Source organism: Clostridium sp. DFI.1.208 (assembly GCF_024463855.1).
GTDB lineage: Bacteria > Bacillota_I > Bacilli_A > Erysipelotrichales > Erysipelotrichaceae > Clostridium_AQ.
Map to the genome: position 1 here is coordinate 1 of NZ_JANGCA010000004.1, position 57,671 is coordinate 57,671.

Sequence of the window (57,671 nt, forward strand, 5' to 3'; positions counted from 1 at the left end):
AGAGTGAGCAGTTCGTAGGAGAGGCAGTGACGGAGAATGTCGTACACATACTGAACTGAGAGGAGGTGTAAAGACATGAAGAAGGCAGCGATCCTGCTCATGATCCTGATGACGATGAGCCTGCAGACAGTGCAGGCAGAGGATGCGAATGAGCATGATGAGAACGGGAGCATCGTGACCGATCTCCCCTATTCCCAGGAGATGGAGGGAGAGATGTACGGCGCACTGTACGGCAATGTGGACAGTGACATCGATATCGATGTACCGGTGGTGGACGATCCGTCGAAGGAAGACCCCAAGGATACGGATACACCGAAGAAGGAAGACCCGATAGCTCCGGAGAAGGACAAGACACCGGGAGATAAGGATAAAGAGACCACCTCCAAGAAAGAGAATGAGATAGGGAAAGGCAAGGAAAACGGCGGGAAGAATGCTTCACTGATGAGTCTGCGACCGAATATCGCAGATGCGAATCAGGAGGTCTATGGGATCCGCAGGGACGGCACCGGAGCAAAGGGCGTCGTGTATTATCGCTGGGAGGAGAAGCAGGAGCATCTGACGATCTATCCGGCACTGATCGAAAAGGCGAAGGAAGAGCAGAAGAACATCGTGATGCGCGTCGTGGACAGAAGCGAAGGGAAGATGCACTACCGATTGCGGATCCTGTATGAGGATGTGAAGGAGCTGAAGGAGGAAGAGCTGCAGTTCGAGTTCGGCGCGAAGTGTGAGCATAAGAAGAGCATGTATCAGATGGCAGGGACGAACGATATCGTGTATCTGTTGCAGTGTGAGCAGGCACAGCTCAAGGTACCGGTGTATATCGGGATCGGAGTACCTGCGAGCTGGGATCACGCATACGGGGTGTATCAGTATTCGGTAGAACAGCGGGATCTGGTCTACATCCGAAAGGACCTGCAGATCGATGAGGAGAACATCATCGAGGTGAGGATGGCACCGGGGAAGGACTATGTGTTTTCACAGCGCAGTCTGCCAGTGGAGGAGAAGAGTCTGAACACGTGGGTGAGCGGACTGGTAGGTGGAAGCCGAAGGGTGGATCAGAAGCTGGCGCTGGGAAGCACGGCGATGTTTGCGGCAGCCGGATTCCTCGGAGTGAGTCTGGTCGGCGGCCTGTATATGAAAAAGAGCGGAAAGGGAAGCAGGGTAAGGAAGAGACGTAAGGAGAGTTGAAGGTATGTGTGTAAGAAGATATGAGGACAACTGGGGAGAGCTGAAGGGGAAGCTGATGGAGAAGGATGTGCTGGAGGTGCTGTCGCTGAGTGCATTCTGCAGGGATGAGCAGGATCTGGAGGAGAAGCTGCGCTACTGTGGGGAAAAGGATATCCGTCTACAGGTGAAGGATGCGCGGATATCCCCGGATGTGTATCTGGACATCCTGTATCTGATGAAGCGAGAGGAACGAAAGAAGCGGGAGGAGCTGAAGAAGGCGCAGTATAAGGGGATCGTGAAGGCATTGGAGAAGAAGAAAGAGGGAGCGGGGAGCTATGGAAGACCGCGTGCGAGTCTGCCGGAGGATTTCAAGGAACAGGTGGAATACTGTCAGAAGAACCATATCCCGCTGGAGACCTACCGCAGAAGGACCTCACTGAAAAAGGCGACCTTCTATAAATATGTGAAGGTGCTGCAGAGCGAGCAGAAGCATACCTTTTAACATAGAATAACAGTCGATTTACAGAAACGTATGCAATCCTGTGAACCGGCTTTTCATTTGCGCCGCTGCACGCAAAGAACACTCGCAGGTACGATGCCTATAGACAAGCCTCTGCCAGCTTATTCTGTAAATATAGAGATAAATATAAAGAAAAAAGCATGGATTCAGTCCTTCGATACTTCATCTTTTATAAAATCAAAATGGTGATAAAATATGCGGATTATACAAATGTCAAGTTTTATGATAAAAAAGTGAAATAAACCGATAAATAAAGCGTTTTTTTGCCTTTTTTGTATTTTAATTATTTTGCTGAAATGATATATTTATACATATATCAGAAGACTGTAATTCCTTGAAAGGGGGATGCTAATGGGCTGGTATCAGAAACAGAAAAAAATATATGAGGCCAGACAGCAGAATCATGAAGTTGATCTGCCGCAGGATGAAGTGGTTCACACAGAACCCAAGAAGGAGGATGTGATTGAAATGGAAGAAAACAAAGACGTGGAGCTGCCTGTAAAGCCACAGGATAGCACTTCTCTGATCGGAGAACATACAGAATTAACGGGAGATGTCAGCACAGACGATGACCTGACAATCTACGGTCGTGTAAAAGGAAACATCAAGTGCAGTAAAAGTATCCAGATTTACGGCAGCGTGGAAGGCGATATCCTATGTCAGGATGCTACGATCATACAGGCTGAGATACATGGAAATATCGAATGCAGAGAGTCATTGAAGATATCACAGGAAAGCACAGTGGAAGGAAATATCACAACGACCGCACTGGAAAACGGCGGTGCTGTTCGAGGAGATATCCATGCAGGAGGTCATATCCGTCTGAGTGAAAAATCACAGGTAAGCGGAGATATCACTGCTGCGTCTATCAGTGTTGATCAGGGTGCAGTTATACAGGGCTGTGTCATGATTGGCATCAAGGAAGCAGACAGTGCAAAAAAGGAAGCATAAAAAATCATTCCTGAAACAGTATGAAGGCTGTCAGGAATTTTTTATATTTAGAGCATACAGACGGACAAGGCATGTGTATGCAAAGGTGGAAAGGGCATTTTGACGATTTCCTGTAAGAAATGCAATGATTAAAAAAATATAAGATATATGTCAAGTTGCACTGGAAAGCTTATCGAAGGCCAGACTTTTCTGTAAAATATGGGTATGTGATGATCCATCCCCAAGATGATCACATGTATCTGGAAAGGAAGAGACTGCCTTGCAGTCCCCAACGTAAAAAGACGGAAATAGTTTATTCCGCCTTTTTTATTATGCCAAAAAGCTTCCTGAAAGCTTGTGTTTACAGCTGCCTTTCCAGATTTAACGCTCCAGCTTGACGATGACCAGTGTCAGCTGTCCGTCTGTATTGGCTACATTGGAATTGTAGTTGACAGTGAACGGTGTTGCCTGCGTCACTTCAATTATGAAATGACTGCTTCCCTCTGCTGTGTTCTGTGGAGAGCCTGTGCGTGAATAAATGCCAAATTCAATATGCGGTGCTCCATTGTAGGCTGGTGTGATCTGCATATAGCCGGCCGTTGTTAAAATCGTACTGACCTCGAGTGAAATCTGATAGAAGCCTGGCTGCAGCAGCAGGGAGGTCGTGGAGGTTGCTGTGATATTCCCTGTTGTATCCGCAATGCTTGGATATAATGCCATTGGCTGAGCATTGACAAAGGCTTTCGCAAAGTCTGCAAAGCTCGCAAAGGACTGTGTTTCGATGCCGCGCGGTCCTGTCGCTCCGGTTGCTCCGGTAGGCCCTGTGCTTCCGGTCGGACCCGTTGGTCCCATCATTCCGTCAGCTCCCGTCGGTCCTGTTGCCCCTCTTAACCCGGTTGGCCCCGTTGGCCCCTGCAGACCTCTGAGTCCCTGCGGCCCGGTTGCTCCGGTGTTTCCGGTAGCTCCGGTTGCGCCATCCGCTCCGGTATTACCAGTTGCCCCGCGCGCTCCGGTAGCTCCAGTTGCCCCCGTCATGCCGGTAGCACCTGTCGCTCCCGTTGGTCCATCTCTTCCATCTAAGCCGGTTGGTCCGATATTTCCTGTCGGCCCGGTCACACCGGGAGCTCCCGTCGGTCCGGTCGGTCCAAGCAAGCCCTGCGGTCCCGGGCTACCGGCTGGTCCCATCGCTCCGGTCGGTCCTGTCGCACCATTTTCCCCGGTGGCACCAGTTGCCCCTGTGATACCAGAGGCCCCGGTATTTCCTGTCGCTCCGGTTGCTCCCCGCGGCCCCGTCGGTCCGGTTGCGCCATCCGCTCCGGTATTTCCGGTAGCACCCGTTGGTCCCGTCGGTCCGGTTACCCCGATGCCTGGTCCAGTCGGCCCCATCGGTCCGGTTGGCCCTGCCGGCCCGCGAAAGCCTCTTGGCCCTCTTGGCCCCGGACAACAGGTATCCGGATAGGGTACACAGCTTGCTTCCTGAAAATTGTCCTCTTGCAATGCATGCTCATCCTCATACGTTGCGAGGTTGTCTGTATAATCATCATAATATTCATCCTGATATGTCATCTTTTCACCTCATCCTGTCGGATTTTAAATACTTCTTTATCCGTTTTATCCTATGTGTGCAGGGACATTCTGCTCATGGCAAATGCCCAGCAGTATATATCGCACAGGAATAAGTGCGAAAAACAGATGTGGCCGCTGAAGAAATGTGTGTCCCTGAGCAGGGGTGTTTGATTCCGCCTCATCAAGCGTGAAGGCAGCATACCCGATGATGATTCATTTCCTTATAGTAAAAGGATACAGAATCTTCTTCATACGAAGCCCTGTATCTTTTCTATTATTCTTTTAACCAGCATCACTCTCTCAGCTTTTTCTCTGCTCTGGCAAGACCGTCTTCATAGCCCTCGATTTTTGTATCCAGCCGCTTCAGGGTTGCCTGCATTTCCTCAAGCCTTTTGCGCAGCAGTGTACGCTGCTCCTTTAAAATCTCCAGCCGTGCCTGAGCAGATGCATCACCCTGCTGAAACAATGCAACATATTCAATCAAAGCTTCAATCGGCAGCCCCGCACCTCGCATGCATTTGATAAACTCAATCCACCCCAAATCCTTTTCACCGTAATCACGGATGCCGCCGGAAGTCCGCGGAACCGCAGGAAGCAGTCCGATTCGTTCATAATAGCGAAGGGTATCTGCGGAAATTTCAAACATACGGCTGACTTCAGCAATCGTCATAATCGTACCTCCTTATCTACTATATCTGAATTCGTATAAATCTGACTATGACGATGTGAATTCCGTCATGTAGAGATATCTATCGGCTTTACTATACCACCTGGAGTATACTCTAAGTCAATACGTTTGTTTAAAGATTATAAAACTTGTGGGAATGTGAGTGCTCACGTTATGACACATATACACTAGCAGCATAGACAGAACCTGTGTTGAATCGTTATGAATCAAAATAAATTAAAATGAGATAAAAAGATTGACATCCTCTTCGCTTACTTCTATAATAAAATTGTAAAAAGGACACAGAAAAGGAGAACATGGAATGAAAACTACTGATCCTAAGAAAAGAGCGCTGCTGGACAGTCTGAAAGACGGTCTGATCGTATCCTGTCAGGTACAGAAGGATGACCCTATCTATACCGATGACATCGTAGTAAAAATGGCGGAGGCTGCCAAATGGGCAGGTGCTGTGGGAATCCGCGCTAACTCTCCCGAGCAGATCAAAGCGATCAAGGACAAGGTCGATTTGCCAATGATCGGTTTATGGAAAATCTGGCATGACGATACAGATGTTTTTATCACACCGACGATGGATGCCGCAAGAGCTGTCTGGGAGGCTGGAGCGGAAATCATTGCGCTGGATTGTACCGCACAGATTACACACGAAAAAACAAAGGCATGGGATTTGATTAAAACAGTGAAGAAGGAAATTCCGGAAGCTATTATTTTTGCGGATGTTTCCAATATGGAAGAGGCAGCACGCGCAGTGGAAAACGGAGCGGATATCGTTGCGCCGACGCTGTATGGATATACAAAGGAAACTGAGCATATCGAGGGTGCGGATTACCGCATGTTTGCGGAAATGTGCCGTACCTTCCGCGAGGATGCATTCGTCATGATGGAGGGACATATCTACACACCGGAGGATGCGATGAAATGTATTTATCTGGGAGCGCATTCCGTTGTCGTAGGAAGTGCCATCACCCGTCCGCATCTGACCGCAAAGCGTTTTGTTGATCTGCTTGGCGGCTATCAGGATAACTGGAGAGAAGCAGAAAAAGCAAAGCACTGATCCCATAGCATAAGAAAGGAAGGCACAGGAGCATGAAAAAGAAAATCAGTATTGACGGCGCGCAGAATGTTGAGGTTTCCAAACCGATTCCGTGCGAGAAATCACCACAGGAACAGCTGGCGATCATGGAGGCATATACACAGGCGCATAAAGCCAGTGCAGGACTGGATAAGGCAGAACGTGAAATACGCTGCCTGCGTACCATTTTCCCAGCTCTGTTTCGGAGCATTGAAGACGATGATCTGCTGGCCGGACGTCTGGATTTTCTGCCGATTGGCTTTGGCAGTGTAACAAGCATCGGTGGTGTCTCTCATTACTGTGTCTTTCATAAGCTTCGCTCGTTCAAGGAACAGCTTGACAGTGCGGAAGAAAAGGCCAGAGTGGATGCCCTGTACGCCTATTGGGAGGAGCATGACACCAAGGCCATCTATTGTGCAGATGTGCTAAATGATGCTACGATTGGTCGCTTTATCGATTGCTCCTACCCCCTGATGGCAACTGCACGCTTATCCGGGATGATGCTGAATTACAAAAAGCTGATGAATCATGGACTGGAGGGGCTCAAGGCGCTGATTCGTTCACAGAAAGCCAATGTCTTTTTAGATAGCTGTGTGGAAAGTCTGGAGCTGCTGCAGGAGGTTATCGATCGCCAGATTGCGCTGGTACGGGAAGCGAAGCAGCATGCTACGCGCAGTCGATTGCAGGATCTGGAGCTGATGGAACGCGATCTGACAGTTATTCGTACACAAAAGCCATCCACCTTTCATCAGGCACTGCAGCTGTTCTGGATTTATGCTTTAGTGGCAGGCGTTATCAATTACGGGCGCATGGATGATGTGCTGGGGCCATATCTGCAGCGAGATCTGGAGGATGGAGTCCTTACAGAGGAGGAAGCCTACCGATATCTGAAATCTCTGTGGAAGATGATTGAAAACCGCCGTACCACCGTCAATGGACGTATTATCGTCGGGGGTGAGGGCAGAGAGCATCCAAAGGAAGGCGATACCTTTGCACGAATCTGTCTGCGTGTCTGCCGGGATACCCGGTATGTGGAGCCGCAGTTTACCCTTCGCTTCAGTAAACATACCCCGGCCGATATTATGGATATGGCATACGACTGCATCGGGTCCGGTGCAACCTATCCGACGCTGTACAACGATGATGTCAATATTGAGGCTGTCATGTATGGAATGCGTGTATCCCGTGAAATAGCGGAGCAGTATGTTCCCTTTGGCTGTGGTGAATTCGTCATTCAGGGAAAAAGCGTCGGAACACCGAATACGCTGTTAAACCTGTTGAAGCTTCTTAATATCACCTTACATGCAGGCATTGATCCAATGGACGGCAAGGCGAAAAACGGCCCGGTAGCCATACCGGAGTGCAGTGCATTTACCACCTTTGATGAATTGTATGATACCTATAAGGAGCTGCTGAATTATTATTTTGACCTCAGCGTGGAAGCGCAGAAGCATTCCTATGAGGTGATGAATCAGGAGGCCTCCTTCCTGTTTACCTCGATTCTGATGGATGATTGTATCTCCCGCGGAAGGGCATTGCTTGACGGCGGTGTACAGATTCTGGGTGGTACCAATGAAACCTATGGAAATATCAATGCCAGTGATGCTCTGTATGCGATTCGTAAGCTGGTATATGAGGATAAGGTATACACACTACAACAGCTCCACGAGGCACAGCTTGCTGATTTTGAGGGCTATGAACAGCTTCGCAGAGATTTGCTGCATGTAGACAAATATGGAAATGACAAGCCGGAATGTGATGCACTTGCCAATGATCTCTATGAATTCGTCGCAAAGGGAATCCGGCAGCGGGGAATCGATGCGGGTCTGGGCTATTATCTGATCGTTATATCCAATAATCAGACCAATACAGATTGGGGGCATCAAACCTTTGCCAGTCTGGATGGACGGAAAACGGGCGTCTTTATGAATCCTGCAAATAATCCGCAGGGCGGTGCTGCAAAGAGCGGACCGACAGCCTGTCTGAATTCCCTAAGCAAATTTCAGGCAAAATATCATGGCGGCAGTGTACAGAATATCAAATTTACACCACGGATGTTCAATGAGGATCGAGATAAAATCCGAATCCTGTTTGATACGTATTTCAAAAAAGGCGGCTGCCAACTGATGGTGACCGTTGTGGATCACGGCGTACTGGAGGACGCGCAAAGGCATCCGGAAAATTATCCGGATCTGATTGTTCGTGTTGCCGGCTACAGTGCTGTCTTCGTGAATCTTACAAGAGATATTCAGGATGAATTGCTAAGCAGGATGCTGTATGATTAACATCACCAATATAGAACGCTTTGCGACACATGATGGTCCGGGAATTCGCACAACACTCTTTCTAAAGGGCTGCCCTCTGTATTGTCCATGGTGTGCCAACCCGGAAACACAGAGTGTGAAGCGTACGATGTTTCATAATGCCATGCGCTGTGTCGCATGTCGGGCATGTGAGCAGGCATGTCCGCATCAGGCGATTACCTTTCAGCAGGGTGTCTTTACGTATCAGGAGGCTCGCTGTCAGCGCTGCGGTGCCTGTGAACGGGCGTGTCTGCAGGATGCCATAGCATTTCAGGGAATAGAAATGGAGCTGGAAGCGATCATGGAGGAGCTGTGTAAGGATCGGGACTATTATGAAAACTCCGGCGGTGGAATCACCTTCAGCGGTGGGGAGCCATTTGTTCAGCAGGACGCTTTGTGGAAGCTGCTTCATGCCTGTAAGCAGGAGGGCTTTCACACTGCTGTGGAAACAACAGGAAATTACGCCAGCGACTTACTGATTCGCATGATGCCGCTGATTGATCTGTTTCTATTTGACTTCAAGCATCCGGATGATGCAGTTTTGCATACGGTAACCGGTGCGGATGGTGCATTGATTAAAGAGAACCTGCGCTATCTTCTCAAGGTGAATCCACAAAAGGTCATCGTCCGTATTCCGGTGATACCGGACTTCAATTATGATAAAGCTACGCTGGAGCATGCATTGCAGTATCTGAAATCCATTGGTGTCCGCGAGGTTCACCTTCTTCCGTATCATACGCTGGGAAAGGTGAAATACGAAAAAATGGGAAAACCGTATACCTTGTCAAAATCGATGCTGCAGAAAGAGGAGCTTGCGTATTATCGGGACTATGCGGAAAAACTCGGTATGCAGGCGAATATCGGCGGATAAAGTAAGGGCAGTGCTGCAGGAACACACTGCATTACGATACGCCGGTAACACTGTCGGAGGAATCCGGCAGTTTTCCATATTGAAATGGGACAGTGGAAAAACTCATAGTTTCCTTCCACAGAAACTTTTGGTATACTGAATACGTAAAATAAAGAAAGAGGGTTAGCTATGTTAGCAGAAACAGCAGTGAAATATTATCATATGGGCTATAACTGTGCGGAAAGTATCATTCGTGCAGGCAATGAGGTATATGGTCTAGATTTGCATGACAGAGATATGATCATGACAGCGGCCTTTGGCGGCGGCTTTCAGATTGGGGATGTGTGTGGAGCATTGTGCGGAGCTGCCTGTGTTGTTTCAGCACGCTATGTGGAAACAAAAGCACACGACTGCGCCTTTCTTCGTACGCTGACGCAGAAGCTTGTCATTGCATTCCAGAATAAAATGGGCTCCCGTTTATGTGCCCAAATCAAGCCGGTGTATCACAGCAAGGAAAAGAAATGTGAACGCACGGTGGAAACTGCTGCAGCGGTTCTGGAAGAGGTCATCCGGGAATGGGATGCAAAGGTCAGCGACATACAGGTATAGGGGAAGAAAAGGCATGGAGCGTTGTATCACCTCCTAGCCGCTATCGTGTATATCAAAATCAGATAATAAAAAGGATCAGGTGCATCTTTTAGCGATATGCTTGATCTTTTTATTTACGATGCTGTCTTACATTTGAGCAGGAATTTGATGTACAGGGAAGCTGTTTGCAATAACAGCCTGTTTCCTGCGCATTTGCCTTGTCTTTTCACAATATTTCGCATATTCTGAGTATAGGAGATGATGCTTATGAAGGAAGGAACCCTTGTATATTACATTGATGAGGGGCAGATTCATGACGGACATGTCATTGATGTAGAGACCAAACAGGATGGCTTTGTGTTCAGTATAGACAGCTATGGAGAATGCGGTGGATTCTGCCGTATTGATTCTGCACAGCTCAACCGCACGGTGTTTGAGGATTACGAGGAAGCGAAAAAGCATACAAAATAGCAAGCAGAGAAAGCGTTTCTTCTATATATTAGAAAGGCAGAGACAGCAGCGTCTATCCCTAAAGCAGCCTGTGTGTTCCAATGCCCTTATCAGGTAAGGATAAGAATGAAACAGCTCGGTGATTAACATATGCTCACTTTTCACTGTGCACATACAAGGAAAGAATTCAGATTACCTGAAGAATAGTCACTGGCCATTGAGGATTGCATGGCAGCGTAAAAGAAAACATTCAACCCTGTGTATATTCACAGCAGTTGAATGTTTTTACTATTCAGCTTTTGCATAAGGACAAGCAGTCATTTTCTGCATGCTTGCTTCAATGCCTGCATTGTTTCATCAAAGGGACAGATCATATTACTTAATCTGCTGATTTGTGCAGCCAGTGTGTACTTTATGGAAAGGGGGATGTCCTCACCCTTTTGAAACGCCGTAAGCTGTTCCTCCTGCACTCCTGCTGCTGCAGCTATAAAGGAAACCGGCAGCTTATACTTCTTCACCAGGACATCCAGCAGTGCCTTGATAATATCGTCATTTTCCACCTTCCATGCAGGAAGGTGGATGAAATTGGATACAAACGAACAGATCAGAGCCAGCTCCTGCTCGGTGTGATCCTCCACATTTACACTGATTCCCATCGCCTGCAAAACATCTTTCATATCCATGCCATTGAGCTCTTCCGCGGTTTGCAGGATGTCAAATAATTCCATAAAATAAGCCTCGCTTTCTAGTGCTTCCGTATGCAGTATGTGCAGGATAAACGGATATATCCAGCAGCTTCTTCTAAATACAGTTATCTACAGTTTAGCGTAATAGACAATGAAAATGAAGCGAAAAATACCATCAGTTTCGTAAGATATGTTAATCGGCGACAGGGAAGGATACGGCCATGCATTAAATAAATGACATCATGTCATCTAAAAAAAGGAGAAACACATATGCCAAAAGTCACAGATAGAGTGGAATAGCTGTGAAGTGGAAAACCGTATAGCAGATTGACAGGGGAATGCTTTAAAGACAATGCTAATATAGTAAGCATCCCTTTTTACGTGAAATAGCAAAAGTTATCATTTATTCGTGGATTTTTTAGGAATTTGACAGCTTCCATACGTATAGAAGGGGGTAAGGAGCCCTTACAGAATGGAGGACATATAAATGTCAAATGCAATGAATCAACTCAACTACCGTAACGATCTATTTTTTAAGTACGCCCTTTCCCGTGAGGATGAAGGCTCCGTGTACGCACGCAACACCATTATTGAACGTGTTACCGGAATCAGGGTAAAGGAAAGCACCGTACTCAATCCCAATCTGGATCCGGGCATCATCGGAAAGAAGCGCATCATTCTGGATGTTCATGTAAAGGATGAACAGAATCATCATTTCAATATTGAGATGCAGACGACCTACAAGGGAATAGCGGAAATGATGCGCTTTGAATTTTATGGCGCAAGAGCATTGAATAATCAGCTGAAAAGCGGTGAATTTTATGACCAACTAAAGCCGGTTTATCAAATCATATTCATCGATGAGTATGCATGGAGCAACAGAAATCTGATCAATCAATATCAGATGCGCAATGAGCAGGGAGAAGAGGAAAGCGGCTATCCGCTCATCCTTCGCACCTTTGTACATATGCCGGTGATCAATGACATCGTAAAGGAGAAGGAAATGCAGAGGTTGAATGACTTTGAACAATTGGTATACCTGTTTGAAAATAATGAAAAAAATGATATACTGAAGTCAAAGGAAAGGCTGGTGAAGGTATTCATGAACAAGTATGAGGAAATGCAGAAGGATGATGAGCTGTGGTCAACGGCTATGGCGATTCAGATGGGAGAAGCACGTTATCGCAACGGCTTGCGTGACAGCTTTGAAGAGGGAAAAGCTGCCGGAAAAATGGAAGGAAAGATAGAAGGTAAGCTGGAAGGAGAGAGGCAGCTCTTACACAAACTTATTGAAATCAAGTATCATGAGGATTGTGCAACATGGCTGCAGGCATTAACGGAGGAACAGATGCATACTGTGTCCACTTTACTTCTGGAATGTGATACCTTTGAGTCAGTCAAAAAACGATTACATAAATCTGACAAGAAATAAGCTGTCTGTGATTTCATAATAAAATACTTAAAAGACAACAGAAAAGCCATCCTGTATAGAAAAGGGATGACTTTTCTTTTTAGGCTCTTCAGTAATCCGCGTTATCTCTGCATACACGGCTGTAGGTGATGTTTTACCATTTACTATGCCGTTTTCTGCAGAAAGGTGTGCTAGTGAATGGCGATCTTGTTTAAGATACACAGTAGTGATTGCTGTGTTTGTATGTTTAAGTTGATAAGGCAATTTATGGAAGCCGTACAGGACGGTTATAAAGTATGGTAAAATAAAAGGTAACAGGATACAAGTTCGATACAAAAATTATGTATACTACAGAAAAGAGAGAGGTGATTGTATGCGGCTTTTGATTGTTGAGGATGAACAAGCCATTGCAGAGGTAATGCTGCTGAATCTGCAAAGAGTCGGCTATGAATGCGATTATGCACAGGATGGGGAGCTTGGCGCAGAGATGGTGGAGAAGCAAAGCTATGATCTTGTACTGCTGGACATCATGCTTCCGAAAGTCAATGGCTATGAGCTGATGGAATATCTGGCACAGCTGCAGATTCCGGTAATTTTTATAACGGCAAAGGGCAGTGTGCAGGATCGTGTAAAGGGATTGCATATGGGAGCGGATGATTATCTGGTAAAGCCATTTGCGGTGGATGAGCTTATAGCAAGAGTCGAAAGCGTGCTGCGCCGCTATCATAAAAGCATGCAGGATATTCATGTGCTGGATGTCACGATTCATACTGCGACCCGTAGTGTGGAAAAGGGGAATCGCATCATCGCGCTGACCAAAAAGGAGTACGAGCTCCTGCTGTACCTTGTTCAAAATAAGAATATTGCATTGTATCGGGATACGATGTATGAAAAGGTTTGGCATGAAGAGGAGTTTGAGCAGACCCGCACGCTGGATTTGCATATTCAGCGGCTGCGCAAGAAGCTGGATTGGCACAGCGTGATTCAGACAGTGTATAAAATCGGCTATATGCTGGAGGTGAACGATGAAGTTCAGCGATAAGCTCACATTGAGCAGTACCGCAGTTATCGCGATTCTGTTTTCCACCGGTGCTACCTTTATGATGGTACAAAACCATGAGCACCTGTTACAATCCTATATATCTCGCAATATGCAGACGCACGATCTGGAATCCTTTTCCCTGGAATCCAAGCTGACACAGGATGCCACATCGAATCTCACCTCCTTTGGCAGCGATGAAAAGGCGATGAGAAACCGCTCCATATATTATCTTCAGCAGGTCGCCAGTCACATGAATCAGCCGCAAACCGTGTATGCTTTGCTGGATTCAGAGCATACCCTTCTGTATACGACCGGAGAAAAAAGGCTGTTTGAGAAGCATTCCTTAAACAAGGCGCAGACCTACCGCATTGTCAACGATAACGATTCCCGTATCATGCTGGTCAGCAGTCAGATTACCGCAGGGAGGTTTACCTACCTTTTGGAAAGCGGCTATGATATCACTTCCTGCTTTCAGGAACGGGACCGGCAGTTTCAAACCTTTTTTCTCACGCTGCTGTGTGTGCTGCTGTTTTCCTTTCTGCTGCTGAAACGACTTTCCGTTTATCTCAGTGGTCCGATTCTAAAGCTGCATGAGGCAAGCAGACGCATCGCATCCGGACATTATGAGGAACGCACCAGCATTCAGAGTGATGATGAAATCGGAGAGCTGAGCCGCAGCTTTGATGAAATGGCGGAAGCAACACAAAAGACGATTCATCAGCTGGCGGTCAACCTTGCGCAGCGGGAAGATTTTATGAGCAACTTCGCGCATGAGATCAAGACGCCGATGACTGCAATTCTCGGCTTTGCGGATACGCTGCGCACATATGATTGTGACGTGGAAACAAGGAAAAAATGCGCTGATTATATATATACAGAGGGAAAACGTCTGGAAACGCTGTCTTACACGCTGATGGATCTTTTATCCTTAAGCGGACGCAAAATTCAGCTGCAGCCGGTCTTGATTTCTGCGCTTGTAAAGCAGCTAAAGCAGTATTATGAGGCTGTATCCACCGCAGGCAGTCTACGCTTTGCTTGTGCTGCCTGTACGGTATATGCAAAGGAGGAGCTGCTGTTCACCGCCCTGCGCAATCTGATTGATAATGCAATCAAGGCAACAAACGGCGATCAAAAGATTCTGTTGAAGGGAGAGCTGTGCGAGAAAGGCTATCGGATGTCGGTAACGGATCATGGAATCGGTATGCGGCAGGAAGATATTGAACAGGCATCCCAGCCGTTTTATATGGCGGATAAATCCAGAGCCCGCAAACAGGGGGGCGCAGGTCTTGGTCTAACGATTGTCAAACGAATCTGCGATTTGCATGGCAGCCCGCTGCAGATCACCAGTAAGCTGCATGAGGGGACTGTTGTCACGATTCTGCTGGAGGTGGCTGACCATGAAAACTAGAACCGCATTCGCATTGTGTCTGGGCGTATGCAGTCTGTCTGTTCTGCTTCCGCTGACAATCTTTCATATTCAGGACAGTGTTGCAGTGGATCAGGATATCGTGTGGCAGTCATCCACAGAGGACATTGCCAGAAACTATCCGGTCGTCTCCAGAGTCTATGCCAATTTCTACCAGCGTGATGAAACCATGCTGGATAATGAAACCTTTCATCTGTCGGACATGAGTGCTTATACAGAAAAGCAGCAGCGTCAGCTGGCAGAGGTAAAAAAGAAATACAGCAGAGAGCTGAATACTTTACTTACGAAGGGAGTCTTTCCCTATGCGCTTCTGGATTTGAAAAAGGCAGAGTCCTTTTCAATCGAATTCGGAACCCTGTCCCATATGAGTGAAAAAAGCGGAGCCTGGCAGCTGAATCAGGTATACCGTCTGAACTCTGACAATGATAATATCGGGGATTTCACCATGGATAAACAGACGGAAAAGATATTGAATCTGGAATTTTACAAGCGTACTGTAAAGCAGTACAGCGAACAGGAGCGCAAGGAATTCGCCTGGCATATGATTCAGTATCTGGGGCTGGATTCCCTGGAGGACTGGACGTATACCCAGTATGGGTATGAATCCTATAAGGCAAAGGTGCAGGTGTATTGCGAGGTGGAGGATTTCGGAGATTCCTCACGATTTTCAATGGGCATCACACCTTTGGGACAGCATACCTCTACGATATTATACAATTATATGAAACACTGAAAACGCTGTAAATTCAGCGTTTTTTCTATTAGGGGCTTGAAGCTGCATCATTTTATAAAGGAACAATAACTGCCCTATCAAATATACAACTGTGATACAACCGCATGCTAAAGTAGCAGCAAGGAGATGATATAATGAAAAAAATATGCATACTGCTATGCTGTATCATACTGCTTGCCGGCTGTGTAAGCAGGAAACAGGATGTAAGCGATAAAGAGGGAGGAGAGCCACAAAAGCAAGGTGCCTTTAACGAGGAGCTGCAGCTAAAGGAATGGTCGCTTCGCTCGCTTAGTCAGGGCGATGGAAATGCACAGGGCTTTTACCGTTTGAAAACGATAGATAACGGCGGCGGTGAGCTGTATTCCAATATTTTATATACCGACTATGAGAACAAAAAAGAAATTTATTTATGCGACAAACCGGAATGTCAACACAGGGATACCTCCTGTACCTCCTATTATGCAGGTCTTGATATGGTTACGCAGCTGCTCGTTCATCACAACCATTTGTATCTGATCGCCAATGAGGACAGCACGGTAAATGAAAAAAACGAGCTTGTTACAATGCCTGCCAGAATCCTGCAAATGGATCTGGATGGGAAAAACCGCAAAGAGCTCATGCAGCTGCCAAGCGGCTATGGCTTCAGCTATGAGAGTATGGCAGTGGCCGGGGATGTTTTGTATGCTCCAATCGAGAAAACAGAGAATGTGAGTACAGGACAGGGAGAAATGAGCTCTGCCGTACAGGTTGTCCGTGAAAAAAAGCTGTATGCGATACAGCTGAACAGCGGCAAACGAAAGGCGGTTGCGGATATGAAAAACAAGAGCATTCTGGGATGTATGGGACGCTCTCTCATCGTCAATGCCTACCGCTATAAGGAAGACCCCGATCAGCTGCTGGATAAAGGGGATTTTGAAGGCTATGAGCGGGTGTCACAGCAGGCAGAGATTGCCTATGAGCGTATCAATGTGGATAGTGGAAGGGTGGAGAAAAGCTTTCCTACAGCTGCGGATGTGCTGGGTATCTTCGTAAATGACAGTATTTACTATACAGATAACAGCGGTATGCTGAAGCAGCTGAATATGAAGGATGGGAAAACACATGATCGCAAGCAGCTGGAGAATCCCATGTCCACGCTGATGTTTGGAGAGGATAACCATCTGTACCTGTATATGGGAGAAAAGGAATATGTATATTCATTACAGGATGATCGTCTGACACCGTTTACGCTGACACTGTCGGATACACAGGAGCCGATTCGCCTGCTTGGTGAAACAAAGGATATGTATTATGTCATCTATGATCAAACTGGAGAGGTAAAGAAAACATGGGCCGGTACGGATCAGTATGAGGCAAGCAGTTACGCTTATGGACTGATGAAAAAGAAGGATTACTGGAACAGCAAAGCGAACTACACACCGGTGGATGTCATAGCGAAGGGGGAGTAGGCAAATGCTGGAAATAAAAAATGTAAGTAAATCCTATGCGGATAAACGGGTGCTGCATCATATTGATTTGCGTCTATCGCATGGAATCTATGCGCTGCTTGGACCCAACGGTGCCGGGAAATCAACATTGATGAATATCCTGTGCAATCAGCTGAAATGTGAGGAAGGCAGTGTTTTGTATAACGATAAGGATATCCGTGAGCAAAAGCAGGCATATTATGAGTTGCTCGGATATGCTCCGCAGCAGCAGGGTCTGTATGATGAATTTAGCGGAGAACGGTTTCTAACGTATATGGCTTTGTTGAAAAATATCAGTAAGTCACAGATACAAAAGGAGGTTGCGCGTGTTGCACAGCTTGTGAATATGCAGCAGCACCTCAAGCAGCGCTGTGGTGCATATTCCGGTGGCATGAAACAGCGTATACTGGTAGCTCAGGCATTGCTGGGGAATCCGGAAATTCTGCTGTTCGATGAACCGACAGCAGGCCTGGATCCAAAGGAGCGGGTGTCTTTACGCCGTGTATTTGATTCCCTGAAGAAGGAGCATACCTTGTTGATAGCGACACATGTTGTAAGCGATGTGGAATCCATAGCAGATGAGGTAATTTTTTTAAAGCAGGGAAGGCTGATGGCACAGGGTGGTGTGGATGAGCTGCTGCTTCACCATCCGGGTATTGCTTCACTGGAGGAATTGTATCTGCATATGTTTGCCGAGGAAGCAGCATGTTGAAAAATCTGTATGCAATGGAGCTGTATAAGCTGTGGAGAAGTAAAAGATTTCTGCTGTTTCTTTTGCTGCTGCTGTTGTGCAACATCGGCTTTCTCTCCTACGAAACCTGGGGACAGAATAAGGTTGAAACAGCAGCCTATCAGAAAGTATCCACGCATTTACAAGCCCTGTCCAGTGATGCACGCTACACATATCTGCAGGAACACGCATATCAGGTGGAGCTGGCCTTTGCCCGTGAGCAAATCCGCAATCTGAAGACGCAGCACGATCCGCAGGCGGAGGCGCGTATTGCGGCGTTGCGTGATCAGTACCCTGCGCTTGAGCAAAACGGTGGTACACCACCTTTGTATACCGGTGATCTGGAAGCGGAAACGGCCTTTTTAAAACCGATCTTAGAACAGGCAGCTACGGTGAAGGGCTATGCAAATTTTCTAACGGAGGTTGAACAGAAGGCAAAAACGATCTCTTCGATTTCCATATTTGCAAGGGAGGACAGCTTCTCCAGTCGTAATATACAAAAAAGCAAAGAGGACTATGCGGCAATGCATTCGGTTTCCATTGACTTTCAGCTGCAGGATGCACTGCTGCGAGCACTGTCTTATCCCGTAACCGCTGTTCTTGTCATGCTTGCAATATTTCTGTATGCAACGATGGTCTATCAGCAGGAGAGTCAGCGTAAGCTGCAGCCGATGCTTTATGGAACCCTGCGCGGCCGGCATACCTATATAAATACGAAGATGGTTGCGATTGCTGTATCCTCTGCGGTGATTGTCTGCTTGTTTTATGGCGGTAATCTTCTATTGATGGAGCTTGCATATGGGGGGATTCGCCTATCTGCATCACTGCAATCTCTTGCGGCCTTTCAGCAGTCGATACTGCCCATCAGCATCCTACAGTTCCTTCTACTGTTTTTCTTTCTGAAGATAGGCACCTGTATGATATTCGCTCAGGCGATGTTGCTGCTCTGTACCATTTTCAAGCATCGGGTTATCAGCTATCTCAGCATGATTGCCTGCATTCTGCTTTCCTTCGCCATGCATATATTCCTGTCGCCAACCGGTCCTTTCCGTGTGCTGTATTATCTGAATCCGGTTCGTTTGTTTCAGGTTGTCGAGCTGCTGCAGGGCTATGTGAATTTCAATGTGCTTCAACATCCGGTATCACTTTCCATGCTTTACAGCATATTGCTTCTGGCTGTGGCTGTGCTTTTGTTTGTGCTGCTGCATAGCATGGTGGAAAAAGCTGCGCACAGCTACCAGCTTCCGGTGTGGATCCGGCGTCTGCATATGCCGGTTATACGCAATCTGTGGGCACAGGAATGCTACAAGCTTTTCTGGGTACAAAAAATAGCGCTCGTCCTGCTGGTCTTTGCCGGATTTCAGTTGTACAGCTATTCACATATGCAGGTGTATACAAGTGAAGAGGAACGGCTGTGGTCCTCCTATATGCAGACACTGCAGGGGGAAGTGACAAAAGAGAAGGAAGCGTTTCTTCAGAAGGAAAAGACCTATTTTGCGGATTTACACAAGCAGGAGGAGCGTCTGGTAAAGCGTCTTGAGCGAAGGGAAATCAGTATGGCGCAATATCGCCGACAGGTGGAGCCGATTTCCAATATGCTGTTGAAGGAGGAAACCTTCCAGCAGGTGCTGCAGGAATATGAATATGTAAAGCAGGATTCCCATCGGCAATTTGTCATTCCCTTTGGCTATCGGCGGCAGTTCTTTTCATCGGATCGCTGGAGTATGCTGATCTTTCTCTTCCTGTTTCTGCTAAGCATTGCAAATCTGCAATGTATAGAGTATCGCAATAAACGGCAGATTTTATTAAAGACCTGCGTACATGCCAAAAAGGCACTGGTAAACAGAAAGCTGATCCTCGCCTTTCTGTGCGGTGTTTCTCTGCTTATCATGGCACGTCTTCCACAGCTGCTGGTCTATGCAAAAACCTATGGTTTTCCATGCAGCACTGCATCGATTACATCCCTGCAGGAATTTGCCCAGCTGCCGGGAGGTATCAGTATCGCATGCTTTATGATTGGTGCAGCCCTGCTCCGACTTTTTGCCCTGCTTCCGGTAATCATGTTCTGCTTCATGGTTTCCGTCCGTGTCCGTCAGCAGCTATTCACGCTGTTATCGGCTCTTCTGATATTTCTGCTTCCTTTGCTGTTGTCAGCTGCAGGAATTCATATTCTGGATGCTGTGAGTCTGTATCCGCTGCTGTTTAATGAAAGCTGTATGACATCTGTTTCCGGTATGTGGAATCTGTTGTTCTCCATACTTGGCTATTCTGTATATACCATACTATGCTATCGGCTTGCTCTTTTATTTGATAAACAGGTCTAAGAAAAAAACACTTCCTTTATTCTGCATACAGCAGAGGGAAGTGTTTTCTTTTACGTTTTTACTATTGATTTGCCGCAGTATCATCCAGGCGCTTCACGCTCAGTGTAACGGTGACGCCTGTGCTCAGTGTCAGAGTCAAAGCGATAGCCGCACTGACGGCCATGTCGATTACATCACCGGCTGATAAGGTTTCAATCACACTGCCGGAATAGATGGATTCCGTTGCGATTGCCAGCAGATGGCGTTCTTCTGTACTTGGAATAGATACCCCGTTGCGTCGCACGCTCAGTGTAACTGCCGCTCCCAGTGAAGCGGAGGCATTGAACATATAGTTGATTTCATAAACACCGCTGGTAACAATTGTTAAAGCATCTGCCGGTGTAAGGTCAACATTGGAGGCAGGCATATCTACAGGAAGAGGCAGCTGTTGCTCGGCACCGATCAACAGACTCAAGGTTTGTGCGGTATCATTGTACTTTCCACCGTATGCCAAAAGTGTTCCACCGCCGCCAGGTCCGGTATCTCCGCGTGGAATGGTGAAGGTAAGCTCTATACCATCCGGTGTATCTACGGAGGTAACCTCAGCTTCTGTTCCCGGTTCGGATGTTGTAGTTGGACCAATGGTTACGACTGGTGTTGGTCCTGTTGGTCCGATATCTCCCTGTGCACCGGTTTCACCAGTTGGTCCGGTCGGCCCGATTTCTCCGTCAGCGCCTGTAGGACCTGTAGCTCCTATGGCACCATCGGCACCTGTAGCTCCGGTGGCACCTGTGGCCCCGGTAATTCCCGTAGCACCGATTGGTCCGGCAGGCCCTGTAGGTCCGGTTTCCCCAGTAGCGCCTGTGGCCCCGGTGTTTCCGGTAGCGCCGATTGGTCCGGCAGGCCCTGTAGGCCCGGTTTCCCCAGTAGCGCCAGTAGCCCCTGTGGCCCCAGTAATTCCGGTAGCACCGATTGGTCCGGCAGGCCCTGTAGGTCCGGTATCACCAGTAACGCCTGTGGCACCTGTGGCCCCAGTAATTCCGGTAGCACCGGTTGGTCCGGCAGGTCCGGCAGGTCCGGTTGGCCCTGTTGCACCATTCTCACCAGTCGCTCCGATTGCCCCAGTCGGTCCGGTATTTCCATTAGCGCCCGTCGGTCCTGTAGCCCCAATTGGCCCTGTGGCTCCGGTAATCCCCGTAGCGCCTGTCGGTCCTGTCGGTCCTGTCGGCCCGGTAGCTCCAACTCCAGGCCCAGTCGGTCCCGTGGCTCCTGTAGCACCGGTATCCCCGCGTGGAATGACGAAATCCAATACATGATTTGGTCCTCCGCTGTCATGTACCTGAGCAGGTGTTCCTGGATCAGCAGTTGTCGTCGAACGTATGGTTATTGTTTCCGATAACCCGGTAGCGCCTGTGGCTCCGCTTGCGCCCTGTGCTCCTGTAGCTCCGGTGGCACCTGTTTCTCCCGCCGGACCTCTGAATCCTCGCGGACCGCGCGGCCCCGGACAGCAGCATACGTCATAGTCGCAATCGCAGGATGAAGAACTGCACTCATTGCAGCAGTTTTTGTCATCAAATTCATACTCATCATAATGCATATCGTTCACCTCAATTTTTTTAATTCATTTTAGTATATGGCAGAGATTTAGAATGGGGCATGATATTGACCCTGTTCCAATGAAAAGATGGCTGATTCGTTTGCATATTTAAGTATCCGGCAATCAGCAGAGAAGCCGATTGTCCGGTATTGTGAAAAGGATAGCTGGTCGAAGCTGCATCAGTTGATCAGGATATAGCGATCCCTGCGCTGGCATAGCCGGCGATTGTATTGACAAGGCTCAAGCCGGCAGCTGTAGCGGTGAATACAAGCAGCAGTCTTGTCTGGTTCGTAACTGCGATTGACAGTCCTGTTGTTGTACCCGAGGATATGGTTCCGATAGCGATTACCCCGCTGATCGCAGGAGCTAGTGCCACCGTAGCCCCAGGCACAGCCGTAAAGGAGTTGTTTGGTGCTGTAGATTGGTAAAGTGTTGCTGTGATTGTTACAGTAGAGCCAACCAGTGACAAAGCAGCGGTGGTTGAGAAGAAAGCAGAAATCGAAGTTATGGTACCTGCTCTTGGCATAGAAAATGCAAAGTTTGTCAGCGTACCAGCAGCATTGGTAAGGTCTATGATGCCGCCAACAATACTGACGCCTGGTGCAGAGCTGCCGAAGCCGACAAAGCCCGGTGTACCGACCAGTCCTCCTGCAATCGTTGTCAGGGATAATGGAATGCCAGAGCTGTAAGGAATAATTGCAGAGCTTCCTGCTAGTCCGGTCGCTCCGGTTGCACCTGTAGCCCCGGTTAAGCCCGTGCTTCCTGTGGGACCTGTTGCACCCGCAGGGCCAATAATACCATCAGCTCCTGTAGCCCCAGTGGCCCCTGTCGGTCCAGTCGCCCCATCCGCTCCGGTGTTTCCGGTAGCTCCAGTTGGCCCGGTAGCTCCTGTCAACCCTGTACTTCCTGTCGCACCTGTCGGTCCGGTAGGTCCATCAGCGCCATCAGGTCCTGTATTTCCGGTTGCTCCAGTTGGCCCGGTTGCACCATCAGCCCCGGTGTTTCCCATGGCCCCCGTCGGTCCTGTGGCTCCGGTTAATCCCGTGTTTCCCGTTGCCCCGGTCGCTCCGGCAGGCCCGATTGCACCATCAGCCCCAGTGTTTCCAGTAGCGCCCGTTGGTCCTGTTACGCCATCAGCCCCAGTATTCCCGGTAGCCCCCGTCGGTCCTGTTATTCCTGTGCTTCCGGTTGGTCCAGTTCCTCCGGTAGCTCCAGTGCTGCCTACTGGTCCAGTAGCTCCCATAGGTCCGATTGCACCATCGGCTCCGGTATTTCCAGTAGCGCCCGTTGGTCCCGTAGTCCCGGTTGCACCGATGCTTCCTGTTGCACCAGTTGGTCCTGTCGCACCAGTATTTCCCGTTGGTCCGCTAACGCCGTTGGCTCCGGTGTTACCCATCGGTCCGGTTGGTCCAGTCACACCATTAGCACCGGTATTACCTGTAGCCCCTGTTACGCCACTCGCTCCTGTCGCCCCAGTCGCTCCGGCAGGTCCGACAGGGCCTGTATTCCCCGTAGGCCCAGTGGCACCAGTATTGCCAGTCGGCCCGGTAGGTCCTGCAGGAATTGTGAACAGCAAAGAAGCACCGGAAGGTGAAAATGTCTCATCGACACTGGCTTGTGTTCCAGGATCACCGGTTATAGTTCCGGCAACGGTAATAACCGGGGTCACTCCGGTAGCTCCCGTGTTTCCACTCGCACCGGTATTTCCTGTCGGCCCAGTCGGTCCCGTCGGTCCAGTAGCACCGGTACTGCCGGTATTTCCAGTTGCACCAGTCGGGCCTGTTGGCCCCGTAGCGCCTACACCTGGACCGGTCGCCCCAGTCGCCCCCGTCGGTCCGCTTGGTCCTGTCGCTCCTCGAAATCCCCGTGGTCCTCGTGGTCCCTGGCAACAGCTGTTACAGTCAAAGTCGCAGGATGAGGAATCCTCGCTACAGCACTCATCGTTGTAATTATAATCATCGTAATGCATATTGCTCACCTCGCTTTCTAATACGTTATACAATATGCTGATAAAGAAAAGCAGACATCGACAATCCCCCAGATATCTAAAAATATTTAATTCTCGCAAACAAAGCAAACGCAGCGGACATATATGTTGACATAGATGATATCAATGCTGAATTTTTGAAGGAAGCAGGGATTTGCTATGCAACGGCTTATCCTGCTGAAGGTCATAAGCAATGCATTTGATACATGTTTCAGAGTAGCAGTACGCCAAAGCTGAGTAAGCAGAAACGGAAGCAGCCCTCATAAAACGCGAGACCTGCATTTCATCGATCTGAATACGGATTGCTATACAAGTGGTAAATGGCAAGACACAAGAATATTTCTATGCGTTAATTCGCAGACAGGTAAAGATTTTTTTTTAGGCATATGCTATACTGTTAGCATAAATGAGGTGATTATATGCTGTCTACAGAGCGTAAATTATATTTGTTGCAGAAAGTGGAAAGAGAAGGAACCATCCATGTACGGGATGTTGCCAAGCAGCTTAATATCAGTGAAACAACGATCCGTCGTGATTTGATGGAGCTGGAGCAGGAAGGAAAGGTGCGAAGGGTGCACGGCGGTGCTGTCAGAGAGAGTCTGAATCAGATTTTAACGGAATCAAGAGAGCTGCTGATGCAGGATCGCATGCTGATCAATTTTGACAGAAAATCCAGAATCTGCCGCAGTGCCAGTGAGCTGGTAGAGGATGGAGAGTGTGTCTTTCTGGATGGAGGAACCAGTATTGTCGCAATGATTGACTATCTGCAAAGTCGCCCCATCAAAATCGTGACACATAACCAGCTCATCGTACAGCGGCTGCATGATCCGGTTGCACAGATAATTATCATCGGTGGGGACTTTAATGCAAAATATCACATGAGTGAAGGTCCAATGGCACAGAATATGCTTGGTCTTTACAATTTCGACAGGGCCTTTATCGGCTGTGCAGGCATGGATCCTATCAGTGGGCAATGCTATACTGCAGAAATGGGAACCAGAGAATTGAAGGAGATTGCGATGAAAAACAGCAATCACAGCTATCTGTTGATTGATGATAGCAAGCTGTTTGTAAAGGGCTTCTGCAAATTTACGAATACGGATGCCTTTGAACAGATATTCTGTAATACGCTGGATGAGGCTGTGGAAAACCTTCCTGAGAATATGAAATTTGTGGAATAGGCTGAACAAAAAAAAGGTTCAACCTTTTTTTTCAAAATGTAAGAAAACGCTTTCCTGATTGCCCTTCCTGATTTATCATAAGAGTATAAAGAAAAGAGGGGTTTTATGGTAAGGACAATACCTGAAGATTTTTTAATCGGAACAAGCAGTAGTGCATGGCAAATTGAAGGTGTGGCAGGAAAAAGCAAAGAACAGAAAAGCTGGGCAGAGCTGTTCTATGAATCAGCACCGGAAAAATGGCACGACGGAGTCGGACCCGACAAGGCGGCCGATTTCTATCACCGCTACAAAGAGGATATTCATACTATGGCATCACTTCATATGAAAGCCTTCCGCTTTACGATACAGTGGGCGCGGTTTATGAAGGATCCGATTGCCGGTATCGTGGATGAAGAGGCAGCTGCATATTACGGTGATGTAATCAAAACCATACGGGAGGCGGGAATGGAGCCGCTGATATCCCTTGAGCACTGGGATCTTCCGGCCATACTCATCGAACGCTTTAACGGCTGGGCAGGCAGAGAAACGCTGGACTGCTACATCATCTATGTGAAAGAGGTGCTGCAGCGTTTTGCAGATCAGGTAACCTGGTGGTTCGCCTTTACAGAACCGAACATCCCCATTGATAACGGGTATATGGATGCCATATGGTATCCGTTCACTCATGATCCGAAAACCGCTTATCAGGCACATTTTCATAAGATACTGGCAACCTCGTATGCAGTCGCATGCATGGAGCAGTATCGCTCCTATGGATGCCGCATGGGGGCAATGGTACACATGACACCGGTCTATGCGAAAAGCGGAGAGATTCAGGATGTAACAGCAGCATGGTATGCCGATCTGTTTCATGTGCGTCTGTATCTGGACCCGTATCTGAAGGGAGAATTTCCGGCGGAACTGCTGCATCAGCTGCAGCTGCATGACTGCATGTTTAGCTATAAGGAAGAGGATTTGCAGCATATCCGAGCACATCGCATTGATATGCTTGGCATTGATTACTATTTTCCGATTCGGGTGCAGGCGCGCCGTCATCCGTATACCGGTCCCTTCCATCCAAAGCTGTATTATGAGCCATGGATCAAGGAGGACCGCAAATTCAATGCGGACCGCGGCTGGGAGGTTTACGAGCAGGCTGTCTATGATATCGGCATGCGCCTGAAGCATGAATATGGCAATCCGGACTGGCTGATCAGCGAAAACGGTATCGGTATTGCACATGAGGAGCGCTACCGCAATGAACAGGGAAGTATTGACGATGATTACCGGATCACCTTCCTCCGTGAGCATCTGCGATATGCGCTGAAGGCAAAAGAGGCAGGCTGTCACTGTCATGGGTATCTTGTATGGTCTTATATTGATAATGTATCCGCCATCAATGCATTTAAAAACCGTTACGGTCTGCTGGAGCTGGACGTAACGACAGGAAAAAGGATTCCGAAGAAATCGGCATACTGGTTTCGAGATATATTAGAAAAAATGCAGCTGGATGATTGAAAATGCATGATTGTGTGTGATAAAACAAACATAAATATGCATAATCGGAATAATGTGAGCGCAAATGGCTTGCTTATCGGATGAATTCCCATTATAATAAGCATAGAAAGAATCCTGATACCTTTGATTCTTTGACGCAGTCTGCATGATTTCATAGGAATGATGCTTGCAAGGGAGCATGGTGATGACATGCAAGGGGCGTGCACATTTGTTATCGAAGCGGGCTGTCAGCTATGAGGAGGGCGCTTATGAAAGATTTTCTATTTTATACACCTGCAGCATCCGGCGTTGACTGGAAGCGCATCGATTCTCTTCGTCATGTTATGGAGAAACGCACTGCCAGTATATGCTCGCAGCGTGCTCTTCTGTATACACGCTCATTTCAGGAAAGTGAAGGAGAACCGTATATTATCCGCAAGGCAAAGGCATTTGCCTATACCCTTGCCCATATGGATATCTATATTCAGCCGCATTCTCTGATTTTCGGAAATCAGGCATCTACAAACTTCGCAGCACCAATATTTCCGGAATATTCCATTCAGTGGGTCATTGATGAGCTGGATACTTTCGATCAGCGAAGCGGTGATGTGTTTCAGATCAGTGAGGAAGTAAAGCAGGAGCTGAAAAGCATAGCACCATACTGGCTGCAGCATACCCATGAGGATGAGGTCAATGCACACCTCAGCGAGAATATCCGTCTTGCAGAGAAGCAGGGAGTTCTTCATCGCGGCGGTATTTCCATGTCCGGGGACGGTCACATTGTACCGGATCATGACATGATATTGAACAGAGGGTTTCGCTCGATCATCAATGAGGCGAAGCATGCCCTGACACATGCTGACCTGCAGGATGCACAGCGCAATTACTATCAGGCGGTTATCATTTCGCTGGAAGGGGCACTGCTGTTTTTTCAGCGATTTGCCAAGCTTGCCGAGGAAATGGCGGAGCATGAACCGAATGAAAAAAGAAGACAGGAGCTGCGTGTAATCGCGCATATGGCTTCAACCATGATGGAACAGGAGGCCAGAAGCTTTTATGAAGGCGTAGAGGTGTGCTATATGGTGCATGTTCTGCAGATGATTGAAAGCAACGGGCATTCCTTCTGCTATGGCCGTTTCGACCAGTACATGCGAACGCTTTATGAACAGGATCTAAAGCGGGGTGTGCTGACAAAGGATCAGGCACTGGAAATCATCACCCATATGTTCATAATGAATTCCTCCTGTAATAAGGTGCGTCCCTACGGTCATACAAAATACTCACAGGGCTATCCGCTTTATTCCAATCTGGTTGTCGGAGGCAAAACACCACAGGGAAGCGATGGTACCAACGAGCTCTCCTATCTATGTATTGAAGCGATGCATCTGACGTCGTTAGCGGAACCGAATTTCTCTGTCCGTTATCATTTGGAAACACCGAGGCAGTTCCTAAAGGCGGCGGCATTGCTGATTCGCACCGGATGCGGAATGCCGAGCATGTTCAATGATGAGGTGGCCGCAAAGGGAATCGAGGATTTGGGAATTGCGAAGGAGGACGCGCTGGACTATTGTCCGATTGGCTGTGTGGAAACCGGGGTACCGGGAAAATACGGACATCGGGCTACCGGTATGACCTATGTCAACTGGGGCAAGGTTTTGGAGATTTTGCTGCATAACGGTGTAGACCCTGCAAGCGGTATCCAAATGCTGTCGGTAAATGGACAAAGCGGGGATGCTGTTACGTTTAAGAGCTATGAGGAATTGTGGCAGGGCTGGGAAAAGCTGCTGAAATTCTATTCTGATATATCGGTGGAATGCGATGCAATCTGTGATGATTCTCTGGTAAAATATGATGCTGATCCTTTCGCAAGCTGTTTTATACAGGACTCCATGAAGCTGGGAAAAACCCTGAAGGAGGGTGGCTGCCGCTATGATGTGATTTCACAGTCCAATATCGGACCGTGTGTTGTCGGAAACGCATTATACGCAGTAAAGAAGCTGGTATTTGAAGAGCAGTCGGTAACCTGGGAAGAGCTGATGAATGCTATGCAGGATAACTGGCAGTCTCTGAAATCCGCTAAAATTCATAAAAAAATACGTCATGTTGCCAAGTTTGGAAATGACGATGATGCGGTGGATGAAATTGTTAAGAATGTTTTTGATTCCTATCTGAAGCTGCTTCCGCAGTATCGTACACAGCGTTATCAGCAGGGGCCTGCAGTAAGCTGCTATACGATGTCGACCAGCAATATCACCTCCTATGTACCAAACGGCTTTGTCGTTGGTGCAACACCGGATGGACGATTTGCAGGTACCCCGTTAAATGAAGGCTGTTCTCCAACACAGGGGACAGATACAAACGGTCCTACCGCGGTTATCAATTCAGTTGCTAAGCTGCCGAATGAACAGGTTGCGGCAGGACAGCTGCTGAATATGCGATTCTCCAGCGGTGCACTGGCAGGAGAGGAAAATCTCGATAAGTTCGTTGACTTTCTGATGGCCTCTGCGAAAAAGCACATTTACCATAATCAGTTCAACGTCATCGACAGTGCAACGCTGCGTCTGGCGCAGGAGCATCCACAGGATTATACGGATCTGATCGTGCGTGTTGCCGGTTACTGTGCACAATTTGTTTCCTTGATGCCGGAAGCACAGGAGGCTATCATCGCACGTACGGAGAATACATGGTAGCCTTACACCTGTCGACCATACAGCGCTATTCCACAAAGGATGGCCCGGGGATACGATCCACCGTATTTCTGATTGGCTGTAATCTGCGCTGTGCATGGTGCTCCAATCCGGAGCTGATGCTACCATACGATAAGCTGCTTCATTTTTCATCGCTGTGCCGCGGCTGTCAGAGCTGTGTGCATGCGTATCCAACGGCTGTATACATGGAGGATGGTGCTATTCATATGCATCCCTGTGCACAGCATATGGCTGGAGAGCTGGAGGAGGCTTGTCCCTTTGATGCTCTTGAACAGGTTGGGATGCGGATGGAGCCCATACAGCTCGCAAAGCAGCTGGAAAAGGATTTCACATATTATGAGGAATCCGGAGGTGGTGTAACGTTTAGCGGAGGGGAACCGCTGTTACAGGCTGCGGCTTTGTGTGATACCCTCTATCTGCTGAAGCAGAAGCAGATTGCGGTTTGTGTGGATACCGCAGGGGATGTGGCATGGGAACAGCTGGAAAGGGTTGCGGACTATTGCGATTTGTTTCTCTATGATATCAAAGCCTTTGATGCTGCATTACACAAAAAAATCACCGGTGCAGACAACGGCCGGATTCTTGATAATGCAAGAAGACTGGCGGCGATGCACAAGCCGATGTGGATTCGCATGGTCATTGTGAAGGGGTATAACGATGATCGAAGCGATCTGCTGAAAAGACTGCAGTTTGCGGCAGCACTGGGTTCTGCGGTACAACGAGTAGAGCTTTTACCATATCATGCCTTGGGAGAAGGAAAGTATAAAAGTATGGAACTGGCATATCCGATACAGGAGGATGCCTGTCCGGATGCTGAAACACTGACCTATTGTATGGAGGAAGGCCGAAGGCTCAATCTGCCAATGTATATGGAAAAAGAGTGAACGTACTGTCGGCTGTCATTTGTTTCTATCATAGCGTTCTTTGTTCTGTTATGATAATGGAGTGAATTACTCAAAAGGTCTTTCAATTAGTAAAAAATATGATACAATAAATACATAAATGTAATCGTGATAACTTTGAGCATGAAATGAAGGCTACAGGGTGAGAAACCTGGCGGAGTCCGGAATATACCGGGGTTCATGGATTGTTAGAGAGGTAAGTATCATTGATGGAGGATACCATCAGTGTGCTTGCCTTTTTTTTGTTATCCCGAGCAGGAAAGGAGTGTCTTGACATGGGACAATTTATTAGACTGAGAGTAGCGAATGAGCTTTATGTATTGAAAAAGGACAGATGGGGGTTTGCATATGATAGGGACAGGATAACAGATATGCTCAATTCATGGTTTAACATGCAGCTTTATAATGTAGAGGAGCTTGAGGACAGCGTACTCTTCACACTCAAAAAAGATGTGCTTCAGGAGCATTTTCTCTCATTTCTTTTGGAACAGACACAGATTATGTGTGATTTTGAAGCGAAGGAAATCAAGGAGGAGGTGGAAGCACTGAAAAGCAGAAACCTCCCGGATTATATGAAGTGGATAAAAGAAAACCGCATGCCGTCCTGTCTATGGTATGGAAAATGTACCATCGTATCACCGCTGTATTGTTCTGAAAAGCTGTATATGAGTGCTGATGGCGTGGATTATCTGGTTGAGGGTAAGGCTATTATGGAATGCTATGATAGTTTATTTACATACATCCATAACATGATTCGCAAAATCTCTGTGAATCCCTTAAAGGATACGGTTGTAGTTCTGCTTGACTAAGCATATCCTTGTTTTCAGGATGTTTTTGAAATGTATGCGAATATGCGAATAAGCAAAGTCTTTCCCAAGATAAGTAAGTAGGAAGACATCGTATCATATATCGCTGGAAAGTTGAATTTCTATCAGGCTTTCTCCAATCTGTAGCACCAAGTAATGAAAAAAATGTCCGAAACGCTTTAAATAAGTGTATTTAGGACATTTTTCTATGTGTATCAAAGTATCGTAATTTTTCCTCTCAACTTATAACACTATACCTGTATTTTTCCTGTGTCTACCCTTGCCTGTTTTTTTGTGGTTTCCTATGCTTGCGCGTGTTATTTTGTAGTCTGTAAAGGATGAGAGGCTTTTCAACAGATACAATATAAACATAGCGTTCCTGTCATACATAATCGTATCATAGAAATTCATAATCCTCATCTGATACACAAATCAGCTGCTTTACCTCGCTCACCATATGCTGCTCCTGCTCTGTGATCTGATCAGTTATCAATACATCGTAGTCAGACCACCTTGCGAAGGTATAGGAGGAGGACTTGCGAAACTTCGAGGAATCGCACAACAAAATCTTCTGCTGTGCCTTTCGCAGAACATGCTGCTTGACCTCCATTTCCTCATGGGAAAAGGTCGCCGGTCCAAACGAGTCAAGAAATCCATCACAGCCCATGAAGGCGGTATCAATATGGATGGCATCAATTATGCTGTTTGTAAAGCCGCCGACGGCAGCCTTCCCCTGCTTCTGGAGCAGTCCCCCTGCAATAATCAGCTGATGTGTGGTTTCCGATACCATAGACGCAATCGCAAGAGAATTGGTGACAACGGTCAAGCCCTTGCGCAGACGCAGATATTTTGCAAGGTACAGGATCGTACTGCCCGGATCAAGGAAAAGAACGGTGTTATCCTGAATAAAGTTCAGTGCTCTGCGTGCAATCAGCTGCTTTTCATACACATGCTCACTCATTTTAACATCCAGCGGCAGCTGATAATAGGTGTTTTTTATCTCGGCACCGCCATGATTTTTAATGATGATGCCCTGCTCATCCATACAGTTGAGATCCTTGCGAATCGTTTCGGTTGTGACCTGCAGCTGCTCCGCCAGTTCACTTACACGGGCACTCCCCTGTGATACGATGATGCGATAGATTTCATTTCTTCTCTGCTGTGTAGTTTTTGCCATAGAAGATCCCTCATTTCTATAGCCTCATGGTATCGCAGCCAAAGACTTTCGTCAATATGATTTTAAATATGATGTTGGGATTGATTTGTATTTATTTGTATAAATCCTTTTCTTTCTTATAGAAAACAAGCTTTTTCGATTGTTTGTTCTGAAAATACAGGAATCATATTGCATTTGTGTAAAAATGCTTTATGATGTAGGCACAATTAGAAAAAGGAAAAAGGAGAAGCCGATTATGAAAAGTAAACTGATTGAAATGCGTGAGAAATATCCACAGACGGAGCTATGGACGGATTCTTTCCATATAGATGATCATGCATACGGACTGACACAGGGAATTACCGGTATTACGACAAGTCCTACCTGGGTATCCCGTATGCTGTGCAATGAAGAAGGCAGGGAGCATGCATTGGTGCTTCGTGAGCTGCAAAGACAGCATCCGGAATATAATGAACAGGAAATGATCTGGGCATGGACACTGGAAATGGGGAAACGCAGGAGCAGCATTCTGCTTCCGCTTTGGGAGCAGGGAAATCCGAAGCAGGGGCGTTTCTCGATTCAGACATCCATTTATGATTACAGCAATACGGAAAAAATGGTACGCATGGCAGAGGAAGTAAACAGCTGCGGAGCGAATATGCAGGTGAAAATCCCTTCCACAAAGGAAGGAATCAAGGCGATGGAGGAGGCGACATTTCGAGGAATCAGCGTTATGGCAACCGTCTGCTTCAGTGTGGATCAGGCCGTTGCGGCTGCGGAAGCAATCGAGCGAGGAATGAAGCGGCGTACAGCGCAGGGGCTGTCCAACGCAGAGCTGAATCCGGTATGTGCCGTACTGCTGGGGATGCAGGAGGACTGGTTGAAATCCTATGCAGAAAGCAGGGATATTGTTGTACATCCGGATGCATTTCCATGGTGCGGGGTGGCAATCTGTAAAAAGGTATATCATATATTTCAGGAACGCGGCTATAAAACCAGAGTGCTAACGGCTTACTATCGTCATCAGCTGCATTGGTCTGAATTTATCGGAGGGGACATTATCATGACAATTCCGGCAAAATGGCAGAAGCGATTCGCAAATTGTGATGTGGAAATCAAGGATTATATGAGTGAGGCAGTGGCTGAGGATAAACTGGAACAGCTGTATAAGCTTACACCGTTTGTGCAGGCATATACAGAAGGGTCCTTCACAGAGGATGATTTCAACAGCTTTGGACCTGTTATTCTGACGATTCGATATTTCACAGAAGAATATGAAAAGGCAGTACATAAGGTTCGCGATATCCTGTTGCCAAATCCCATCCGTTAACAAGCTCCCGCTTTCAACGTGTGGCTGCTGATTGCACGCACTGACAGAAACGTAGTTCTGAGGGTATGTCTACATAAGCATACAAAAAAGCTATACAGGTCATATGTGTTATGGCTGCTTGACACCATATAAAGCAGACAGCCTCGAAAAGCTGTACAGGACTAACAGCGGATCCAGAGTGCTCGATCAGCGATAGATCTATGAGAGACCATTTTGCTGCAGAAGCAGTATAGGAAAGGGGAAATCTTTCCATGATGAAAAATGCAAAGCCAGAGATATTTCTGATAACGCTTTGCATTTTTTTATGCCCAAAACCAGGTAACGACAAGCCCTGTATGTCTCCATTCAGGCATGCATTCCTTCAGAAGCAGGATATAAAGTGATCATGCTGCTTCGTATATGCAAGAATTCTATAACAGTGTGGTATGTGAAGCAATCGGTAAAAGCTTTAAGGAATGCAGCGCATCCAGAATCATTTGTATATGATCAAATGCGAGAGACTCCTGCTTCGGATCTATGCTGCGTGCTGTTTTCGTATGATACTGCATATGATGCTGAGCATGAGACAGCGTCAGCGTTTCATCCTTTATCTGTACCTCAAACCATGCCGCATCCTCTGCATCGTCCTTTGCCGCAACCTGTACTTCCTGATGAATCAGCGCAACATGGGCAACGGATATCACCCGCATGCGGGGATCGCGGTGGACGGCCCCATAGGTATGCAGCTGGTAAAGCTGTACCTGATCGCGTTCGATGGAGGTTTCTTCTTTCAGCTCGCGATAGGCTGCGTCCAGAATATCCTCCTCTATATCCAGAAAGCCTCCGGGTAAGGCCCATTGCTGTATGTAGGGATGATTTTTTCTGCGAATCAATAACAGCTTCAGCTGATTTTCGTATTTAGAAAATATAAGCATGTCCACACTGAGAGCAGGGCATGGGTAACGGCTGGCATCATATGTCTTTAAAAATTCCTCCTCTGTCTGACCTTTGGCATTTACTGGTTGTTTCATCATTATACATTCGCCTCTTTTCTACTGTAAGGATAGCACAGGATATCATAGTGTAAAAGCATAGAAGTAAAAATAATCACAGATTGAGGAAATCTGTCTGCTGATATGCTATGATGATAGAGAAGAAACGGAGGTGCTGTTATGGATACCAGACTTGCAGAAAGATTATTTGTACTGATTACATCCAATATGGATCGTACCTACGAGGATGAATGCAATATGGCTATGGATGTATTTCTTGAAGAGGAATTTGATATGGGGGAGCTGAAGCGCATGCTGCTGTATCTGCTCGGTAAGGTAAAAGCAGACAAGCAGGAAATGGTAAAGGAAAAGATCGAACAACAGATTGGTTCTTTACATGAGCAATAGCTGGCAGATTTTGCTAGACATCCCTGCTTTTCAATTTACGGAAAATACGCTATACTGATAACAAGTCAAATGGAGGTCGTATATGAAGAAATTTATCAGATTATGTGGAATTGCCGCCTGTACACTGCTGCTTCTGACAGGCTGCAGTTCAAAATATGAACGTGACGATGAGCCGGGAAGGGTGGAAAATATCACAGTTTCCGAAATGCAGAAAATGGTGGATAAAAAAGAAAGCTTCGCCATTGTATTTACACAGACTACCTGCTCCCATTGTATAGAATTCAAAAAAATGCTGGATGGATATCTGCTGGATCATAACGTCGTATTGTATGACGTTGTTCTGGATGAAGCCCCTGCTTCTCAGCGAAAATCCGATTTGAATACGATACGGAAAACCTTTCCAGGAATGAATGAAACACCTTCCCTTTACTATGTGAAGGAAGGAAAGCTGGAAAATTTACTGGAAAACGGCGATGATGGTTTAACGGAGGAAAAATTCGATAACTGGGTACAGCGCTATAAGCTTGATGAGAAAAAATAAAAGGACAAAAGAAAAGTATTCTGTATAAGGGTGTCTTCCTGTTATATCGGAATACTTTTTTATGGTTCTGTTTAGAAAATATGGGGTGTCAAAGCAATTCAATCCTGATTTCTTATTGGTAGATGACAGCAGGTCACTGTCCTGGAAAGTATGCATGAGAATAGCAGAAGGGCGAGAATATTCTTTTTCAATCTCCAATATGGAGGAAAGGCAGCTGCTGGATTCCATCTGCTTTGAATTTTTCTAAAATCCGTATGAGTCGATATAGCTACCACACTTTTCTCTTTCTTTATGGCTTCAAGAATGCAAGCCTGTGGGACAGGCGTATGGGTAAGGGGGTATTTATGAAACTGCTGAAAAAAACAGACGATTTCATGTATCGTTATCATCACATGTACATGAGGTTGAAGAGAACACAAGGGATTTTTCTCCACTATCCTTATGAAATCATTGCTTTCATGAGACACATAATTCATAGAGTTACTTTTTCAACAGTCTCTTATTTATTTGCTTTATCCACATAATACCAAAGCTTATATTGCGGCTCGTCAAATTCACTGATATAAGCATCCTTCGGATTATTTTCACTGATTTTAATACGCAGAAGCTCCTGCAGCTTGAGCTTCTTCTCGTGCGCAGGAAGGATACTGTAAATCAGCTGTCTGACCTCGTAGCGCTGCTGGTTAACGTAATATTCCACAGTTACATATTTGGAGGGTAATCCGCGATATAGATAGAAACCATCCTCGATTTTTTTTATACGACCATAGCTTTCCGTGCAGCCTTGCTTTTAGTTTTCCAAACATTATCATCACCTGTTTGAATCCTTCCTTTTTATAACTATAGTATATCATTTTGATATGGGAAAAGCAGAACTTAAGAAAAAATAATATTTGAATATAAATACTTGTGCTTCATGGTATACTTATACAAAAAGGAGAGCGTATGAGACGAACAGACAGAGAAACAACAAGAGAAGAGGCATGGCGCATTTTTGATCAAAGCGCATATTCCGTACTTTCCATGAGCATTCGGGATATCCCCTATGCCACTGCACTATCCGTGACACGGATGGATGAAACACTGTACTTTCACTGTGCCCGTGACGGGGAAAAAATCAAGGCTATGCGCGAAAATCCAAACGTCTGCCTGCACAGCGTTGCCCATATGAAAAACTGTGCAGAAAGCTTCACCGTTTATTATGCCTCCTGTACGATTCGGGGAATTGCACAGGAGGTGGTTGATGAAGCGGAAAGGCACCGTGCGCTGCTTGCCCTCTGCAGGACCTTTATACCAGAGAGCATGGACATGGCAGAGCAGGAAATCCGTGATTTAAGGAGCGTTACTGCTGTATGGAAAATCACCGTGCAGGAAATTACGGGAAAGCGGAATGCGGAAAAATGACAAATGTAATAAAAAACAAATGACATTTGAAAGTTGAATTTATAGGAAACCTTTTGTAGAATATACGTGCAATAAGATATTGGTTCTGCATGGTGGTAGTGCAGAAGCAGTTATGGTATTGTGGTGAATTTAGAAATTGGTCTTTCTTAAATTCCAAAACTACAACATTGCTTGAATCGCACGGTATGACTTCTGCAGATGCTTTGCTGGTAACATGCACCTGCAGAAAACCCATTCATAATCTGATCCGTTGCTGAAATCCTGAATCTGGAATAGACATGAAACCCTTCAACACCAATACAGGCGCGGAAAATTTTCTCATACCGATGCAAATCTTCAGTCAATATGCAACCTATTTTATCAAAACATACGATAAAATAGAAAAGAACAAGCCAAAAGAGAGAGTGGCTTGTTTTTTTATGATATAATATTTGTTGATAAAAAGTGAGGGTCTTTATGTCAAAAATGAAAGTGAGTATACGTTCCATTGTCATGTTTCTGTTCGCCTTGATGTTTGTTGTGGCCGGCTTATCACTTCTGAGCCGCTATACCAGTGAACAGTTCATTTATCGCAGCAAAAAGCCTCTGAAAATCGGGGCGACCTATATGACGCTGAACAATCCCTTTTTCAATGTAATCGATGATGAGGTACGCAATGTCGTCGAGGCAAACGGGGATGTTCTCATATCCCTGGACCCTGCACTTGATTTGCAGAAGCAAAAGGAACAGATTCACTATCTGATTGAGCAGGATGTCAGTGCGCTGATTATCAATCCGGTGGACTTTACGGGACTGAGTGAGGAGCTGAAGGAGGCAAGGGAAGCAAACATTCCGGTTATTACCGTGGATACGGATGTATTTGATGAGGATCTTGTCGCATATTCTCTGATGTCGGATAATTACGATGCCGGTGTGCAGTGTGCCAAGGATATGATGAAGCGGAAAAAATCGGCTGATATCGTGTTGCTTCAGCATAGTACCGCCTATTCTGCTGTCCAGCGTATTCAGGGCTTTGTCGATACCATTAAGGATAAGCCGCAGTACCGTGTTGTGGAGCGAATCGAATGTGAGGGACAGCTTGAAATCGCCATGCCGAAAATGGATGCCTTTTTGAATAAGGATATTTCCTTCGATGTGGTCATGGCGTTAAATGATCCCAGTGCGCTGGGTGCCCTTGCCGCCATGCAGGATAAGGATCGTCTGCAATCGGTACTTGTCTATGGCGTGGATGGATCACCGGAAACAAAGGCACTGATCAAGGATCATATCATGACGGCCTCCGTTTCCCAGTCACCGAAAACGATGGGGAAGGATGCGGCGGAAATCGTCTATAAAATACTGGAAAACAAGCCATACAGCAGCAAGGCCAGAATACCGGTAACACTGATTAATGAGAATAATATCGATCAGTTCTCTCTGGAAGGGTGGCAGTGATCATGTGGTTTATGAAATGGAGCAATGATGAGAAGCTGAAGGCGATTCACTGGATGATGTGCTTTCTCAACTTAACGATTATTTTGTTTATCAGTGTGATTATGTATATCACAACGCTGCGCATTTGTGATATGTATGAGGCAAGGACCTTTCTTTCGACCTTACCCTGTCTGCCTTCCAATCCTCTGCGCATTATGATTACAGCGGTTGCCTGCTTTCCGATTCTTCTGTTTGTGATGCGGCTGCGGCATCAGATTCAGCTGACCACCTGGAAGCTGGCGGGAAGCTTTCTGCTGGAAACCTGTCTCTGTCTGATTATCATGCAGTCTCTCAGCTTTTCCACCAACAGCATATTGCTTCTTGTGATGGCCGATTTATTGACATATATCAGCACCAACCGGGAGCGTGCACTCTGTCTGGCAGTGATGATTGTGATCTATCTCTGTGCGAATTATGATTTTCTATCCGGGCGCTTTGCCATTGTTTCCTTCAATGACTATCTCGCCTGCTATAATTCCATGACGCAGTCCGTGCTGTCCAGTATCCATAATACACTGGCTTCCCTGAACATCATCATGTTTATCCTGTATATGATCTTTCTTGTGCAGGAGAAAATCAATGAAAGCAAGAAATTCCTGCAGATGAATCAGGAGCTGCAGGATTTGAATGAACAGCTCAAGGAATATGCCAACATCCGTGAAAAGATGGGAGCTACCAGAGAACGGAACCGTCTGGCAAGAGAAATTCATGATACGCTGGGGCATACACTGACCGGTTTATCCGTTGGAATCGATGCCTGTGTACTGATGAGTGAGATCGATCCAAGCGCAACGAAGAATCAGCTGAGTACATTGGCGGAAACTGCCAGAAACGGCTTAAAGGATGTGCGGCGTTCCGTCGATAAGCTGCGTCCGGATGCATTGGAGCATTATACACTGAAGGAAGCACTGGATAAAATGATTCAGGAATTCCAGGGGGTTACCGATGTCGTTATTCATTTCGTATGTCATCTTCCGCATTTAACCTTTGATAAGGACGAGGAAGAGGTCATATACCGCATTATTCAGGAGGGGATGACGAATGCGGTTCGCCACGGCAAGGCGAAGGAGATATTTATATCCATCGCAAAGGAAAATGATACGCTGATTCTGATTATCGAGGATGATGGAATCGGCTGTGAAAATATCAAGCCGGACTTCGGGCTTCACCACATGCAGGAGCGTATCGCCCTTTTACAGGGAGATATCCGGTTTTATGGATCCAACGGGTTTGTGATCCTTGCAGAAATTCCAATCAGGGAGGGAATCTGATGATTAAGATTATGATTGCGGATGATCAGGAGCTGATCCGCGAAAGTCTGAAAATTATATTGAGTACAAAAGAAGAATTTAAGGTGATCGCCACCGTAGGAAGCGGCAAGGAGGTCATTGAGGCAATACGCAGGGAGCAGCCGGATGTCATTTTAATGGATATGCGGATGCCGGATATGGATGGGGTACACTGTACCAAGTTTGTGAAGGAAGTATATCCGGATGTGAAGGTTATTGTTCTTACAACCTTTGATGATGATGAATATGTATATTCCGCATTGAAATATGGAGCCAGTGGCTATCTGTTAAAGGGGGTATCCCTCGATGAGCTTTCCAATGCGATAAAAACCGTGCTGCAGGGAGGGGCAATCTTCAATCCCAATGTCGCAAGCAAGGCGATTCGTATTTTTTCACAGATGGCGAAGAATAATGTGGTTACTGAGAAATTTCAAAGTCAGGATGACCTCCCAACGCTGAGCAATACGGAGTGGAAAATCATTCAGCAGGTGGCACAGGGGCTGTCCAACAAGGAAATCGCGGAGATTCTGAAGTTTACAGAGGGAACGATACGAAATTATCTGAGTGTCATTCTGGATAAGCTGGAGCTGCGCGACCGTACGCAGCTGGCCATCTGGTATATACACCGGGAAAAAGCGGAACAGGATGAGAACGGATGAAGCGGCGGCTGTTGATTACCCTGGTGTTGCTGTTGCTGTGTATCGGCGGTATCGGATGGTTCTCCTATATGCAGCAGAAAACAGTAGTCCTGAAATTCGGCATGTTTGCCGGAAGCAACTGGGATGTTCCCAACGGCGACAGCTATAAAATTATCGATCAGGCCATTGAACGCTTTGAAAAGGCACATCCGAATGTGCGGGTGGAATATGTGAGCGGTCTGCAAAAGGCGGACTACTCCGAATGGCTTTCTCAGCAGGCATTGGAAGGTGATTTGCCGGATGTATACATGGTACTGTCTGACGATCTGTATACCTTTGCGGATATCGGAATGCTGGAGGAGCTGGACTCCTACATACAGCGCGATGAAGAGCTTACAGTGAAAAACTATTTTACACCGGCATTGAAAAGCGGACAGATGGATGGAAAGCAGTATGCCCTGCCATATGAAAGTGTTCCAACCATGATGTATGTGAATAAGACGCTGCTGGATAAGTTCGGTATTGCTTTGCCGGATAATAACTGGACATGGGATGATTTCTATGCAATCTGTGAAAAGGTAACGCTGGATTCGGACCATGACGGTTCTCTGGATACCTTTGGTGTTTACGGCTATGGATGGCAGAATGCGCTTGCCTCCAATGATGCGACAATTTTCAATGCCAGTGGAACAAGTGCAACCCTTGCCAACAACAAGGTGTATGAGGCTGTGGAGTTTACGAGAAAGCTGGAGGAGCTGAATAAGGGGCAGAGTGTGAACAGTGCCATGTTTGATAAGGGGATGGTTGCCTTTTGTCCAATGAAATTCAGCGAATACAGAACCTACAAGCCGTATCCATGGCGTGTGAAGAAATATACAAATTTTGAATGGGACTGCATACCGATGCCTGCGGGACCAAAGGGGGATAACGTGTCACAGCTGGATACGCTGAGTATGGGGATCAGTGCAAGCAGCTCGCATAAGAAGCTGGCATGGGAATTCCTGAAATCACTGTGTTATGATACGACGGCACAGAAGGATATTTTTAAATATTCACAGGGCGTTTCTGTTTTAAAGGATATCACGGGCTCAAAACAGGTAATGGAGTATTTATTAAAGGATGCCCCGGGAGATTCCACCTTCAATATGGATTTCTTTAATGATACGATGGAGCATGCAATTCCGAATACCAAGTTTACCGATTATGATCAGGTGATCTCCGTTGCGGATAGTGAGATACGAAGACTGCTGGGGACAGATGAGGATATCAAGACAAGCATCAATACCCTGCAGACAAAGATTGATCTGATTCTGAAAAAATAAAGGCTAGGATAGAGGTTAGGGCCTTAAAACAAACGAGTGTTGAAGTGTTTTATAGCTTTGATACTCATTTTTATGGCTTATGAGACACATATACCTTGGCGATCTTGTTGAAAAAGATTGTACAATACCTCTGTCTATGTGAATGATTCCTGCATCATCTTTGACCTTCGGGTTTAAGGCATCGTAAGCTGTGCGTGTAGGTTCACTGGATGACGTATCGGTATGCAGGATTTTTTCAAATCGGTGTTTATATCCTGTTGTATAGGCATCTCAAGCACTCGCTGTCGGTAATCCATTTTTACGCTATATAAGCTGCGTCGGACTTTTTTAAGAATGGTTCATCAAGGAACATAAGCCTCTTTGCTAAACAGCAGGAGGAAGGTAGGTAAAGCATGGTTATATTGTAATAGGGCGGTATCTATAGGGAATATGGCTATGCTTGCTTGTAATAAAAAAGGGAATCCGGCGATTGATGAGTACGATCGCTTTGGAAATCCCTATTTTTTTATCTTCATAACTAGCTTCGCTTTGATAATTCTTTCGTGTGCGTTTAATATTTGCGGAACCGATAGCCGCTTCCCCATACGGTTTCGATAAACTTTGGATTGGCGCTGTCCTTTTCAATTTTCTCACGGATCCGATTGATGTGTACGGTAACGGTAGAGATTTCACCGATAGCATCCAGACCCCATATTTTCTCAAACAGCTGATCCTTGCTGAAAACGATATTCGGATTCTTCGCCAGGAATACAAGCAGCTCAAATTCTTTGTTTGGAAGAACGAGAGACTCACCGTCCAAAAAAACCTCATGGGAGTTTAAATCAATCATCAGATTTTCGATTTGCAGCAGATTCTCTTTCTTCTGTGCTCCCTGTGTCAGCCGTTCATAGTTGGCGATTTGTGATTTCACTCTTGCAATCAATTCGCTTGGATTGAACGGCTTTACGATGTAATCATTGGCACCAAGACCCAAACCTCGGATTTTATCCATATCCTCACGCTTGGCTGATACCAGAATGATCGGTACATTTTTTGATGCTCTCAGATTGCGGCATACCTGAAAGCCGTCCTCCTTCGGCAGCATGACATCCAGCAGAATCAAAGCAAAATCCTCCTGCAACGCGCGTTTCAATCCGCTTTCTCCATCCTCGCAGATTTCAACCTCATAGTCATTCGCTTCCAGATAATCCCGTTCCAGCTCTGCAATCGCTCTGTCATCCTCTATAATCAATATTCGTTTCATAGCGTTGTTCCTCCTTGTAAAAGCGGTAGTCTAATCGTGATACAAAGACCCTTGTTCAATTCTCCGCTGGCGCTTATATCACCCTTCATCTGGGTTATGATTTGTTTGGTAATGGAAAGACCCAGTCCGTTTCCCTTCACCTTGGAGCTTCTTGCAGGATCGCTGCGATAGAAGCTGTCAAACAATCTTGGTGCCTGAGATGGGTCGATTCCGATTCCATTGTCCTGAAATGTGAGAATGCATTCCTGCTTATCGCATTCCAGTGTGACATCAATGTGCACCGGATCCGCACTTCTATATTTTATACTATTCTGACACAGATTGTCTAATACTCTAATGAAATGTGTGCGATCCATTAAAACCTGTACCATATGAGGGGCATTGTTATGAAAGTTCACAACTGCATGGTCATAGCGGGAAGCACATTCCTGATACCAGTCCTGTAAAAAGTCTGATAGATTTACACATTCATCATGAAACGGCACCTGTCCCAGATCCAGCTTGGATAAGAGAAAGAGACTTTCCACCAGCGCATTCATCGCATTTGTCTTCTCTTGTATGATATGCAGATAGTGCTGTTGTTTTTCCGGAGTATCCGCAATTCCATCCAATAGACCGTTCACGTACCCCTGCATGGAGGTAAGCGGTGTGGAAAGGTCGTGGGAGATGCCGGCGATCAGCTCCTTGCGATTCAAATCATATTGGGACCGCAGCTGTTCCGATTCGATGAGCTGCTTGCGCATCGCTTCAAAATTAGAGCACAGCTCACCGATTTCATCCTCTTTTTCAACCATTATCTCCTGCTGCAGATTGCCGCTTCGTATTTCACTGGTTGCCTGATTCAGGTCATACAGTGGAATCAGGATATGCTGTGCCAGCTTTCTGGTTAAAACGGCACCCAGCGCTACAATGAATAATACCATGAATACACCGGTTGCGACAATCATGATTTTAATCATCAGCTTGGTATGCTCCCAGGATTCATAGGAATCCTCAGGAAAGCTCAAATCCTTGCCGGAAAATGTAATACGCAGGGTTTTATCCGCAGCATTTTTCAGCTCTGCCTGATATGCCATGCCGTTTGCATTCCATATAATATAAGGAAGCTCGTACTGCTTCACAGCGGCTATGCTTTCAAATTCGCGCTGCATGGTATCGCGGTTACTGCCGGCGCTGTGGTATAGGATTTCATCTTTTTTATCATCGATTTCTTCCACAAAAATATGAAGACCTGACTTTTCGAGCTGTGCGAGAATACGCTCGGCTTCCTCCGTGATATGCTCACTGCCTGCCAGCTCGTCATTCATTGTTTTGATCAGCAGTGTAGGTCCGTAGTTTGAGGTGTTTAACAGGACATTGCGAATCAGTGCAGCCGGGGAGTGCGTCACAAAGGAAAATCCCAGCAGCAGGGAAAACAGGATGAAGCATACAAAAATGATGGGAATGAGAACCATCAGAAAATTGGAAAGCAGTATTTTTTTACGTATGGATATATCTCTATATCGCATGTTACCACCCCTTTGCATGTTCATTATGTAGGAATTCATCATGAAAAGCAAGGGAAAACGACAGTGTTAATAGAAAGTATAGAATCTTGCAGGTCTGTAGTATTATGTATGCATGCACCAGGCATTGCTTCAACTGCTGATCAGTTCTATACAAACAGACAATCCCATGAAGAGTGGACAATCGCTGTTCCCTATGTTACGATACACATAGACAAGAACGGAGGGGTTCCGTATGAAAAAAATACTGCTTCTATGTCTTGCGTTTCTCTGTCTGGGCAGCTTCACCGGATGCAGGAAGGCCGAGAATAAAGCAATCGCTGCTGATCAGGAACAAATTCTGGAGGAAAGTGAATTTTCAAAGCTGTTGAAGGATGACAAAATATTGAAGGTTTCATCAATGGATACGGATATTACTGTAAAGCTTGCATCTGTTCCTGAGGACCTGATTGTTATGGGAGAGCTTTTGAATGCAGCAGGTGAGCCGCAGTATGATCAAGCTGTGAAGATTTCATTTCAGAAAAAAGATGGAGATATTGTCTTTCAAAGTGAAGCACTTCTTTTGAGTGCTGTAAGCAGTGATTCGGACATTTTGAAAAAGAGTCTGCTTGCCTATCGTATTCATAGTGATAGCGAGAACATCGACTGGCATCTTCTTGTGCAACTGCAGGATGTATAAAGCTTAATCATAAGAAAAGCTTATCCTATATGAAAACGGTCCTTACTCGATTTCGGGCGAATAAAAAATTTCAAATCTACTGTATTCTTCAATAGATCTGAAATCTTTTTTATACATCTACCCTAAAGTAGAAAGAACCTATGAAAACATGGATAAGCTTTTTTTCTATTTTAAGAGCCTGCCTTTTGCAGCTTTTTCTTTGCTTTTTTATCCTTGATCTTATTCACGAGATGCTTCCAGTTCGGCATGTATTCCCCTTCCTGCTGTTCCTTCTGTTTGCGAACCTTACGCTTTTGCTGGATATCCTTATTCTGTATCCAGCTTTTGACGAAACGCAGGTATTCTCTTGGATTGCCCATACTGAAATCCCCGTGTGTATAATTCATCAGCATGAAAATCTGTGCGTTGCTCAGTGCCTCCTTCAGAAGATCGGCACTTTTTTTCATACTCTTCTTTTCCCGCTGACCTACAAGAATGGCTGTTTTGCAGGTGACCTGATCCAGATTCTCAGGCAGCTGAAAGGAGCTGACTGCGTCCAGTATACGCTTCAGGTTTTCCTTCGTCATTGCCTGATAATTACGATAATAATCATCAAAGGCATAATCATCATTGAACACCGTGTAGTACATGAATTTATTGAACCATTTTTTTCTTGCAAGCGGATTGGCGTAAATACCGGCATAGGCACTCCAGCTCTGCAGCTTCACCGGCTGCATCATTGCGCTTTCAATCATGGCATATGCGCATAGATCCGGCTTCATGGACAGCATGGTAACGGCAATCTGCGCGCCCAGTGAAAATCCGGATAAAACCTGAATATGTCCGTCGTAGGTATCCTGAATGTAGGCAAGAAGCTCTGTTGCACACTGCTGTATGCTGATAAAAGGCTTATGTGCTTCACTGCCATGGCCATCCAGTATCGGGATAACCAGCGTATAGTCTTTTTTTAGTTCCCGTATTTCCTCCTGAAAGCTGAAGGCGGACAGACATTCTCCGTGAATATACATGTAGACCGGCTTGTTCTTCTGAACATAGGTTTTAAATTGCATGATGATCGACCTCACTTTATGCTTCCATTATACGACAGGAAAGGGCTGTCAGCGGATCAACTTCTTGCGGAGTCTTTTGCAGAAAATTAACCTTTGCTTTTTACAATATTTTCTATATGATATATGGTGAGGTAGATAGCTTATGAACAAACGTGCAAGAGAAATCATTTTCTGGATCATGGAAAAGCGGGATTATCAGGAAACCTGTACCATTAATGATCTGATTGAAAAATTCAAGGTATCGGAACGAACGATTCGCTATGATCTGGAGGGAATCACGGATTTTCTTCTGGAAAACAAGCAGAAGCCGATTCAGCTTTGTGAGCATGGAATCATCGAGTTGCAAAAGGATACCGATGCCATCCGCTCCCTGCTGGGACAGAATGATTTTTATTCCTTCAAGCTGAGCAAGGAGGAGCGCATGCATATGATTCTGTATCTGATTGCGAATACGAGTGAGCATGTGACGCTGCAGCAGCTTGCGGATATTCTTTTCGTATCCCGTTCCACTGTGATTCATGATGTGGATGAGGTTCGTAAAAGCTTACAGAAGCATGATCTGGAAATTGTATCTCTGCGCAGGGGCTTGCGTATTCAGGGCAGGGAGAGCAGCCGCAGAATTTTATTGATGCATCTGCTGCGTATGCCATATGTACAGCAGTTTCGCTCAACAGAATATAAGAATATGATGTCTTTGCAGGATTTGGAAAGTCTGAAGCGTATGATTAAGGATGCAGAATTATCAAGCAGCCGATTTTTAACAGACGGTTCCTTTGAAGACCTGCGCCAGTATCTGATGCTTACGATTGAGCGCTATCATAAACACCGGTTTGTGGAAATCGATTACGTCTCCCAGCATGTATCCACGCAGAAAATGGCAAACCATCTAATGAACAAGATGGAGGATTATTTCGGTATGGAGCATCGACTGCAGGAGGAATATTTACTGGCGGATATTCTGTATAATATGCATTATCTCAAACGCAATGATGCAGATGAGAAGATTATGCAGATCCAGGTCATTTCCAAGCAGTTTATTGATGCTGTTGCCAGCGATTTAAATATTGACCTGCGCAATGATTTTCAGTTTTATCAGAATCTGACCAATCATCTGCAATCTACATTTAAGGATCTGGATATGGGCTATGACAGTGACAATGAGCTTTTGTATGAAATCGTGAAGAAGAATCCGGAGGTTGTCGCAGCAATCGAGAAAAATCTACAGCCGCTGGAGGCTTTTGTACAAAGAGCAATCACCAGTGAGGAAATTGCCTATATTACGATACATGTATGTGCGGCAATGGAGCGCAACCGTTATCAGGGCTCGCAATTCACGATTCTACTTGTATGTAATTCCGGAGTGGGTACCTCACAGCTGCTGTTAAGTCGGTTAAAAAAATACTTTCAGTTTTATGTGGCAGATGTTTTGCCGGTACATGCGCTTGCTAATTATGATGTTACAGGAATCGACTTGATTATTTCGACCGTACCGCTGAAGGAGGAGCGCTGTGAAACCATCATCCTGCATCCATATCTGAGTGATGAGGATTGTATTTTGTTAGGAGAAAAGCTGGAAACGTTAAAAAGCGATATGCATCGCGTGAATTCCAACCCAAACTTTCAGCGTTTACAGACATTGATTGCGAATTCCATCGCCATCAGTCCGCTGGATAAGGATGAAATCTATAAGAATATTATTCGGGATCTGCAGTCGCATTTCTTTCCCATCGCCCCTAGTGACAAGGCAACACTTCGCGAGCTGCTTGCCGGACATATCGAGGTGGATGTGGAATGTGCAGACTGGAAGGAGGCTGTCAGAAGAAGTGCGCAGCCCTTGCTGGAACAGGACTATCTGAGTGAACAGTATATTACGCAAATGATTCGCAATATTGAAACAATGGGACCGTATATCGTACTGGCACAGGGCTTTGCCTTACCGCATGAATCGCCGGATGTCGGTGGAAAGAAGCTGGGGATGCAGCTGATTCGGCTGAAGCATCCGGTACCGTTTCACTCGCAGTTCTATGATCCGGTGGATTTTGTATGCTGCCTGTCTACGATAGATAAGGACTCGCATTTGAAGGCTATGTTTCATTTAATGAATCTGTTATCGAAAGCGGATTTCTGTGAGAATATCAGAAAGGCGAAAACCGCAGAGGAAGTATACCAGATATTTTATGAATATGAATCCATTTTATAAACAGCTCTTTGCAGGAAACGGTAGGAACGTACTGCCATGCGTAAAAGGGCTCATGAATAAAGTATCATACACAATATAAAAAGCTTTCAGAGGAGCTGGTATACGCATCTGAAAGTTTTTTTAACTATAATGAAAATAAAATCATTATATAAATTGCAGGGCTTATGGTTTGGTAAAAGAAGAATAATAGAGCTGTTAAAAAACAGCATAAAAAAAGTGAAATCCCTACGGATATCAGTATGGCTTCAACGAAAAAAACACCAGCTTTCGCTGGTGGATATTTATTTTATTCTGCCAGCAGAACTCCTGTATAGGTCGCAGCCATCGTATCCCCCGTTATATCCATACGGTTTATTTCGATACATTGCAGCTGACCATGCAGGGATAAGGAGCCGCTGTTTTCCTGAAATTGCAGTGTTTCCGGAAATTCTATAAGCTCTCCCGATTTTTTGGTTATGGTAACACTGCGAAAGTGGAAAGGTGCAGGAATCAGTTTCCCAACCTTTTTGTAAAGTGAATTTTCTGTCAGTTGAACCTTTGTGTCCTTTGTCACATATGCACTATCCAGCTTTACGGATACGGTTTTACCGATATCAAAGCGCTTATCAATTCCGGTTTCCTTAATTACATGTTCTTCCGATTGTGACATGGTATTGCTCCATGGCTCCGGATTTTCTTTTGCACCGATCGGCATGGATACGGCAAGACAGGCTGTCATAAGTGCAGCACATGGTAAAAGCTTTTTTTTCATAACATCATTTCCTCCCTATTTTCTGTTCAGTGATTAGAACTATATCTAGTATTATATCATGAAAAAACGGGTTCTCCTCATTTTTCAGGCTAATTGTAAAATTATGCATAACAATAAAATCTGCGTTTATAAAATTAAATTTGTGGCGCAGCTTTCACCACGCGGATACCATTTTGCCGATAAGCCTCCAGCAGACTTTCATCCGCGTCCTGATCTGTGATAAGCGTATAGCTCTGTTCATGAGATATTGCAATGAAATCACGGCTGTTCAGCTTACTGGAATCACAGAGGACATAGACCTCCTCCACAATAGAGAACAGTGTTTCCAGCAGACCGCTTTCCACCACACTGTCAGTATACAGGTTTCCCTTTTCATCTATCGCATTCACACTTAAAAAAGCTTTTGACAGCTGAAATTGCTTCAGATTTGCCTGTGCTATCGGACCGGTCAGCGTGAGGGAATTGCTGCGCAGCTCACCACCGAGCATAAAAATGGTTAATCTGGAATCCTGATACAATTCATATGCCACATTCACAGCATCAGTTACGATTGTTAATGGCAGATTGTGCAGAAGGGCAGAAGCGAATATATCCATTGTAGAACCGCTGGCAAGAAAAATACGATCATGCTCCTTCAGAAAGCCTTTCGCAATACGGGCAATCTCCTGCTTTTGCTTTGTATGCAGCTTACGGCGCTTTGCAAACGGTGTCTGTGCGTCAAAGGTTTTCTTCTCCTTTGCGATGGCACCGCCATGTGTCCGAATCAAAGCTCCCTTCTGCTCCAGCTCCATGAGATCACGTCGTGCAGTCATGGCTACGATGTGGAAGCTTCGGCATATCGTATGTACATGAAGCTCTCCCTTATCCTGTAAAAAGTGCAAGTATCGCTTTCTGCCGTTCCTGTTTTGTCATTGTTATCACCTATTCTCACTATATCATAAAATGTTCGTTTCAAACAATAAAAATAAAAAATAATTGAAAAATAAACATTGAGCTTGAATAGTATTTCTGTTTTTTCACTTTTGTACTATGATGAATGTGCGAAACGAACAATTAAGGAGGAATGTATATGAAATGTGTTGCTGTTGGAGATATGTTTCTGTCAGAGGAGGCATTCACAAAGGTACTGAAGAATCACGCACTGTTTTGTTCCTATCAGGGCTTTTCATGGAAGGCGGATTTGGATCGGGTTTCTACCCGTACGCTGATTCGCAATATTGAAACAAAGGGAAGTGAAGCATACAAAATAGAAGGGAAATTGAAGGATGCTATGCTGGATGCGGATGTGATCTTCGTTCATATGTGTCCGGTGGGAAAAGAAATCATTGAACAGGCATCGCACTTGAAGTATATCGTTACGGCAAGGGGAGGTGTGGAAAACATCGCGGTGGAAAGTGCGAAGAAAAAAGGAATCAGAGTTATTCACTGTCCCATGCACAACGCCTTTGCCGTTGCTGAGCTGACGGTTGGGTTAATGATTTGTGAAACACGGAATGTGACAAGAGCAGACAGGTCCTTACGCGAGGGAGTCTGGAGAGAATCCTATCCGAATACCGGATCAATACGGGAGCTTAGAAGTATGACGGTTGGTTTAATTGGCTTTGGTGCAATCGGTCAGCTGGTCGCACAGCGCCTGCAGCCGTTTGGATGCAGCATCATGGTACATGATCCTTATCTGGATGCTTCTGTGATTGAGCAGCTGGGCTGTATCGCGGTTGATAAGAAAACCCTGTTAGAGGAAAGTGATATCGTTTCCCTTCACGGGCGTATCGGACCCAACGATCCACCGATTATCGGGCGTGAGGAATTAAGGCTTATGAAACCAGTCAGCTATCTGATCAATACGGCAAGAGCGGTACTGGTGGATATGCAGGCACTAGAAGAGGCTCTGCAAAACGGCATCATCATGGGGGCAGCGATTGATGTATTCCCAAAGGAGCCGTTAACGAAAGAGGATGCAATCATTCAGCTGGATAACTGCACGCTTACCAATCATCGTGGGGGGGATACGCTGGATTCTTATGAACGCAGTCCAGAACTATTGTTAAAACAGCTTAAAGAAGCCGTAGATACTGGTTATACAAAGTACATGATATAAAGATTTATGGGGCGAGAACATTTTGTATAAGGGCTTGTAGTGTGGGGATGAATATTGATTGATATCCTGAGGGAGACGAGGAGAAACTATATGAAAGTAGAAGAAACAACATTTTTAAATGATTACATTGCGATGGCAGATTACGGAGACAAACTGGGCTGGCATGAACGCAATGGCGGGAATTTCACGTATTGGATGAAGCCGAAGGATGTTGCAGATGTAAAAGATGAATTGCACGAAGATGGTAAATGGCTTCTAATTGGTACCACTGTGGATAATCTTGCAAATGAATATTTTCTAATCAGCGGCACGGGAAAGTATTTTCACAATATGAAAAAGGATCCGCATAATACGATTGGAATCATACAGGTTGATTCTACCGGTACGAAGTATCGGATATGCTGGGGTCTTGAACATGGAGGCCGTCCTACCAGTGAGTTGCCTACTCATCTTATGAATATGGCAGTCAAGGCAAAGCTTACCAACAATGAAAACCGTGTGATTTATCACTGTCACTGTCCCAATGTGATTGCACTCACCTTTCTGCTTCCGCTGAAGTCGGAAATCATCACAAGAGAGATTTGGGAAATGATGACGGAGTGCCCGATTATCTTTCCCGAGGGGATTGGTGTTGTAGAATGGATGGTACCGGGGGGCCGCGAGATTGCGGTTGTCACAAGCAAACTGATGGAAACCTATAATGCGGTCATATGGGCGCATCACGGCATGTTCTGCAGTGGCGTGGATTTTGATTCCACCTTTGGGTTAATGCATACGATTGAAAAGAGTGCCGAAATGTGGATCAAGGTACATTCCTGTCGGCAGGAAAAGCTGCAGACAATTCCTGTGGAGGGCTTTCGTGATTTGCAGGAAGCGTTCCATGTAACACTGGATGAGCGTTATTTATACAAAAAATAATTACAAATTTAGAAGCCTCTGATAAATAAAACAGAGGTTTCTTTTTGTTGTATAACATAGGGATAAAGAGGAAAAATGACCGTTCAATACCTAATATGACCGCTTGCATGATATTCTATGTACAAATTTCAAATTTATAGTATGATGAATGTGCAAATATTTGTTACAGCATTGCAGCTGCATAAAGAAATCTTAATTGATTATGACAGAGGTGAATATGAAAAAGGTAAATTTGATATGGCTCATCTTTTCGATAGCATTGAGCATAGAATTATTGTATAAAATCATAACAGCAAAAGGCTTAGATTTTTTCGATATATTGACACCGATTTTATTGGTTCTATCAATTAAGGCTATAATTGATGAAAAAAGAAATAGCTATTAAAAAGGAATATGTCTTATATTCTATAAACAATTAGGAGGAATATATATGAAAAAAATATTATTGATTTTATCTATGATTGCAATATGTGTTACTGGTTTTAATCCCTTTTTAACAGCATATGCGCAGGAAAATCAAAATACTGTAGAGGTAAGCAATACAGAATTAGAAATGTTTATCAATGTATTGGATGAAACAGATCCTGTATTTGATAGAAAAAATATAATTGAAGCAAGTGATGAAAATGGTATAAAAACAGTGGTTATAGATGATGGGAAAGATGGCTTTATTCTTTATGAAACCCCCACGAACGATGAAGAACTAAACGGGGATTTTAATCCTCAGACAAAAGGTGTTATTCGAACGATTATAGGGATCATTAGCGCGGTGTATCGTGGTGGAAAACTTGTATGTACAGTTGTGAAGAATATTCAAGGTAGCGATATTTGTGGTGCTATAAGCAAGCAAATTCTTGCTAGTTTGGCAGTAGGAAAAAAATATAAAGCAACAGCTTACTTATATAAAAATCCGAATTGCCAACCAATGCATTCCCAGCAATGCAACATGTATCCAAATGTATATTGGAAAACAACAGTTGTTCCCGCATAAATAAAACTATTTTACGTTACTTTACAGTTAATCAATAATATAGCAAAAGGATAATAGTTCGATCAGTTATTTTCCGTTTTCTTACTATGATGTTGATTGAATTTCACACTATCTTGTGTTGGCTGTGAATAGTAACTATTATATCTATTAGAAAGATGTGTAAAAATTCATTATGTTTCAGTAGATTGAGTGGTGAATAGAAATCCTGAGTTCTCTATAAATTAATTGTTTTAATAATCAAAACGATAGAAAAAAGCAATTACTGAGTAAGAATAGCTAATATAATAGATTTTGGGTTTAAGAAAGGGGACCATAGATGAAGCCAAATCATAAAGAGTTTTATCTCATATGTTCTGTTATATTTCTTTGTTTCAGTATATTCACGTTAGTCTATCTGGATATTCAGCATAGAGGGTACCAAGAGATACAACTGCTTGCACCTATATGTCTGATTATCTTTGCGCTAATATCTTATATATGTTATCGGAAAAAGGATATATAAAAAAATTCGCTTAACAAGTTATATCAAAAAAGGATTTGATTCTATTATTCAGAATGAAATCCCTTTTTTTAATTGGATGAACTATATATTTATGTTCTATTGCTATTATAGTTTATATAATTGGTAGAACTTATCTTATAATCTATTTCATTTTTTTCTAGTCAGAATCAGCAAAATGCATGAAAGTGAAGCAAGAAATGAGATAAGGAGCAGAAGCCAGTACAGCATCCCATAGGAATCAAAATATTCTGTGACACTGATCATCTCATCCAAAGCGATTCCACCGGTCCAAAGAAATACCATAGAAATAGCCAGTGTTCCAAGTGAGCAGAGAAGCAGTAAAGGCAATACTAATTTTTTAAAACTTGACATAAAGATCCTCCGTTTCTATTTATATAAGCTTTCTAAGCTTTCGCATGCCTGCTACGCAACTAATTGGATTCAGCATTGAACATCATCAGGTACGCAGATAGCTGCAAATAGGAAAATGATTTGATTTGCAGAAGGGGAAAACCACTGCCTTATCATATACTTCCCTATGTTTATTTTACATGGAATATGAAGAATGTAAATACATATAGGGATAAGCGGTATCTATCTGGGATGGAACGGTCAATTTGTTTCCAGAATAGGGGGAAATCTATTCTGTTTTCTTAAAATTTTACCGTTTCATCCCTAAAGCGACCGCTTGTCCCAAATCTGTTTACTTTTATAATCATTATGTTTATGATGAAGACGATGATAGGTGGAGGAAGAGACAAATGAGAACATATACCTTATTGATTGTGGATGATCAGGCGAATGCGGCAGAGCAACTGCGAAGTGGTATCGAAGGTATAAGTCCCGGTGTATTTGATATAGCGGTGATGAATGATGTACAGGCGATACAACAGATTTATGAGGAAAGCTATGATGCCTATTTCCTTGATATTGAAATGCCCAGCTGCAGCGGATTTCAGCTTGCAAGCAGAATTAAGGAGCGAGATAAAGATGCACTGATCATCTTTCAGACAACCCATGAGGATTATTCCGTATGGGGATATGATTATGCAGTGTTTCGATTTATCAGCAAGTATAAATTGATGCAGATGCTTCCCGGCGCAATTCAGGCATTAAAAGAAGAGCTTGCTCGCAGAAATGTATATATGGAAGCATATAACAGCGAAAAGAAAGCGGTACAGCTTGCAGTGCATGCAATCCACTGTGCGTACATGGAGCATGGAATGCTGACACTGGTTACAGAAGGTGGTACGTTCACTGCTCGTTGCGGCATACATGAGCTTATGTCTGCATACCCTATGATTCCCTTTGCAATTCCGCAGAAAGGTTATATAGTAAATCTGGAGTGGATTGGTTATTTGGATTATGAAAATAATATGATATATATGAAGCAGGGCGGCTGTGTAAAAATAAGCAGAAGGAAGCGAATGGAATTCTATCAGAGATATTCCGAAGGATATTGAGGAAAAGGTACAGAATCACCTGAAAATCTGATATAGTTATAGTAACTATAAGAGGTGATATAATGAAGCCGTATTCCATTTTGATTGTGGATGATCATCTTGATTCTGCACAGCTGGTTAAGGAGGATATCCAAAATCTGTATCCGGATCTGTTTGCCATAACGATCATGAATGATGAACAAATTAAGAAGGATATCCTCACCGTGCAGTATGATCTTTATATTTTGGACATAGAAATGCCTGCTATCAGTGGATTTGATGTCGCAAAGATCCTGCATAATCGTCAGGAAGAAGCACTTATTGTTTTTCTAACAACACATCAGGAGCTATGTATAGATGGTTACGAATATCGCGCATTCCGATTTCTTGTGAAAGAAAACTATCAGAACTTTCTAAAGAGAACAATGGATGCTGTACTTGAAGAATTGCGAAAACGCACTACTTATATAGAGGTGAAGAATGAAGCATTTGTTCCGGTGCGTATTTTAGTGAACGATATCATATGTGCCTATACAGAAAAGAATTATGTGATTCTTAAAACAGAACGCGGAATGTTTCAGGTCAGAACGACATTGGTTGAATTTGAAGCAGCATATGGAGCGTTTCCCTTTGCATGCCCCTCCAAGGGTATGCTGGTGAATCTGTCTTACATCGATCATATTGATTATGACAGGGCAGTTATTTATTTAAAAAAAGGATGTGGCAATATCCCTGTAAGCAGAAGAAAAAGAAAGGAATTCTTCAATCAATATGCCAGAGGAATTTAGTGATTACAGATAACTTAATATTTGTAATCACTTTTTTACCGTTTCCTACCTGAGACATACCGTTCATCCCAGAATTCTTTCATTTACTACTTTTTTTGTTTATGATGTATCTGCAAATATTTGTAAGTATTTATGAATTTCACACAAGTGAAAAAAACAGGAGGATGGAAAGGGTATGAAAAAATTATTAACAGTTTTATTTGCAGGCTTTTTAATGCTAACATGCATGACAGGAAATGTATATGCAGAAGAATCCGCATTGGATTACAACGAGGAAATCAAAATGTTTCAGGATTTTTATGAGCATCCGGATACATATATATTTCAGGATGTGGAAGGAAATGATGTAACAGCGTTTGTATTGGAACATAAGGAAAGCTTTTACAGGGATTCCTATCATACAACGGATATGCTGATGGATACTGTTAAGAGTGTACAGGAAGAACCACTTCCTGTATTGACAAGAGCTGCTTCTAAAAGCAAGACTTGGAGTAATCTTAAGGTCTATTATCAAAAGAACAGATACTGCATCTATAGTGTTACTGGGACATATAGTGTATCCGGTGGAAAGATAACAAATGGAAAGGCTGTGCCGAAAATAGTAGATCGAAAGAATCTCAGCTATAATATATCCTACATAGGAAAGGCAATTTCTAAAAATGGGAAGACGATTACGTATTCTATAAAACATATAATGATAGCAAATTCAAAGGTTACTGCGACCACAAAACATACAATCTCCATTTAAAATACCAAGTTATATGTTATTATTAAAATGGTGATAGAAAATGAATGATTTAACAGGCTATAATGAGATTATATACGCATTTTTTACATATTTGTTTATCTACAGAATTACGAAATGTCAAATTACGCTATCTAATATAAAAAAAATCATGTTTTTAATATTATGTGCTTTTATTTTAGTTATCGATGTTGTTTTGTTTACGTGGTTCCCGATGGAAACAGAGTATGGTATTTCTCAACATCTTCCAGGTGTTTTTGAATATATAACAGTGATTATATTTCTTATCGCAGTAGCAGGAAAAGAATTGGCAAAAATGCTGTATTATTGTGTTTTTGGATATACAATCGTTTTGGGAATAAATTTATGTATGTCTGTAAGCAGAATATGGATAAATTGGTTTAATCATGAATCTACATACTTAATATTGAAAATACTATTATTAATCATATCCGATATTGGTTTTAGATATCTGCTTCATAAACCTGCCAATTATAAGAAAAAGGATTGGTATATCTTTTCGTTACTTGCGATCATTGCATGCTTTTATGTATATTTTATATTAGAAATTCTTCCAGAAATGGATTTTGCGGACGGAGTATCCATTGATTATTTGAGTATATACATGATGTTGTTTTTGATAACTATATATATGGTTTTTTATAAATATCTTACGGTTCTAGGAAACCGCAACCAAAGCCTTGATGAAGCAGAATATCGGCTGGATAATCAAAGACAGCAGAAACAACTGCTGGAGGAATTGAAAAAAGCAAATCAGGAAAATAGAAAGCTGCGTCATGATTTAAAGCATCATTTTCATTCACTGGAATATATGATGGATACAGATCCTGAGAAAGCCAAAAGCTATCTGCATGAACTAAGTGAACATGTGGAAGCCGTCAAGGTTCTCACAACAAAAAATCAGGTCCTGGATTATATCATAAATTCCAAAATGGTAGTTTGCAGAACGAAGGGCATAGCGTTTACTTATGAGGTACAGGACGACTTAAAGCAAATGCAGGATTTTGATCTGATTTCATTATTATCCAATGCTTTGGATAATGCAATCGAAGCACAGGATTATGTGGACAACAAATTTATAAGCTGTAAAATCCTGGATGGAAAAACAGCAACGAAAATTTTAATTGAAAATGCATGTGATACAGTTAGACTTCAAAAATCAGAAGATACTTATCTAACAATAAAACAAAATAAAGGGCAGCACGGTATCGGAATGGGAAGAATAAAGACAATAGCGGAAAGCTACCATGGATATATGAAGGTCATAGTGCAAGGTTCATTTCTTTTAGAAATCAGTATTCCTAAGAAAAAATGCGAATAAGTTGAGAAAAGTGGATGATAATTCACTTTTTTTGACCGTTCAATACCTAAAACGACCGCTTGCATATATAGCTGTTTACTTTCATGGTAAATTAAGTATGATATGGTTATGCAAACGTTTGTTAATTAGGATAGTAATTCATGGAGGAATAGTGATGAAAAAATTAAATCATTTTATAATAGCTATGGTCTTGTTTTGCTTGTTTGGAGTAGGAATCAAAGCTGTTGAAAATAGATTTCCAAACAATGCTAAATTTTCACGAGGCGTAGGAAACACATGCTTCTGGGTTTCCAGTTCAGCA

Annotated in this window: 52 protein-coding genes (1 of these 52 running past the window's edge); 38 read left to right on the top strand and 14 right to left on the bottom strand. The window is 44.7% G+C overall.

Annotated elements, in window-relative coordinates:
* Nucleotides 1–75: 75 nt before the first annotated feature.
* The 3 genes from NE665_RS03005 to NE665_RS03015 all read left to right on the top strand — a co-directional run bounded on the left by NE665_RS03005 (nt 76) and on the right by NE665_RS03015 (nt 2,638).
* A complete protein-coding gene (locus NE665_RS03005) occupies nt 76–1,188 on the top strand; it encodes a hypothetical protein (protein ID WP_256302454.1) in 1,113 nt (370 codons plus the stop codon).
* Nucleotides 1,189–1,192: 4 nt separating this feature from the next.
* Nucleotides 1,193–1,669 carry a hypothetical protein gene (locus tag NE665_RS03010; RefSeq protein ID WP_256302455.1) on the top strand — a complete coding sequence of 159 codons (477 nt, stop codon included), beginning with the start codon at nt 1,193–1,195 and terminating at the stop codon, nt 1,667–1,669.
* 369 nt (nt 1,670–2,038) lie between these two features.
* On the top strand, nt 2,039–2,638 hold the full coding sequence (locus tag NE665_RS03015) for a polymer-forming cytoskeletal protein (protein ID WP_117443457.1): 600 nt from the start codon (nt 2,039–2,041) through the stop codon (nt 2,636–2,638).
* Between the two features lie 360 nt (nt 2,639–2,998).
* On the opposite strand, the gene NE665_RS24735 is transcribed toward NE665_RS03015, so the two are convergent.
* Both NE665_RS24735 and NE665_RS03025 read right to left on the bottom strand, forming a co-directional pair.
* Nucleotides 2,999–4,183: a collagen-like protein gene (locus NE665_RS24735; protein WP_117443458.1), complete on the bottom strand. Its 1,185-nt coding sequence runs from the start codon at nt 4,181–4,183 to the stop codon at nt 2,999–3,001.
* Between the two features lie 292 nt (nt 4,184–4,475).
* Nucleotides 4,476–4,853, bottom strand: a complete 378-nt coding sequence (locus tag NE665_RS03025) for a MerR family transcriptional regulator (protein WP_117443459.1) — start codon at nt 4,851–4,853, stop codon at nt 4,476–4,478.
* Between the two features lie 319 nt (nt 4,854–5,172).
* On the opposite strand from NE665_RS03025, the gene NE665_RS03030 reads away from it, so the two are divergent.
* The 5 genes from NE665_RS03030 (at nt 5,173) to NE665_RS03050 (ending at nt 10,152) form a co-directional block, all read left to right on the top strand.
* Nucleotides 5,173–5,922, top strand: a complete 750-nt coding sequence (locus tag NE665_RS03030) for an N-acetylmannosamine-6-phosphate 2-epimerase (protein ID WP_117443460.1) — start codon at nt 5,173–5,175, stop codon at nt 5,920–5,922.
* Nucleotides 5,923–5,954: 32 nt separating this feature from the next.
* Nucleotides 5,955–8,225: a pyruvate formate lyase family protein gene (locus NE665_RS03035; protein ID WP_117443461.1), complete on the top strand. Its 2,271-nt coding sequence runs from the start codon at nt 5,955–5,957 to the stop codon at nt 8,223–8,225.
* Complete coding sequence (locus NE665_RS03040) at nt 8,218–9,114, top strand: glycyl-radical enzyme activating protein (RefSeq protein WP_117443462.1); 897 nt, start codon at nt 8,218–8,220, stop codon at nt 9,112–9,114. The genes NE665_RS03035 and NE665_RS03040 overlap by 8 nt, the downstream gene beginning before the upstream one ends.
* A gap of 168 nt (nt 9,115–9,282) precedes the next feature.
* Nucleotides 9,283–9,702: a C-GCAxxG-C-C family (seleno)protein gene (locus NE665_RS03045; protein ID WP_117443463.1), complete on the top strand. Its 420-nt coding sequence runs from the start codon at nt 9,283–9,285 to the stop codon at nt 9,700–9,702.
* A gap of 246 nt (nt 9,703–9,948) precedes the next feature.
* Nucleotides 9,949–10,152 (top strand): hypothetical protein, encoded by a 204-nt coding sequence (locus NE665_RS03050; RefSeq protein WP_117443464.1) that lies wholly within the window; start codon nt 9,949–9,951, stop codon nt 10,150–10,152.
* Nucleotides 10,153–10,448: 296 nt separating this feature from the next.
* Here the strand turns inward: NE665_RS03050 and NE665_RS03055 are convergent, their stop codons facing one another.
* The gene (locus NE665_RS03055) at nt 10,449–10,859 is read right to left on the bottom strand and encodes an HTH domain-containing protein (RefSeq protein ID WP_117443465.1); all 411 of its coding nucleotides are present in this window, start codon (nt 10,857–10,859) and stop codon (nt 10,449–10,451) included.
* A 445-nt stretch (nt 10,860–11,304) separates the two neighbouring features.
* Here NE665_RS03055 and NE665_RS03060 point away from each other — a divergent pair, with 445 nt between their 5' ends.
* The 7 genes from NE665_RS03060 to NE665_RS03090 all read left to right on the top strand — a co-directional run bounded on the left by NE665_RS03060 (nt 11,305) and on the right by NE665_RS03090 (nt 19,949).
* A complete protein-coding gene (locus NE665_RS03060) occupies nt 11,305–12,249 on the top strand; it encodes an Rpn family recombination-promoting nuclease/putative transposase (RefSeq protein WP_238135067.1) in 945 nt (314 codons plus the stop codon).
* A 352-nt stretch (nt 12,250–12,601) separates the two neighbouring features.
* Nucleotides 12,602–13,270, top strand: a complete 669-nt coding sequence (locus tag NE665_RS03065; RefSeq protein ID WP_117443466.1) for a response regulator transcription factor — start codon at nt 12,602–12,604, stop codon at nt 13,268–13,270.
* Complete coding sequence (locus NE665_RS03070; protein WP_233104551.1) at nt 13,254–14,678, top strand: HAMP domain-containing sensor histidine kinase; 1,425 nt, start codon at nt 13,254–13,256, stop codon at nt 14,676–14,678. Before NE665_RS03065 ends, NE665_RS03070 begins: the two co-directional genes overlap by 17 nt.
* Nucleotides 14,668–15,429 (top strand): hypothetical protein, encoded by a 762-nt coding sequence (locus NE665_RS03075; RefSeq protein ID WP_117443468.1) that lies wholly within the window; start codon nt 14,668–14,670, stop codon nt 15,427–15,429. The genes NE665_RS03070 and NE665_RS03075 overlap by 11 nt, the downstream gene beginning before the upstream one ends.
* 134 nt (nt 15,430–15,563) lie before the next feature.
* A complete protein-coding gene (locus tag NE665_RS03080; protein ID WP_117443469.1) occupies nt 15,564–16,877 on the top strand; it encodes a hypothetical protein in 1,314 nt (437 codons plus the stop codon).
* Nucleotides 16,878–16,881: 4 nt separating this feature from the next.
* Nucleotides 16,882–17,607 carry an ATP-binding cassette domain-containing protein gene (locus NE665_RS03085; protein ID WP_117443470.1) on the top strand — a complete coding sequence of 242 codons (726 nt, stop codon included), beginning with the start codon at nt 16,882–16,884 and terminating at the stop codon, nt 17,605–17,607.
* Nucleotides 17,601–19,949, top strand: coding sequence for a hypothetical protein (locus NE665_RS03090; protein WP_178760003.1), 2,349 nt, complete (start codon nt 17,601–17,603; stop codon nt 19,947–19,949). The genes NE665_RS03085 and NE665_RS03090 overlap by 7 nt, the downstream gene beginning before the upstream one ends.
* 61 nt (nt 19,950–20,010) lie before the next feature.
* Here NE665_RS03090 and NE665_RS24740 read toward each other — a convergent pair whose 3' ends face one another.
* Nucleotides 20,011–21,525 carry a collagen-like protein gene (locus NE665_RS24740; RefSeq protein ID WP_117443472.1) on the bottom strand — a complete coding sequence of 505 codons (1,515 nt, stop codon included), beginning with the start codon at nt 21,523–21,525 and terminating at the stop codon, nt 20,011–20,013.
* Nucleotides 21,526–21,712: 187 nt separating this feature from the next.
* Nucleotides 21,713–23,494 (bottom strand): exosporium glycoprotein BclB-related protein, encoded by a 1,782-nt coding sequence (locus NE665_RS03105; RefSeq protein ID WP_117443473.1) that lies wholly within the window; start codon nt 23,492–23,494, stop codon nt 21,713–21,715.
* A gap of 437 nt (nt 23,495–23,931) precedes the next feature.
* Between NE665_RS03105 and NE665_RS03110 the strand changes: the two genes are divergently transcribed.
* From NE665_RS03110 to NE665_RS03130, 5 genes are all read left to right on the top strand, one after another.
* Nucleotides 23,932–24,693, top strand: a complete 762-nt coding sequence (locus NE665_RS03110) for a DeoR/GlpR family DNA-binding transcription regulator (protein ID WP_117443474.1) — start codon at nt 23,932–23,934, stop codon at nt 24,691–24,693.
* A gap of 105 nt (nt 24,694–24,798) precedes the next feature.
* Nucleotides 24,799–26,190 (top strand): glycoside hydrolase family 1 protein, encoded by a 1,392-nt coding sequence (locus NE665_RS03115; RefSeq protein WP_117443475.1) that lies wholly within the window; start codon nt 24,799–24,801, stop codon nt 26,188–26,190.
* Between the two features lie 248 nt (nt 26,191–26,438).
* Nucleotides 26,439–28,859, top strand: coding sequence for a formate C-acetyltransferase/glycerol dehydratase family glycyl radical enzyme (locus NE665_RS03120; RefSeq protein ID WP_117443476.1), 2,421 nt, complete (start codon nt 26,439–26,441; stop codon nt 28,857–28,859).
* Nucleotides 28,853–29,761, top strand: a complete 909-nt coding sequence (locus NE665_RS03125) for a glycyl-radical enzyme activating protein (RefSeq protein ID WP_117443477.1) — start codon at nt 28,853–28,855, stop codon at nt 29,759–29,761. The genes NE665_RS03120 and NE665_RS03125 overlap by 7 nt, the downstream gene beginning before the upstream one ends.
* A 293-nt stretch (nt 29,762–30,054) precedes the next feature.
* Complete coding sequence (locus NE665_RS03130; protein ID WP_117443523.1) at nt 30,055–30,588, top strand: hypothetical protein; 534 nt, start codon at nt 30,055–30,057, stop codon at nt 30,586–30,588.
* A gap of 394 nt (nt 30,589–30,982) precedes the next feature.
* On the opposite strand, the gene NE665_RS03135 is transcribed toward NE665_RS03130, so the two are convergent.
* Nucleotides 30,983–31,762, bottom strand: a complete 780-nt coding sequence (locus NE665_RS03135; RefSeq protein ID WP_117443478.1) for a DeoR/GlpR family DNA-binding transcription regulator — start codon at nt 31,760–31,762, stop codon at nt 30,983–30,985.
* A 235-nt stretch (nt 31,763–31,997) separates the two neighbouring features.
* Here NE665_RS03135 and NE665_RS03140 point away from each other — a divergent pair, with 235 nt between their 5' ends.
* On the top strand, nt 31,998–33,071 hold the full coding sequence (locus NE665_RS03140; RefSeq protein ID WP_117443479.1) for a transaldolase family protein: 1,074 nt from the start codon (nt 31,998–32,000) through the stop codon (nt 33,069–33,071).
* A gap of 410 nt (nt 33,072–33,481) precedes the next feature.
* Here NE665_RS03140 and NE665_RS03145 read toward each other — a convergent pair whose 3' ends face one another.
* Entirely contained in the window at nt 33,482–34,084 is a 603-nt protein-coding gene (locus NE665_RS03145) for an NUDIX hydrolase (RefSeq protein WP_233104552.1), read from the bottom strand.
* Between the two features lie 138 nt (nt 34,085–34,222).
* On the opposite strand from NE665_RS03145, the gene NE665_RS03150 reads away from it, so the two are divergent.
* Entirely contained in the window at nt 34,223–34,450 is a 228-nt protein-coding gene (locus NE665_RS03150; RefSeq protein WP_117443481.1) for a hypothetical protein, read from the top strand.
* Between the two features lie 82 nt (nt 34,451–34,532).
* Nucleotides 34,533–34,991, top strand: coding sequence for a thioredoxin (locus tag NE665_RS03155; protein WP_117443482.1), 459 nt, complete (start codon nt 34,533–34,535; stop codon nt 34,989–34,991).
* Between the two features lie 499 nt (nt 34,992–35,490).
* Here NE665_RS03155 and NE665_RS03160 read toward each other — a convergent pair whose 3' ends face one another.
* Nucleotides 35,491–35,691, bottom strand: coding sequence for a hypothetical protein (locus tag NE665_RS03160; protein WP_233104553.1), 201 nt, complete (start codon nt 35,689–35,691; stop codon nt 35,491–35,493).
* 245 nt (nt 35,692–35,936) lie between these two features.
* Between NE665_RS03160 and NE665_RS03165 the strand changes: the two genes are divergently transcribed.
* The 5 genes from NE665_RS03165 (at nt 35,937) to NE665_RS03185 (ending at nt 41,117) form a co-directional block, all read left to right on the top strand.
* On the top strand, nt 35,937–36,395 hold the full coding sequence (locus tag NE665_RS03165) for a pyridoxamine 5'-phosphate oxidase family protein (RefSeq protein WP_118654568.1): 459 nt from the start codon (nt 35,937–35,939) through the stop codon (nt 36,393–36,395).
* A 456-nt stretch (nt 36,396–36,851) separates the two neighbouring features.
* The gene (locus NE665_RS03170) at nt 36,852–37,829 is read left to right on the top strand and encodes a sugar ABC transporter substrate-binding protein (RefSeq protein WP_117443484.1); all 978 of its coding nucleotides are present in this window, start codon (nt 36,852–36,854) and stop codon (nt 37,827–37,829) included.
* Nucleotides 37,830–37,831: 2 nt separating this feature from the next.
* Nucleotides 37,832–39,139 carry a sensor histidine kinase gene (locus NE665_RS03175; protein ID WP_054344136.1) on the top strand — a complete coding sequence of 436 codons (1,308 nt, stop codon included), beginning with the start codon at nt 37,832–37,834 and terminating at the stop codon, nt 39,137–39,139.
* Nucleotides 39,139–39,816 (top strand): response regulator transcription factor, encoded by a 678-nt coding sequence (locus tag NE665_RS03180; RefSeq protein WP_117443485.1) that lies wholly within the window; start codon nt 39,139–39,141, stop codon nt 39,814–39,816. Before NE665_RS03175 ends, NE665_RS03180 begins: the two co-directional genes overlap by 1 nt.
* On the top strand, nt 39,813–41,117 hold the full coding sequence (locus NE665_RS03185; protein WP_117443486.1) for a sugar ABC transporter substrate-binding protein: 1,305 nt from the start codon (nt 39,813–39,815) through the stop codon (nt 41,115–41,117). The genes NE665_RS03180 and NE665_RS03185 overlap by 4 nt, the downstream gene beginning before the upstream one ends.
* A 550-nt stretch (nt 41,118–41,667) precedes the next feature.
* On the opposite strand, the gene NE665_RS03190 is transcribed toward NE665_RS03185, so the two are convergent.
* Nucleotides 41,668–42,360, bottom strand: a complete 693-nt coding sequence (locus NE665_RS03190) for a response regulator transcription factor (RefSeq protein WP_117443487.1) — start codon at nt 42,358–42,360, stop codon at nt 41,668–41,670.
* Nucleotides 42,357–43,868: a HAMP domain-containing sensor histidine kinase gene (locus NE665_RS03195; protein ID WP_117443488.1), complete on the bottom strand. Its 1,512-nt coding sequence runs from the start codon at nt 43,866–43,868 to the stop codon at nt 42,357–42,359. Before NE665_RS03195 ends, NE665_RS03190 begins: the two co-directional genes overlap by 4 nt.
* 232 nt (nt 43,869–44,100) lie before the next feature.
* Here NE665_RS03195 and NE665_RS03200 point away from each other — a divergent pair, with 232 nt between their 5' ends.
* Nucleotides 44,101–44,544 (top strand): hypothetical protein, encoded by a 444-nt coding sequence (locus NE665_RS03200; RefSeq protein WP_117443489.1) that lies wholly within the window; start codon nt 44,101–44,103, stop codon nt 44,542–44,544.
* Between the two features lie 170 nt (nt 44,545–44,714).
* On the opposite strand, the gene NE665_RS03205 is transcribed toward NE665_RS03200, so the two are convergent.
* The gene (locus tag NE665_RS03205) at nt 44,715–45,593 is read right to left on the bottom strand and encodes an alpha/beta hydrolase (RefSeq protein ID WP_117443490.1); all 879 of its coding nucleotides are present in this window, start codon (nt 45,591–45,593) and stop codon (nt 44,715–44,717) included.
* A gap of 142 nt (nt 45,594–45,735) precedes the next feature.
* On the opposite strand from NE665_RS03205, the gene NE665_RS03210 reads away from it, so the two are divergent.
* Nucleotides 45,736–47,793: a PTS sugar transporter subunit IIA gene (locus NE665_RS03210; protein WP_117443491.1), complete on the top strand. Its 2,058-nt coding sequence runs from the start codon at nt 45,736–45,738 to the stop codon at nt 47,791–47,793.
* A 286-nt stretch (nt 47,794–48,079) separates the two neighbouring features.
* Here NE665_RS03210 and NE665_RS03215 read toward each other — a convergent pair whose 3' ends face one another.
* Both NE665_RS03215 and NE665_RS03220 read right to left on the bottom strand, forming a co-directional pair.
* A complete protein-coding gene (locus tag NE665_RS03215) occupies nt 48,080–48,544 on the bottom strand; it encodes a hypothetical protein (protein ID WP_117443492.1) in 465 nt (154 codons plus the stop codon).
* Between the two features lie 134 nt (nt 48,545–48,678).
* Complete coding sequence (locus tag NE665_RS03220) at nt 48,679–49,425, bottom strand: DeoR/GlpR family DNA-binding transcription regulator (RefSeq protein ID WP_233104554.1); 747 nt, start codon at nt 49,423–49,425, stop codon at nt 48,679–48,681.
* A gap of 188 nt (nt 49,426–49,613) precedes the next feature.
* Between NE665_RS03220 and NE665_RS03225 the strand changes: the two genes are divergently transcribed.
* The 3 genes from NE665_RS03225 (at nt 49,614) to NE665_RS03235 (ending at nt 52,551) form a co-directional block, all read left to right on the top strand.
* Complete coding sequence (locus tag NE665_RS03225) at nt 49,614–50,642, top strand: 2-hydroxyacid dehydrogenase (protein WP_117443494.1); 1,029 nt, start codon at nt 49,614–49,616, stop codon at nt 50,640–50,642.
* A gap of 90 nt (nt 50,643–50,732) precedes the next feature.
* Nucleotides 50,733–51,560, top strand: coding sequence for a rhamnulose-1-phosphate aldolase (rhaD, locus tag NE665_RS03230; RefSeq protein WP_117443495.1), 828 nt, complete (start codon nt 50,733–50,735; stop codon nt 51,558–51,560).
* A gap of 430 nt (nt 51,561–51,990) precedes the next feature.
* On the top strand, nt 51,991–52,551 hold the full coding sequence (locus NE665_RS03235; protein ID WP_117443496.1) for a hypothetical protein: 561 nt from the start codon (nt 51,991–51,993) through the stop codon (nt 52,549–52,551).
* A 649-nt stretch (nt 52,552–53,200) separates the two neighbouring features.
* On the opposite strand, the gene NE665_RS03240 is transcribed toward NE665_RS03235, so the two are convergent.
* Nucleotides 53,201–53,425, bottom strand: a complete 225-nt coding sequence (locus NE665_RS03240; RefSeq protein ID WP_117443497.1) for a hypothetical protein — start codon at nt 53,423–53,425, stop codon at nt 53,201–53,203.
* Between the two features lie 389 nt (nt 53,426–53,814).
* Here NE665_RS03240 and NE665_RS03245 point away from each other — a divergent pair, with 389 nt between their 5' ends.
* The 5 genes from NE665_RS03245 to NE665_RS03265 all read left to right on the top strand — a co-directional run.
* Complete coding sequence (locus tag NE665_RS03245; protein WP_117443498.1) at nt 53,815–54,516, top strand: LytTR family DNA-binding domain-containing protein; 702 nt, start codon at nt 53,815–53,817, stop codon at nt 54,514–54,516.
* 62 nt (nt 54,517–54,578) lie between these two features.
* Complete coding sequence (locus NE665_RS03250) at nt 54,579–55,283, top strand: LytTR family DNA-binding domain-containing protein (protein WP_117443499.1); 705 nt, start codon at nt 54,579–54,581, stop codon at nt 55,281–55,283.
* Between the two features lie 175 nt (nt 55,284–55,458).
* Entirely contained in the window at nt 55,459–56,031 is a 573-nt protein-coding gene (locus tag NE665_RS03255) for a hypothetical protein (protein ID WP_117443500.1), read from the top strand.
* A gap of 40 nt (nt 56,032–56,071) precedes the next feature.
* The gene (locus tag NE665_RS03260) at nt 56,072–57,370 is read left to right on the top strand and encodes a GHKL domain-containing protein (RefSeq protein ID WP_117443501.1); all 1,299 of its coding nucleotides are present in this window, start codon (nt 56,072–56,074) and stop codon (nt 57,368–57,370) included.
* Nucleotides 57,371–57,524: 154 nt separating this feature from the next.
* On the top strand, nt 57,525–57,671 hold the 5' portion of the coding sequence (locus NE665_RS03265; RefSeq protein ID WP_117443502.1) for a zinc-dependent metalloprotease family protein. The gene runs 426 nt beyond the window's last position; 147 of the gene's 573 nt are visible here — the first part of the coding sequence; its start codon is at nt 57,525–57,527; its stop codon lies beyond the right edge, outside the window.

Coding starts and splice junctions, on each gene's coding strand:
- NE665_RS03005 (WP_256302454.1), top strand. CDS start 76: ATGAAGAAGGCAGCGATCCTGCTCATGATCCTGATGACGATGAGCCTG.
- NE665_RS03010 (WP_256302455.1), top strand. CDS start 1,193: ATGTGTGTAAGAAGATATGAGGACAACTGGGGAGAGCTGAAGGGGAAG.
- NE665_RS03015 (WP_117443457.1), top strand. CDS start 2,039: ATGGGCTGGTATCAGAAACAGAAAAAAATATATGAGGCCAGACAGCAG.
- NE665_RS24735 (WP_117443458.1), bottom strand. CDS start 4,183: ATGACATATCAGGATGAATATTATGATGATTATACAGACAACCTCGCA.
- NE665_RS03025 (WP_117443459.1), bottom strand. CDS start 4,853: ATGACGATTGCTGAAGTCAGCCGTATGTTTGAAATTTCCGCAGATACC.
- NE665_RS03030 (WP_117443460.1), top strand. CDS start 5,173: ATGAAAACTACTGATCCTAAGAAAAGAGCGCTGCTGGACAGTCTGAAA.
- NE665_RS03035 (WP_117443461.1), top strand. CDS start 5,955: ATGAAAAAGAAAATCAGTATTGACGGCGCGCAGAATGTTGAGGTTTCC.
- NE665_RS03040 (WP_117443462.1), top strand. CDS start 8,218: ATGATTAACATCACCAATATAGAACGCTTTGCGACACATGATGGTCCG.
- NE665_RS03045 (WP_117443463.1), top strand. CDS start 9,283: ATGTTAGCAGAAACAGCAGTGAAATATTATCATATGGGCTATAACTGT.
- NE665_RS03050 (WP_117443464.1), top strand. CDS start 9,949: ATGAAGGAAGGAACCCTTGTATATTACATTGATGAGGGGCAGATTCAT.
- NE665_RS03055 (WP_117443465.1), bottom strand. CDS start 10,859: ATGGAATTATTTGACATCCTGCAAACCGCGGAAGAGCTCAATGGCATG.
- NE665_RS03060 (WP_238135067.1), top strand. CDS start 11,305: ATGTCAAATGCAATGAATCAACTCAACTACCGTAACGATCTATTTTTT.
- NE665_RS03065 (WP_117443466.1), top strand. CDS start 12,602: ATGCGGCTTTTGATTGTTGAGGATGAACAAGCCATTGCAGAGGTAATG.
- NE665_RS03070 (WP_233104551.1), top strand. CDS start 13,254: ATGAAGTTCAGCGATAAGCTCACATTGAGCAGTACCGCAGTTATCGCG.
- NE665_RS03075 (WP_117443468.1), top strand. CDS start 14,668: ATGAAAACTAGAACCGCATTCGCATTGTGTCTGGGCGTATGCAGTCTG.
- NE665_RS03080 (WP_117443469.1), top strand. CDS start 15,564: ATGAAAAAAATATGCATACTGCTATGCTGTATCATACTGCTTGCCGGC.
- NE665_RS03085 (WP_117443470.1), top strand. CDS start 16,882: ATGCTGGAAATAAAAAATGTAAGTAAATCCTATGCGGATAAACGGGTG.
- NE665_RS03090 (WP_178760003.1), top strand. CDS start 17,601: ATGTTGAAAAATCTGTATGCAATGGAGCTGTATAAGCTGTGGAGAAGT.
- NE665_RS24740 (WP_117443472.1), bottom strand. CDS start 21,525: ATGCATTATGATGAGTATGAATTTGATGACAAAAACTGCTGCAATGAG.
- NE665_RS03105 (WP_117443473.1), bottom strand. CDS start 23,494: ATGCATTACGATGATTATAATTACAACGATGAGTGCTGTAGCGAGGAT.
- NE665_RS03110 (WP_117443474.1), top strand. CDS start 23,932: ATGCTGTCTACAGAGCGTAAATTATATTTGTTGCAGAAAGTGGAAAGA.
- NE665_RS03115 (WP_117443475.1), top strand. CDS start 24,799: ATGGTAAGGACAATACCTGAAGATTTTTTAATCGGAACAAGCAGTAGT.
- NE665_RS03120 (WP_117443476.1), top strand. CDS start 26,439: ATGAAAGATTTTCTATTTTATACACCTGCAGCATCCGGCGTTGACTGG.
- NE665_RS03125 (WP_117443477.1), top strand. CDS start 28,853: ATGGTAGCCTTACACCTGTCGACCATACAGCGCTATTCCACAAAGGAT.
- NE665_RS03130 (WP_117443523.1), top strand. CDS start 30,055: ATGGGACAATTTATTAGACTGAGAGTAGCGAATGAGCTTTATGTATTG.
- NE665_RS03135 (WP_117443478.1), bottom strand. CDS start 31,762: ATGGCAAAAACTACACAGCAGAGAAGAAATGAAATCTATCGCATCATC.
- NE665_RS03140 (WP_117443479.1), top strand. CDS start 31,998: ATGAAAAGTAAACTGATTGAAATGCGTGAGAAATATCCACAGACGGAG.
- NE665_RS03145 (WP_233104552.1), bottom strand. CDS start 34,084: ATGATGAAACAACCAGTAAATGCCAAAGGTCAGACAGAGGAGGAATTT.
- NE665_RS03150 (WP_117443481.1), top strand. CDS start 34,223: ATGGATACCAGACTTGCAGAAAGATTATTTGTACTGATTACATCCAAT.
- NE665_RS03155 (WP_117443482.1), top strand. CDS start 34,533: ATGAAGAAATTTATCAGATTATGTGGAATTGCCGCCTGTACACTGCTG.
- NE665_RS03165 (WP_118654568.1), top strand. CDS start 35,937: ATGAGACGAACAGACAGAGAAACAACAAGAGAAGAGGCATGGCGCATT.
- NE665_RS03170 (WP_117443484.1), top strand. CDS start 36,852: ATGTCAAAAATGAAAGTGAGTATACGTTCCATTGTCATGTTTCTGTTC.
- NE665_RS03175 (WP_054344136.1), top strand. CDS start 37,832: ATGTGGTTTATGAAATGGAGCAATGATGAGAAGCTGAAGGCGATTCAC.
- NE665_RS03180 (WP_117443485.1), top strand. CDS start 39,139: ATGATTAAGATTATGATTGCGGATGATCAGGAGCTGATCCGCGAAAGT.
- NE665_RS03185 (WP_117443486.1), top strand. CDS start 39,813: ATGAAGCGGCGGCTGTTGATTACCCTGGTGTTGCTGTTGCTGTGTATC.
- NE665_RS03190 (WP_117443487.1), bottom strand. CDS start 42,360: ATGAAACGAATATTGATTATAGAGGATGACAGAGCGATTGCAGAGCTG.
- NE665_RS03195 (WP_117443488.1), bottom strand. CDS start 43,868: ATGCGATATAGAGATATATCCATACGTAAAAAAATACTGCTTTCCAAT.
- NE665_RS03200 (WP_117443489.1), top strand. CDS start 44,101: ATGAAAAAAATACTGCTTCTATGTCTTGCGTTTCTCTGTCTGGGCAGC.
- NE665_RS03205 (WP_117443490.1), bottom strand. CDS start 45,593: ATGCAATTTAAAACCTATGTTCAGAAGAACAAGCCGGTCTACATGTAT.
- NE665_RS03210 (WP_117443491.1), top strand. CDS start 45,736: ATGAACAAACGTGCAAGAGAAATCATTTTCTGGATCATGGAAAAGCGG.
- NE665_RS03215 (WP_117443492.1), bottom strand. CDS start 48,544: ATGAAAAAAAAGCTTTTACCATGTGCTGCACTTATGACAGCCTGTCTT.
- NE665_RS03225 (WP_117443494.1), top strand. CDS start 49,614: ATGAAATGTGTTGCTGTTGGAGATATGTTTCTGTCAGAGGAGGCATTC.
- rhaD (WP_117443495.1), top strand. CDS start 50,733: ATGAAAGTAGAAGAAACAACATTTTTAAATGATTACATTGCGATGGCA.
- NE665_RS03235 (WP_117443496.1), top strand. CDS start 51,991: ATGAAAAAAATATTATTGATTTTATCTATGATTGCAATATGTGTTACT.
- NE665_RS03240 (WP_117443497.1), bottom strand. CDS start 53,425: ATGTCAAGTTTTAAAAAATTAGTATTGCCTTTACTGCTTCTCTGCTCA.
- NE665_RS03245 (WP_117443498.1), top strand. CDS start 53,815: ATGAGAACATATACCTTATTGATTGTGGATGATCAGGCGAATGCGGCA.
- NE665_RS03250 (WP_117443499.1), top strand. CDS start 54,579: ATGAAGCCGTATTCCATTTTGATTGTGGATGATCATCTTGATTCTGCA.
- NE665_RS03255 (WP_117443500.1), top strand. CDS start 55,459: ATGAAAAAATTATTAACAGTTTTATTTGCAGGCTTTTTAATGCTAACA.
- NE665_RS03260 (WP_117443501.1), top strand. CDS start 56,072: ATGAATGATTTAACAGGCTATAATGAGATTATATACGCATTTTTTACA.